38 protein-coding genes and 1 pseudogene (2 of these 39 cut by a window edge) are annotated in these 57,671 nt (G+C 46.8%); 35 read left to right on the top strand and 4 right to left on the bottom strand.

All coding sequences use genetic code 11. From position 1 onward, the window contains the following. The 9 genes from G9G57_RS02650 to G9G57_RS02690 form a co-directional block, all read left to right on the top strand. Positions 1-612, top strand: the final stretch of a protein-coding gene (locus tag G9G57_RS02650) for a nucleotide sugar dehydrogenase (RefSeq protein ID WP_044786126.1). Its footprint begins 696 nt before the window's first position; 612 of the gene's 1,308 nt are visible here — the last part of the coding sequence; the start codon falls outside the window, past its left edge; the stop codon is at positions 610-612. A gap of 11 nt (positions 613-623) precedes the next feature. Continuing rightward, positions 624-1,700 (top strand): Gfo/Idh/MocA family protein, encoded by a 1,077-nt coding sequence (locus G9G57_RS02655; protein ID WP_044786124.1) that lies wholly within the window; start codon positions 624-626, stop codon positions 1,698-1,700. Positions 1,701-1,702: 2 nt separating this feature from the next. Continuing rightward, the gene (locus tag G9G57_RS02660) at positions 1,703-2,269 is read left to right on the top strand and encodes an N-acetyltransferase (protein ID WP_164964435.1); all 567 of its coding nucleotides are present in this window, start codon (positions 1,703-1,705) and stop codon (positions 2,267-2,269) included. A gap of 12 nt (positions 2,270-2,281) precedes the next feature. Next, entirely contained in the window at positions 2,282-3,418 is a 1,137-nt protein-coding gene (locus G9G57_RS02665; RefSeq protein WP_044786122.1) for a DegT/DnrJ/EryC1/StrS family aminotransferase, read from the top strand. Positions 3,419-3,590: 172 nt separating this feature from the next. Continuing rightward, positions 3,591-3,980 (top strand): flagellar protein FlaG, encoded by a 390-nt coding sequence (locus G9G57_RS02670; protein WP_044786120.1) that lies wholly within the window; start codon positions 3,591-3,593, stop codon positions 3,978-3,980. Positions 3,981-3,992: 12 nt separating this feature from the next. Continuing rightward, positions 3,993-5,495, top strand: a complete 1,503-nt coding sequence (gene fliD, locus G9G57_RS02675) for a flagellar filament capping protein FliD (protein ID WP_164964436.1) — start codon at positions 3,993-3,995, stop codon at positions 5,493-5,495. Between the two features lie 20 nt (positions 5,496-5,515). Beyond that, positions 5,516-5,908, top strand: coding sequence for a flagellar export chaperone FliS (gene fliS, locus G9G57_RS02680; protein WP_044786117.1), 393 nt, complete (start codon positions 5,516-5,518; stop codon positions 5,906-5,908). A 3-nt stretch (positions 5,909-5,911) separates the two neighbouring features. Further along, on the top strand, positions 5,912-6,250 hold the full coding sequence (locus tag G9G57_RS02685; protein WP_164964437.1) for a hypothetical protein: 339 nt from the start codon (positions 5,912-5,914) through the stop codon (positions 6,248-6,250). A 346-nt stretch (positions 6,251-6,596) separates the two neighbouring features. Then, positions 6,597-6,794, top strand: coding sequence for a cold shock domain-containing protein (locus tag G9G57_RS02690; RefSeq protein WP_013373372.1), 198 nt, complete (start codon positions 6,597-6,599; stop codon positions 6,792-6,794). 159 nt (positions 6,795-6,953) lie between these two features. On the opposite strand, the pseudogene G9G57_RS26330 reads toward G9G57_RS02690, so the two are convergent. Next, positions 6,954-18,028 (bottom strand): annotated as a pseudogene (locus G9G57_RS26330) (DUF7507 domain-containing protein). A 436-nt stretch (positions 18,029-18,464) separates the two neighbouring features. On the opposite strand from G9G57_RS26330, the gene hpf reads away from it, so the two are divergent. The 4 genes from hpf (at position 18,465) to G9G57_RS02715 (ending at position 24,444) form a co-directional block, all read left to right on the top strand. Next, the gene (gene hpf / locus G9G57_RS02700; RefSeq protein ID WP_017427087.1) at positions 18,465-19,025 is read left to right on the top strand and encodes a ribosome hibernation-promoting factor, HPF/YfiA family; all 561 of its coding nucleotides are present in this window, start codon (positions 18,465-18,467) and stop codon (positions 19,023-19,025) included. 412 nt (positions 19,026-19,437) lie between these two features. Continuing rightward, a complete protein-coding gene (gene secA, locus G9G57_RS02705; RefSeq protein ID WP_017427086.1) occupies positions 19,438-21,888 on the top strand; it encodes a preprotein translocase subunit SecA in 2,451 nt (816 codons plus the stop codon). 446 nt (positions 21,889-22,334) lie between these two features. Beyond that, a protein-coding gene (gene prfB, locus G9G57_RS02710; RefSeq protein ID WP_100212693.1) for a peptide chain release factor 2 occupies positions 22,335-23,448 on the top strand; the annotation gives its coding sequence in 2 pieces (ribosomal slippage) (positions 22,335-22,406 and positions 22,408-23,448; 1,113 coding nt in all). Between the two features lie 96 nt (positions 23,449-23,544). Continuing rightward, entirely contained in the window at positions 23,545-24,444 is a 900-nt protein-coding gene (locus G9G57_RS02715) for a YitT family protein (RefSeq protein ID WP_017427085.1), read from the top strand. Between the two features lie 93 nt (positions 24,445-24,537). Here G9G57_RS02715 and G9G57_RS02720 read toward each other — a convergent pair whose 3' ends face one another. Continuing rightward, entirely contained in the window at positions 24,538-25,425 is an 888-nt protein-coding gene (locus G9G57_RS02720) for an SMP-30/gluconolactonase/LRE family protein (RefSeq protein ID WP_017427084.1), read from the bottom strand. 378 nt (positions 25,426-25,803) lie between these two features. On the opposite strand from G9G57_RS02720, the gene argC reads away from it, so the two are divergent. The 13 genes from argC (at position 25,804) to G9G57_RS02785 (ending at position 42,222) form a co-directional block, all read left to right on the top strand. Further along, positions 25,804-26,853 carry an N-acetyl-gamma-glutamyl-phosphate reductase gene (gene argC / locus G9G57_RS02725; RefSeq protein WP_017427083.1) on the top strand — a complete coding sequence of 350 codons (1,050 nt, stop codon included), beginning with the start codon at positions 25,804-25,806 and terminating at the stop codon, positions 26,851-26,853. A 107-nt stretch (positions 26,854-26,960) separates the two neighbouring features. Further along, positions 26,961-28,187, top strand: a complete 1,227-nt coding sequence (gene argJ, locus G9G57_RS02730) for a bifunctional glutamate N-acetyltransferase/amino-acid acetyltransferase ArgJ (RefSeq protein ID WP_164964438.1) — start codon at positions 26,961-26,963, stop codon at positions 28,185-28,187. Between the two features lie 117 nt (positions 28,188-28,304). After that, positions 28,305-29,144 carry an acetylglutamate kinase gene (gene argB / locus G9G57_RS02735; RefSeq protein ID WP_164964439.1) on the top strand — a complete coding sequence of 280 codons (840 nt, stop codon included), beginning with the start codon at positions 28,305-28,307 and terminating at the stop codon, positions 29,142-29,144. 52 nt (positions 29,145-29,196) lie between these two features. Continuing rightward, on the top strand, positions 29,197-30,459 hold the full coding sequence (locus G9G57_RS02740; RefSeq protein WP_164964440.1) for an acetylornithine transaminase: 1,263 nt from the start codon (positions 29,197-29,199) through the stop codon (positions 30,457-30,459). A gap of 48 nt (positions 30,460-30,507) precedes the next feature. Then, positions 30,508-31,464, top strand: a complete 957-nt coding sequence (gene argF / locus G9G57_RS02745; protein ID WP_013373359.1) for an ornithine carbamoyltransferase — start codon at positions 30,508-30,510, stop codon at positions 31,462-31,464. Between the two features lie 51 nt (positions 31,465-31,515). After that, positions 31,516-32,751, top strand: a complete 1,236-nt coding sequence (locus G9G57_RS02750) for an argininosuccinate synthase (RefSeq protein ID WP_013373358.1) — start codon at positions 31,516-31,518, stop codon at positions 32,749-32,751. A gap of 87 nt (positions 32,752-32,838) precedes the next feature. Beyond that, positions 32,839-34,251, top strand: coding sequence for an argininosuccinate lyase (gene argH / locus G9G57_RS02755; protein ID WP_164964441.1), 1,413 nt, complete (start codon positions 32,839-32,841; stop codon positions 34,249-34,251). Between the two features lie 516 nt (positions 34,252-34,767). Then, positions 34,768-35,019, top strand: coding sequence for a hypothetical protein (locus G9G57_RS02760; RefSeq protein ID WP_013373356.1), 252 nt, complete (start codon positions 34,768-34,770; stop codon positions 35,017-35,019). Next, positions 35,012-37,471 (top strand): glycosyltransferase family 2 protein, encoded by a 2,460-nt coding sequence (locus tag G9G57_RS02765; RefSeq protein ID WP_164964442.1) that lies wholly within the window; start codon positions 35,012-35,014, stop codon positions 37,469-37,471. Before G9G57_RS02760 ends, G9G57_RS02765 begins: the two co-directional genes overlap by 8 nt. A gap of 23 nt (positions 37,472-37,494) precedes the next feature. Next, positions 37,495-38,502, top strand: a complete 1,008-nt coding sequence (locus G9G57_RS02770) for a glycosyltransferase family 2 protein (protein ID WP_013373354.1) — start codon at positions 37,495-37,497, stop codon at positions 38,500-38,502. Beyond that, the gene (locus G9G57_RS02775) at positions 38,465-38,884 is read left to right on the top strand and encodes a GtrA family protein (protein WP_013373353.1); all 420 of its coding nucleotides are present in this window, start codon (positions 38,465-38,467) and stop codon (positions 38,882-38,884) included. The genes G9G57_RS02770 and G9G57_RS02775 overlap by 38 nt, the downstream gene beginning before the upstream one ends. Next, the gene (locus G9G57_RS02780; protein WP_164964443.1) at positions 38,881-40,482 is read left to right on the top strand and encodes an ArnT family glycosyltransferase; all 1,602 of its coding nucleotides are present in this window, start codon (positions 38,881-38,883) and stop codon (positions 40,480-40,482) included. The genes G9G57_RS02775 and G9G57_RS02780 overlap by 4 nt, the downstream gene beginning before the upstream one ends. Before the next feature lie 105 nt (positions 40,483-40,587). Next, a complete protein-coding gene (locus G9G57_RS02785) occupies positions 40,588-42,222 on the top strand; it encodes a glycosyltransferase family 39 protein (RefSeq protein WP_164964444.1) in 1,635 nt (544 codons plus the stop codon). Between the two features lie 79 nt (positions 42,223-42,301). Here the strand turns inward: G9G57_RS02785 and G9G57_RS02790 are convergent, their stop codons facing one another. Then, positions 42,302-43,090 carry an alpha/beta hydrolase gene (locus G9G57_RS02790; protein WP_137079360.1) on the bottom strand — a complete coding sequence of 263 codons (789 nt, stop codon included), beginning with the start codon at positions 43,088-43,090 and terminating at the stop codon, positions 42,302-42,304. A gap of 267 nt (positions 43,091-43,357) precedes the next feature. Here G9G57_RS02790 and G9G57_RS02795 point away from each other — a divergent pair, with 267 nt between their 5' ends. Next, positions 43,358-44,530: an S-layer homology domain-containing protein gene (locus tag G9G57_RS02795; protein WP_137079359.1), complete on the top strand. Its 1,173-nt coding sequence runs from the start codon at positions 43,358-43,360 to the stop codon at positions 44,528-44,530. 73 nt (positions 44,531-44,603) lie between these two features. On the opposite strand, the gene G9G57_RS02800 is transcribed toward G9G57_RS02795, so the two are convergent. Further along, positions 44,604-46,022: a VanW family protein gene (locus tag G9G57_RS02800; RefSeq protein ID WP_164964445.1), complete on the bottom strand. Its 1,419-nt coding sequence runs from the start codon at positions 46,020-46,022 to the stop codon at positions 44,604-44,606. Between the two features lie 223 nt (positions 46,023-46,245). Here G9G57_RS02800 and ftsE point away from each other — a divergent pair, with 223 nt between their 5' ends. The 8 genes from ftsE to G9G57_RS02840 form a co-directional block, all read left to right on the top strand. Then, entirely contained in the window at positions 46,246-46,932 is a 687-nt protein-coding gene (ftsE, locus tag G9G57_RS02805; protein WP_007432660.1) for a cell division ATP-binding protein FtsE, read from the top strand. Next, complete coding sequence (ftsX, locus tag G9G57_RS02810) at positions 46,922-47,839, top strand: permease-like cell division protein FtsX (RefSeq protein WP_016822951.1); 918 nt, start codon at positions 46,922-46,924, stop codon at positions 47,837-47,839. Before ftsE ends, ftsX begins: the two co-directional genes overlap by 11 nt. Before the next feature lie 84 nt (positions 47,840-47,923). Continuing rightward, positions 47,924-49,207: a murein hydrolase activator EnvC family protein gene (locus G9G57_RS02815; RefSeq protein ID WP_164964446.1), complete on the top strand. Its 1,284-nt coding sequence runs from the start codon at positions 47,924-47,926 to the stop codon at positions 49,205-49,207. A 204-nt stretch (positions 49,208-49,411) separates the two neighbouring features. Next, entirely contained in the window at positions 49,412-50,878 is a 1,467-nt protein-coding gene (locus G9G57_RS02820; RefSeq protein WP_164964447.1) for a S41 family peptidase, read from the top strand. 164 nt (positions 50,879-51,042) lie between these two features. Further along, the gene (locus G9G57_RS02825; RefSeq protein WP_164964448.1) at positions 51,043-52,359 is read left to right on the top strand and encodes a PDZ domain-containing protein; all 1,317 of its coding nucleotides are present in this window, start codon (positions 51,043-51,045) and stop codon (positions 52,357-52,359) included. Positions 52,360-52,537: 178 nt separating this feature from the next. Further along, the gene (locus G9G57_RS02830) at positions 52,538-53,095 is read left to right on the top strand and encodes a class I SAM-dependent methyltransferase (protein ID WP_016324784.1); all 558 of its coding nucleotides are present in this window, start codon (positions 52,538-52,540) and stop codon (positions 53,093-53,095) included. A 273-nt stretch (positions 53,096-53,368) separates the two neighbouring features. Continuing rightward, on the top strand, positions 53,369-53,752 hold the full coding sequence (locus G9G57_RS02835; RefSeq protein WP_016324783.1) for a hypothetical protein: 384 nt from the start codon (positions 53,369-53,371) through the stop codon (positions 53,750-53,752). A gap of 373 nt (positions 53,753-54,125) precedes the next feature. Next, on the top strand, positions 54,126-57,671 hold the 5' portion of the coding sequence (locus G9G57_RS02840; protein WP_164964449.1) for a glycosyl hydrolase. The gene runs 519 nt beyond the window's last position; the window shows 3,546 of its 4,065 coding nt (coding positions 1-3,546); the start codon lies at positions 54,126-54,128; the stop codon falls past the right edge of the window.

Genomic DNA, 57,671 nt, shown 5'->3' on the forward strand with positions numbered 1-57,671 from the left:
GAACTGGCAATGTTATCTCACAAGATGGGTATTAATATTTGGGAGGTCATTGATGCTGCAAAATCAAAGCCTTATGGATTCCAGGCGTTTTATCCAGGGCCGGGTTTGGGAGGCCATTGTATACCGCTCGATCCATACTATTTATCCTGGAAGGCACGCGAATATGGCTTTCATATTTCGATGATCGAATCATCTATGATGATTAATGACAGGATGCACGAGTATTGCGTAGAACGTTCCAGTAAAATTTTAAACCGATTTAGAAAATCACTGAACGGATCCAGAATATTAGCACTAGGTGTAGCTTATAAACAGGATATAGACGATTATCGGGAAAGTCCTGCAATTAAAGTTATTCATGAGTTTGAAAAAGCAGGAAGTGAGATTGTATATTTTGATCCTTATGTTACTGAATATGTTGATCGAGGAGTGCCGAGGCACAGCGAGGCAGCATTAACGGAGGAGCTAATAAAGAGTGTAGACTTAGTCATAATAACTACTGGACACACCAACATTGACTACGAGTATGTTCAAAAACATGCAATAGCCATTTTTGATACCAAAAATGCTATGAAAAAAGTTCAAAATAGAAAAAATATAGAGTTGCTGTAGGGGGGAGAAAAGTGGGACTTAAATATGCATTAATTGGTTGCGGACGTATTTCATCAAATCATATTGCTGCTGCGACAAGTAACGAGCTTGACATTGTTGCCTTATGCGATGTGATTCCCCAATACATGGATGCCAAGATCTCAGAGTTTAATTTACAAGACACAGTTCATTTATATACAGATTATCACCTGATGTTGCAAAATGAAGACATAGATTTAATTGCGATATGCACGGAAAGCGGATCACATGGAGCAATAGCATTGGACTGCTTGCATGCCGGAGTTAACCTGATAATAGAGAAGCCGATTGCTCTGTCCCTTGAAGAGGCAGACGCTATTATAGAATTGGCAGTAGAAAAAAAGTTGAAAGTGAGTGCATGTCATCAAAACCGTTTTAATAAATCTATTCAGAAAATAAAAGAAGCTATTGACCATGAGCGTTTTGGCAGGCTCCTTCATGGAACGGCGCATGTTCGTTGGAACAGAGAAGAAGGCTACTACAGCCAATCTGGATGGAGAGGGACTTGGGAGCATGACGGTGGGACATTGATGAATCAATGCATACACAATATAGATCTTCTGCGTTGGTTGATGGGCAATGATATTACGGAAGTTATCGGTATGACAGATAATTTGAAGCATGATTATATACAAGCAGAGGATATGGGACTGGCCATTGTGAAATTTGCCAACGGGAGTTACGGGCTAATTGAGGGGACTGTTAATATATTCGAAAAAAATCTGGAAGAAACATTGTATATTTTTGGGGAGAAAGGTACTGCCAAAGCCGGAGGAAAGTCAGTAAATCTACTAGAGGAATGGCATTTTGCCGATCAAAAGGATAATCTTGATGAAATTATAAAATCAAGTAGTGAATACCCATCTGATGTGTATGGATTTGGGCACACAGCTTTATATGCAGATGTAATAAAGGCTATTGTTACGGATGTCCAACCGTATGTAACTGCCGAAGATGGGCGTAGGGCCTTAGAACTTGTCCTTGCCATCTATAAATCTGCTGCTGAGGGGCGTAGCATTCGTTTACCATTATACAAAAGTAAAACTACAGATTTTGCGAGATTGTTTTAATTATGAGTTATTTTATTCATGAAAGCAGCTATGTGGATGACGGGGTGTCGATAGGTTCCGGAACAAAAGTATGGCACTTTAGCCACGTGCAAACAGGTGCCGAAATCGGAGAAAATTGTATTTTAGGACAAAATGTTAATATTTCCAACAATGTAAAAATAGGGAATTTCGTGAAAATTCAAAACAATGTATCTGTTTATGAAGGAGTTACTTTGGAGGATTATGTTTTTTGTGGGCCCTCTGTTGTTTTCACAAATGATTTAAACCCCAGGAGTAAATATCCAAAGGGAAAGCATTTTTATAATAAAACTGAAGTCCAATATGGGGCGTCGATTGGTGCAAATGCCACAATTGTTTGTGGAGTCACGATAGGACGGTGGTCTTTAATTGCAGCAGGAGCGGTTATAACCAGTAGTGTCCCTAATTATGCTCTATATGCAGGTCTGCCTGCCAAGCAAATAGGCTGGGTGTGTGAGTGTGGGAGTACTTTAAACACTTATTATAAATGCCGCTGTGGGAGGAATTACAAATTATCTGAGGGTTTGCTTTATAAGCAAGAGGAAAACTGACGGAGTGATGAAATGGACTTTAGAGATTTGAAAATGCAGTACAATACGTACAAATCACAAATTGATCATGCTATTCAGAAGACAATTAATGATGCAAATTTTATCGAAGGTAATGAAGTGAGAGAACTAGAGCAGCTTTTAGGGGCATATGTTGGAGTTAAGAACTGTATAACGTGTGCAAACGGTACGGATGCAATGTCTTTATTAATGATGGCATGGGGAATAAAAGAAGGAGATGCCGTTTTTGTTCCTGACTTTACCTTCTTTTCAACGGGTGAAATTGTTTCATTGTGCGGCGCTACCCCCATATTTGTTGATGTGTGTAAAGACACGTTTAATATAGATCCGATTCAATTGGAGCAAGCTATCTGGAATGTTCTGCAGGAAGGAAAATTAAAGCCACGGGTGATTATCCCTGTCGACCTTTTCGGACTTCCCGCAGATCATTATGAAATTGAGGAGATCGCCAAGCGGTACAACTTACTTGTCTTGGAAGATGCAGCTCAGGGATTTGGTGGCAAAATAAATGATAAAAAGGCGTGCAGCTTTGGTGATGCGTCAACCACGTCTTTTTTTCCAGCTAAACCACTGGGTTGCTATGGAGATGGAGGAGCTATATTTACCAATGATGACACCCTTGCTGAGTTAATCAGATCACTTAAAGTTCATGGTAAAGGTAAAAATAAATACGATAATTTTAGAATTGGCTTGAATTCAAGATTGGATACAATGCAGGCTGCTATTTTAATTGTTAAATTCAAAGCTTTTGTAGAACATGAGCTTGATAAGGTAAATCAAGTATATGAAAATTATAAAAGCTTACTGGCAGGTGCAGTAAGCACCCCGTTTATTCCTTCTGGTTATTATTCAAGTTTTGCACAATACACAATTAAGCTGAGAGACAAATACCAACGAAATGAGCTTCAAAAAAAATTAATGGAATCGGGCATACCCAGCATGATTTATTATGAAAAGCCCTTGCATAAACAGAGAGCATTTTCTTATCTGAATTCAGATGATACCCTTTATCCGATTAGTAATACATTAAGTGAAACTGTACTTTCTTTGCCGATGCATCCTTATCTAACAAAAGAACAAATAAGCAAAATTAGCGATTTGATAAAAGAATTTTTAAATTCTGCTGGGTAAAAAATGTGTATATAATCTTCGGCACAATAGGAACATACAGAGATTGAAATGAAGACTTGCAACATAATTTATATCGTTTTACATGTTCTTTTTACCTTATTTAATACTACTATTCAATCTTAAACCTCACTAACCGATAAATATAATAAATAATTCCATCGGGGGATGAACGATGAATCTACAGTTTTCACTTTCTACCAACACGGCAAGTTCCACGTCGAGTACGAAAAGTCAACTTACTGATTCAGATGTTAGCCAGAGAAGCATGCTTCTGCAGGCGGCGAAAAATGGAATCGATCTAAATAATCTTGAGCGACAAGGCATTAACGTTCCATTTGGAGATGAACAACTCATTAAAGCGATAGACCGGGCCGTTAAGGCTCTTCAGGGCCCTACAACCACGTTGGAGATGAGTGTGCATGAAAAAACACACCAGATCTTGGTCAAAGTTCTCAATAAAGACACTGGGGAATTGATTCGAGAGATTCCTCCTGAAAAGACCCTTGATTTAGTAGCAAAGATGATGGAGATCGCTGGAATACTCATAGATGAGAAAGTATAAGGAGGCGCTTAGATGCGTATAAATGGTTTTTCAGGAATGGATATAGATAGCATGGTTACGTCCTTAATGACTGCCAAGAAAACTCCGTTAAACAAGCTGAATCAGCAGAAGCAGACATTAGAATGGACGCGTGATAGTTACCGTGAGTTAAATACTAAAATCGTTCAATTTAGAGCTAAATTATTCGAGATGGATAGTAAGTCAGAGGTAATGAACACTCAGAAAGCAATGTTAACTGGTAATACAACGGCTATTAAAGCGGAAGCTAATGCTGATGCTAGCTCTACACCTATGTCTGTAGTCGTTAACAAGTTAGCAACAAAGTCCAATATGCAGACCTCTACAGGTCTACGTACAGCGGGCAGCAGTACAGCAGATGCTACTAAAAATACAACATTGGAGCAAATTGCAGGTGGCAGCGCGTCTGATACTTATGAGTTAAATATCAATGATAAAACAATCACTTTTCTTAAAACCGATACAATATCTGCAGTAATGGCCCGTATCAACTCAGAAGGGGCAAACGTGACAGCAAACTTTGATGAAATCAGCGGCAAGTTCTCTATAACAGCTAAAGATTATGGGGATAAAAATAATATTAAATTAACTGGTGCTGATAAGCAGGTTAAAAGCAGTACGCTTATGGATTTATTCCAAATTAGTTCTACAGATGTAAAGGCGGCTGAAAAAGGGGAAGTTATAGTAACGAATACTGCGGATTCGAGTTCTAAAACTTATAATCCTGATAATAATTCCCTTATCGTTAATGGAGTGTCACTGACTCTGTTAGAGACTACTGGAACTACTGGACCAGCTAAAGTCACAACCCAGTCAGATCCAACAAAAGCTATGGAGACCATTAAATCTTTTGTGGATACTTATAATGACCTATTAAGTACATTTAATACGAAACTAAGTGAACAAAAGTATCGCGATTTCCCTCCACTGACAGCCGATCAAAGGAAAGACATGAAGGAAGATGAAATTAAGCAATGGGAAGAAAAGGCGAAAAGTGGTCTCCTCAAAAATGATACGATTTTAAGTTCTGCTGTGTCTTCTATGCGAATGATCATTTCCAGTAAATTGGGAGACTTAAGTTCGGTTGGCATTACAACAGGCCAATACTACGAGAATGGTAAATTACAAATTAATGAAGAGAAACTGAAGGCTGCTTTGACGATAGATCCTGATAAGGTTATGAATATATTCAAAGGGTCGTCCGCTGATGTAAACAGCAAGCCCATCTTTAGCGAGTTGAGAAGTAAGCTTGATACTACGTTAGACATGTTTGTAAAAAAAGCAGGTACATCAAAATACGATACAAATGCTAGTACAACCTTAAAGGCTGACAGTATAATGGGAAAGCAGCTTAAAAACTATAACAGCAATATTAAAGAGATGACCAAAAAACTTGCTGATGCAGAAACACGCTATTATAAGCAGTTTTCGGCTATGGAATCGGCTATGAGCAAGTACCAGTCGCAGTCGTCCAGTTTGACAAGCTTTTTACAATAGTCTAGAAAAGGGTGATTCGTTTGATCTCATCTCCTTATGAAAAATATAAACAGTCTTCGGTGCAGACATCTACTCCAGGGCAGCTCATTATAATGTTATATGATGGGGCTATTCGCTTTGTAAAGGCTGGTCTTGATGGAATATCATCGAATGACATTGCTAAAACAAACTTAAACCTGGGCAAAGCACAAAGTATTATTAGTGAGTTAATGTCTACTTTAAACTACTCGTATGATATTTCCAAAAATTTATATGCTTTATATGAGTATATGAACTATTTATTGATTCAAACGAATATCAAGAAAAAGATTGAGTCAGGTGAAGAAGTGCTGGGTTATCTGCAAGAATTACGTGAAACTTGGATTGCAGTGAACAAGCTAACGGCAGGTATGTCATTGTCAACGGAACAGTAAGCTATGATCAATGAAGTTTTATCCCAATTGGAGCAACTAACCCAACAATTCATACTTCGACTGAATGAGACAAATTACGAGGAAGTTGAGATTTTTGTCGAAGTTCGTCAAATGAAGGTGGATCAATTGGTAAATGCCTTGGAAAATTCACCGATGGCAGAAGAACAAAAAATGAAGTTAGAGTCTATTCTAAGCTATGATGCGTTAATTGATCAGCGTATGCAATCGTTAAAACAGGAAGCCCAAAATTGGCTTGTTCAAAGAAATATAGCCAAATCGCAACGCAATGCCTATGAATCTAACTATACGCCTGATAGCTTTCTGATGGATCGTAAAAAATAAATTCAAGAAGCTCTCGTCTAACACGCTTTATTATGTGGACGAGAGCTTCTTGAACATTTAAATAGTTTCTAAATAAAGAAAAGAACCCTCAAAAGCAAAAAAATCTATCAATTTATCGTTTCAGACTCTAGAATGTAGTTTAAAACATGATTAGTAAGTCTGCTCTAGTTCAAGTTCTAAAGATCAAGAAACAAAGTTGTTGACTATTTACCCATTGTATTATATATGGAATAACTATACATGAAAACATTATCAATTCCAATTGACAATGGATAACTTTGGGTGGTATAGTCAAAAATGTGGGCGAGAGCTTCACTTCATTTGATGACGAAGGGAATGTTAGTGCATGCAAGGTAAAGTAAAATGGTTTAACGCAGAAAAAGGTTATGGTTTCATCGAAACGGCTGACGGCGGCGACGTATTTGTACATTTTTCCGCAATTCAAACAGAAGGTTTCAAAACACTTGAAGAAGGACAAGACGTGGAGTTCGACATCGTCGAAGGCGCACGTGGACCACAAGCCGCTAACGTAACCAAATTATAATCATCCCCGGCATAGCCGACCTACATAATTGGTAAGATGGTTAGCAATGGATAACGCGCTAGCAACTGCCCTGGAATATATTCCAGGGCTTTTTTATGTTTTCTACATACATAAAAGAGCCCCTTACACGTTGGTAAGGGGCTCAACATAACAGAACCTTTACTCTAGAGAACCGTCAAAGTCAGCCATCTCCACAAAAATGGTATTGGAGGAGGCAGATTGTTTCTCTACGCGTCCGTCTGGATAACGGAATTGATAGCGCAGGATGGCCTGGGCGATCAAGTACGCGCGGAGTGCAGATTCGATATCGAAGGAGAAGACGATGACGGCTTTATGGTCAGGATCAAGCTGGCCTAACGGGATACCTTGGAGCAGATTAGGATGCGGAATTGGCACAGAGTTCACGGTGACGGTTCTCAGTACAAGGAAATCTTCGGCTGAGAATGGTGCTGTGAGCAATAGCTCCTCCAGCGGAGTGTTGCCGATGTTTTCCACCTGGGCGGTGAAGGACAGGGTATCTTCTTGCCCGACACGCAGAGCGCTGGAGCTAAGTGTAAGTTTAGGGATGGCTGCGATGACGGCTATGCCTACAGTGTTGGTTTGAGCGGTTTCCTGCAGGGTCTCTCCACCACTACGACGCGAGGTATATTCGATGGTGGCCTGGTTGCTAAATGTACCATCTGCAGGTGCTTCACGGATTTGTGCCTGGAGCGTAAGGGTGAGCGTCTCTCCTGGTGCAATATCCGGGAGCGTAATACCAGTGCCAGGATTTGCGCCTGGCTGTGCTTTTTCTTGGATAGTCAGGCTGTTGGGTACATAAACAAGTCCATGCGGCAACGGGTCCGTGAACAACGGATACTGCGCCGAGATTCCCCCTTTATTTGTGATCTGAATGGTGAAGGTCAGTGTGTCTCCTACAGAGGCGTCATGGGTGTTCACCTGTTTCACTAATTCGAGCAGTGGGAATACCACTGGGATCGTCACGGTATTGGTAGTCAATGTGCCTGGTACGATTCTTCCTCCAGGCAATGTAAATGAGTAGGTAAAGGCAGCTTGATTTACGATGTAGCCAGATGGTGGTGTCTCGGATACGTTTACCTGATAAGTCAGGGTCAATGACTGACCGGGTTCCACAGAACCTAGACTAACTCCGACAGCAGGATCGGCTTCTGCCAACGATTGACCGTCCAGCTGGATGCTGCCAGGAATGTATAGGGTTCCGGCAGGAATAAAATTCTGCAGAATAACTTCTGAAGTAATGTTGCCAAAGTTATGGAGCAGTACCGTGTAGGTCAGGGTTTCTCCTGTTAGGGCCTCCTTATTTTCTGTGGAGATGTTTGCGGAAAGCTGCGGATCGAAAACAGCTACAGTCACGGTATTGCTGGTGACCTCGCTCGCACCGCCACTATCAGCATACTGAAGTCGCACATTATTATTTAGACGTCCTCCGACCGGCAGAGATTGAACATTTACGGTGAAGGATACGTTAATTGTCTGTCCCACCTGTAAGCTGCCGATAAAGAGTGGTTCACCCGGCTTGCTAGAGGCAGATGGAGAACCGTTAATTTTCAAGCTGTCCGGATTTATGATGGTGCCACTTGGTACGTAATCGGCTAACACGATGTCGGTAACGATGGAACCTCCATCATTAACAAGGGTCAGCTGATAAGGCACAGCATCACCCAATGCGACAGTAGATACCGTCGTGTGCAGCACAGCTGACAAGGCTCCTTGATCGGCAGCGACTACTTTAACCGAGACGGAAGGCGAAGTGCTCTCCTGATCTAGGCTCCGTCCATCTGGTAACTGGTAGGAGTAAGTCAGCGAAGCCTGATTCTCTAGTAAGCCCGACTCAGGGACACGAACGACAAGTGCGGAGAAGACAGTGGTCGTTTTTTCTCCTGGTGCAATAGCGCCTAGAGTAATACCTTGTTCTGGACTGGCACCATATTGAGCCACTCCATTAACCGAAACAGAGCCGGGAACAAAGGAGAGATCAGGTGGCAATAAGTCAACCAACAAGCCGAAGGCCCCAATATTTCCGGTGTTTTCCGCGATGATGGAATAGGTGACGCTTTGACCCGGATGTGCGATCTCTGTATTGGTTAATTTCGTAAGGTTCACTACAGGCTGGAGTATAGCAACCGTCACAGGATTGGACAAAATGGCACTCGATTCTTCACCATTTGTGAGCAACAAGCGGGCCTGGTTGGTACGCGGTCCCGGCTGTTCGGTAGCTGCGATACGGACTTCAAAGGATATAAGGGTCTTGGTATTCGCTTCTAATGAAGGCAACGGTATGCCATCATTAGGATCGATTCCAGCCACGGTAGACCCGTTAATCTGAACTGAGTCTGTAATAAACTCGATATCCTCTGGCAATGTATCCAGCAAACGGGCATTTTGCACGGTGTCCGCATCCTCGTTATGAATCACGAGTTCATACGTCAGGGTATTGCCAGTAGTGGCGAAAGGTGAGCTTACGCTTTTACTTAAGGTGATATCTAGCGGTGACACGGCAACCTCAACAATGTTGGATAAATGGAATCCGCTAGCCTCTCGGCCATCTGGAGCATTAAAGCGATAGCCTACCTCAGCCTGATCTACCAGTAGTACAGCTGTAGGGATGGAGGATACCAGCACTTGGAAAGTAACGGTTGCCGATTGTCCTGGTGCTATAGCTGGAGTCGGGATGCCGGAAACTGGGCTTGCACCAGGAGCAGCGATGCCGTTAATCGTCACTGTATTTGGAAGAAATACGGAGCCGTCTGGAATATTGTCACTTACCGTAGTTGAGGCAGCAATGTTTCCGGTGTTGGATACGACAATCGTGTAGGTGATGATGTCACCTATGGTGGCATTGTTGGTGCTGCTTGTTTTGACTGCTGTCAGGATCGGCTGGAAGACTGGAATAGTCACCACATTAGATGTTGAGCTGCCGGTAAATGCCCCGCTGGTAAAGCTAACTGATGCCTGATTGGTTAATTGTGCAGGTGTAGGCAAGAAATCAACTCGAACCTGGAATGTAACGGTAGTAACGGCTCCAGGAATGAGTGTACCGATGGCAATACCGAATCCCGGATTTCCATCAGGGAAGGAGGTTCCGTTTATAGTAACACTGCCATTCACAAAGGAGCTTCCCGCCGCAATGATATCTGAAACCACTATATTATTGGCAGTACTGATTCCATTGTTGGAGACAGCCAAGGTATAGGTGATGATATCGCCGACAATGGCGTCTGTAGCTGCTGTTCCTTTGACAATGCTCACATCTGGCGAAGATACAGAGATACTAACTGTGTTGGATACAACTGATCCTGATACGGTTCTGCCATCCGGCGGTTGGAAAGTGAATGAGCCTGATGCTTGATCGACCAGTACCTGTGGATTAGGCAGAGCATTGATAACGGTTTGGAAAGTTACGGATACCGTTCCGCCCGGCAGCACAGATCCAACCGGGACGCCCGTTTCGATGGACACACCAGGTTGTGGACTGCCAGCGATACTGACACTGTTGGCAAGGAATGATGATCCGGCAGGGATATTATCACTGATCGTAAGGGCAGCTGCAATATTACCGTTATTCACAGCTGTAATCGTATAGGTTAGTGTATCGCCGACGGAGGCGTTAACAGTGCTCGATGCTTTAGTAAGTGTAATTAACGGCTGGAACACAGGGACGATGAGTGGATCGGAAAAGGCAGTGCCGGTGAACGTTCCGCTGGTAAATGTGACGGATGCAATATCCGTGAGCAGTGGTGGTTGCGGCAAGCTTTGGACAGAAGTTTGGAAACTCACGATAAATGTATTTCCAGGTGCGACGTTTCCAATGACAATTCCAGCAATGGGCGAGGCGTTAGGGAAAGGTACCCCGTCGATAAGGACACTACCCGGAACGAATGAAGTACCTGCTGGGATTGTATCGGTTACAACGGTATCTGTGACGGAATCCACACCGCTATTCGTAATACTCAGTGTATATCTGATCGTATCTCCAACTACAGCGGCTGCCAGACTGGATGTTTTAGTCACCTGAATATTAGGTGCAGACACAGCGACATTAACTGTATTGGATGTGACAGTACCGCTCAGCACTCTACCATCCGGTGGTGAGTACGTAAAGTTCACTTGCCCTTGGTCGGTCAGTATAGGCGGAGTTGGCAGAGACGAGACGATGGTTTGGAAACTTACTGTGATACTGCCTGAAGGGGCCAGTGATCCGAGTGTTATGCCTGTAACTGGCGAAGCTCCTGGCACCAGGATGCCGTTAACGACTACGCTGTTAGGTAATAGTTCAGAACCTACAGGAATGTTATCCGACAGAACAGGTAAAACGGCGATATTTCCAGTATTGGTTAACGTCAAGGTGTAGACCAATGTCGATCCGATCTGTGTGTTGATGGTATTAGCGGTTTTGGTCAGGCCGATGATCGGCTGATAAACGGGCAAGGTCACCGGATCGGATTGCGAAGACGAGGTCAACGCGCCTGAAGTAAAGCTGACAGTCGCTTGGTTGGTTATTTGCGGCGGCTGAGGCAGACTGGCAACGGAGACCTGGAATGTAACGGCTGCTGAGCCACCTACTGCAATGGTGCCTACAGGGATACCTGAGATTGGTGACGCAGCAGGCACAGATGTGCTATTCACGGTCACACTGCCGGGGACAAAGCTGGTGCCTGGCGGCAGTGGATCAGATACGACGGCATTCACGACTGGGCTGATTCCGTTATTCGTAGCGACCACGGTATAAGTAATGGTATCTCCGACTACGGCAACTGTGGCAGAGGCTGTCTTGATAACGTCCACATCCGGCGAAGAGACGGAGACGGTCACGGCCGGAGATACTACACTTCCGGTCAGGACACGGCCATCTGGTGGCTGATAGCTGAAAGCAGCGGTCGCCTGATTGACCAGTGTACCCGACGCGGGCAGTGAGGTAATAACTGCCTGGAAGGTCAGTGCGACGGTCGTAGCGGCGCCTATAATACCTAAGGGAATCCCGACGGTTGGATCTGAGCCAGGTGCGGCCGTGCCGTTGATCACTACACTATTAGGGATAAAGGCAGCCCCGGCTGGAATCGGATCAGTAAGGACGGTATCGGCGCCAATGTTCCCAGAGTTAGTAACAGAGAATGTGTAGGTCACAGTATCTCCAACCGTAGCTCTTCCCGTTCCTGCACTTTTTGATACAGTGACGATGGGTTGGTACACAGGGATGGTAACGGGATTGGATACAGAAAATCCATTAAATGCACCTGAAGTAAAGCTGACGGTCGCTTCATTGGTAATGGACGCTGGTGACGGCAGCGATTGTACGTTAAGCAAGAAGCGAATAGTGGCTCCGCCACCGGCTCCAAGCGTCCCGACAGGAATGCCATTTTGCGGGTTGGCTGTAGCAACAGGAGTGCCATTAATTGTAACGCTGCCCGGTACAAATGCGGTTCCGAAAGGAATGGTATCTGTGACGATTACGCCAGTAACAGGATCGAGTCCGTTATTGAACGCAGTTATGACGTAGGGAACCGAATCACCTACGACAGCGACTGCCACATCAGCAGCCTTCGTGACTGTAACATTCGGTGATGAGATCGGAATGGATACGGGCAAGGCTGCACCGCTGCCGGTCAATGTTCGTCCATCCGGCAGTTGGAACGTGTAGTTCACAGTGGCTTGGTTGGTTAGTATAGAGCCAGGTGGTACCGATATGACCACGGCGCTAAATGAGACGGTTACCGTCGCACCTGGGGCGACCGAACCAATATTAATGCCTGTAATCGGGTCTGCCCCGGGAATAGGCGCACCGTTGACCAACACGCTATTTTGATTCAGGCTAAGCGAGCTGGATAACAGATCAAGCACGACTGTCTCTGCGGGCGCATTGCCTGTATTCGTGACAGTGATGACAAAACCAAGCGTATTCCCTACGGTTGCACGATCTGCGCTCAGAGTATTGGTCACATTCAAAATCGGCTGAAATACAGGCAGGCTAACTTGATTCGAGACGGATTGGCCTGCGAAAGCCCCGGAATTAAAGGAGACCGTTGCCTGATCCGTTGACAAACCTGATGCTGGCAAGGAGGTTACTGTGGCCTGGAAAGTGACCGTTGCCGAGCTGGCAGAAGGGACAGTGCCCACGGACACGCCTGTGGCAATGTTGGCTCCTGGTATAGTGACACCGTTGACTTGTACGGAGTTAGGTACAAAAGTAGTGCCGTCGGCAATCGGGTCGATAAAGACCGTTCCTGTCACCGGTGTGATGCCATTGTTTGCTGCGGTAATGGTGTACGTTATGGTGTCTCCAAAGGCTACAGACGTCTGATTGACTGTTTTGGTCACGGTCACATCTGGATTGGATACAGGAATAAACACCGGATTGGATTGGACGCTTCCGTTTAATGTTCGACCGTCTGGAGGCTGGAAAGTGAATGTGGCTGAACCTTGATTTAACAGCCCCAAGCCTGTAGGGACAGCATTAATGACCACTTGAAAGGTTAAAGCGACAGAGGCTCCCGCTGCAATATTCCAACCACCACACCCGTTTGGGGGTTAGCCCCGGCAACAGGTAAACCATTTACAGTGACGCTGTTGGGTATAAAGGAGGAACCTGATGGAATGGCATCGGTAAAGGTAGCTGTTGCTGCTAAATTACCTGTATTTTGGGCGGTCAGTGTATAGACTACGGTATCGCCTACGGTTGCTTGACTCATATTAGCAGTTTTAACGAGGTTGATAATAGGTTGGTAAACGGGAACGACAACGGTGTTGGAGAGTGATGTGAAATTCAGTGTGCCACTGGTAAAAGAAACCGTGGCCTGATCACTAAGCTGGGGTGGCTCAGGCAGGCTGTTAACAGACACGGAAAAAGTGACCGTTGCTGACGCCCCAGCAGCGATAGAACCGATTGGAATCCCGGTCACGGGGCTGGCTGACGGCAGCGTTGTTCCATTTACGATAACGGAGCCAGGAACAAAAGAGGAGCCTGTCGGAATGGTATCAGTCACGCGGACATCTGTTACGATTGCGATCCCACTATTGGTAGCTGTAATAGTATAGGTTATCGTATCACCAGGAACGGCATCAGTTGCCGAGGTGCTTTTACTGACCTGCACATTGGGCGATGAAACAGGAATTGTGACGATATTGGACGAAACATTGCCGTTAACAATCCGGCCATCGGGCGGTTGAAAGGAAAAGCTGATATTCGCCTGGTCGGTGAGTTGGGGAGGTAAAGGCACGGAAGTAATCACCACCTGAAAAGTTGTTTGAGTTGTGGCTCCTGGTGCAATGGAGCCAATAGACAGACCTGTTGCGGGACTGGCACCCGGAGCAGGAGTACCGTTAACGACCACACTGTTCGGCACCAGTGCCGAGCCTGTGGGGATAATGTCTGTTAATGTGGCAGCAGCAGCAATGTTTCCATTGTTGGTCACTGCCACAGAATACGTAACGATATCGCCAACCGTTGCCTGTAGGGGGTCAGCAATTTTACTTACAGTTAGCACTGGAGCATTGACGGCTACTGTCACCGGATTAGATACTGAAACACCTGAAAAAGCGCCGCTGGTATAGCTGACACGCGCTTGATTGGTGAGCTGCGGTGGGCTCGGCAATGGAGAGGATACCGTGACCCTGAACGTGATCGTCGCCCCTCCTCCTGGGGCAATGCTCCCAACCGGGATACCTAATGCCGGATCTCCGTTAGCCACTGCGATGCCATTCAGTGTTACGCTGCCCGCAGTGAATTGGGAGCCAGGCGGGATCGGATCGGAAACGACCATATTGTTCACTGCCTGGATACCGTTGTTGAGTACTGTCAGCGTGTATAACACTGAATCGCCTGGAATGGCAGTGGAACGGTCTGCGGTCTTTGAAATGGACACATTTGGCGCAGACACAGGAATGGATAACACGTTGGATGATGAGCTATCTGTTCGCACTCGCCCATCAGGCAGCGTAAAGGAAATGGCGGCGTTGGCCTGGTCTGTCAGTACAGATGGCGTTGGAAGAGAGGTCACTACAGTTTGAAATGTCAGTGTGATCGGGCTTTGCGGTGACACGGTTCCGATAAAAATACCTGCTGCTGGACTGGCTCCCGGCTGACTAACACCATTGATTACCACGCTGTTCTCTATAAAAGTAGACCCGGAAGGAATAGCATCAGTCAGCGTGACAGAAGCATTATAGTTGCCGCTATTTGTGACCGACAAGGTATACAAAATCGTGTCGCCAATCGTAGCTGCTGTTGTGCTTGCAGATTTGGCGATGCTGATACGCGGCTGATAAACGGGCACAGCAACCGTATTCGTCTGGGAGGTTCCGGTAAAGGTGCCACTGGTAAAACTGACACTGGCCGTGTTTTGCAGCGGCTGTACGGACGGGACGGCATTGACCAGCACGGCATAGGATACTAGAACAGATGCGCCTGCGCTGATGTTGCCAACAGGAATACCGCTTCTGGGGTCAGCCGTGCTCACAGGTGAACCGCCAACGGTTACGCTCCCGGGTACAAATGACACACTACTAGGGAGCGGATCGGTAATCAAGGCGTTGGTGATGGGATCAATTCCGTTATTAACGGCATTTACACTGTAGGTTAGCGTTTCGCCTACACTAACGGATGTGAATCCGGCAGACTTGGTTACTGCTACGTTGGGGAGCGATATGGATACGGAAACGATATTTGAAAGAATTGTGCCCGACAGGGTTCTCCCGTCTTGCAATTGATAGGAATACTGGAGCTGTCCCTGATCGTTTAATCCACCTCCGGGTGGGAGAGAGTCTACTGTGGTGCGAAACGAGACTGTAATTTGTGCTCCAGGATTCACTGTGCCTACTGGAATTCCGGTATTGGGGTTGACCCCCGGAACCGAAGATCCGCCAACAATGACGCTCCCTGGAATAAAGGTGGAGCCTGCCGGTACGGTTTCCGTTAAGGTCGTATTTAACACGGCTGTACCAGTGTTGGCGATGAGAAATGAATAAGTAATCGTTCCACCGACGCTGGCACGGTTGGAGCTTGCGCTTTTAGTAATTGTTGGCGCTGCAATCACGACAGGTATAGCTACAAGATTGGACAACGATGATCCGGTAAAGGCACCGGAGGTAAAGCTGACAGTTGCGCGATTGTTGATTTGCGAGGGAGAAGGCAATGAATTAATGGCTGCTCGAAAAACAACTGTTACCGATGCGCCTGGAGCCAAAGTGCCAATTGGAATCCCGTTTACAGGCGAAGCTGTCGTAGCTGGTGTTCCGTTTACAGTGACGCTGCCGGGTACAAAGGCAACTCCGCTAGGTAGCGGATCAGTCACCACGACATTGGTCACATTTGCAATGCCGTTGTTTGTGGCGGTTATCGTAAACTGAATGGTTTCTCCAACAGCAGCAGCCGCTAAGGAAGAGGCTTTGGTCACGGTCACATTCGGCGAGGATACAGGAATGGTGAGCGTGTTGGATGTGCCGTTTCCATTCAATACACGTCCGTCAGGTGGCGTAAAGGTGTACGTGTAAGTCGCCTGATCTGTCAAGTTGCCAGAGGCAGGAACAGCATTGACGAGGGTCTGGAAGGTCACCGGTATAGTAGACCCCGTATTAATCGTTCCTATTGAAAAGCCAGCAGCAGGATTGGCAGCAGGCACGGAAGAACCGCCAATGGTCACACTGCCCGGAACAAAGGATGAGCCCGCCGGAATGCTCTCTGTAAAGTTGAGATTCGCAGCAATGCTACCCGTGTTGGATATTTGAAACGTGTACGTAATGGTGTCTCCTACTGTAGCAGCCGATGTATTGGCACTTTTAACAATCCCAATAACGGGTTGATAGATCGGTGTACTCGCAGTATTGGACGGAACGCTACCAGAGATGACAGGCCCGCCAGGCACGGTTTGAAAGGAAAAGGCTGCCGATGCTTGATTGCCCAGTTGCGTGTTGGCTGGCAATGAGGTGACTGTTGCTCGGAATGTAATGGTTACCGTGGAAGAAGGAGCTACGCTGCCCACTGTAATACCTGTTGCAGGATTGGCTGTGGGCTGGGCAGTGCCCGCGACAATAACGCTGCCGGGTACAAAGGTAGCTCCGGCTGGGATGATATCGGTAAGTACTGTGTTAGACGCGCTGACAAGCCCCGTATTTGAAATGTTAACCGTGTAAGTAACTGTATCGCCAATAACCAACCCCGTAGAGCTAGCAGTTTTGGTTAGGGTCACCAGCGGAGCATTGATATCAATTTGAATGGCATTGGCATTAACGGTATAAATATCGCCATTAGTGGTTAGTTGAAGGACACCGCTGGTTTGGCTGTTTAGCAGCGTGGAGGAGATATCGACGTTGGTAATGTCCCAGCCTTGCCGTCCACCCGTAACCTGCGTGCCAGGTGTCCCATTCACCGCATTAGTGGTACCGAAGGTCCCCGTCGTGACCAATGTGCCGTCATCCCCGTTAATTTGCGACGCAAAAAAATTAGTCGAAAAATTGTTGGGCCCAGACAGCGCAGTTAAGCTGGATGTGGTAGGTCCAAATAACGCACGATCCCCGGTGATATCCACGTCACCCTCTTGGGCGCTAATTAACGCCCTGCCGCGCAAAGTCCCCTGTACAGGCGTGGCAAACCCGCTCACTACCACGTTGACCGAGCCAGTAGCGCTGCTAACTCCTTCACCGCCTACACGCAGCGATAGGTTACGGAAGGGGAGAGACGGGTTATTGTATACCACTGCCAGTGTCCATCCAGCGTGGTTGGTGTTGGTAGAATCGGGGACCGTAATGGTGCCCGTCACATTTCCGACCGTATACGCTCCTGCGCCGCCTTGAATGACCAGATTTGTTACATTCGCGGTTCTTACATAGGTACTGAGGCTGGTGACGTTGACCGATGTTGCAGATTCAGGACTGACTGTAGTAGATAAAGCAGGGGTCTGAAATGTGACTGGGTTGCTGGTGCTGGACAATACATTGGTACTGCCGTTGGCATAGCTTCCTCCCCAAATAAGCTCAGCATACAGCACTGTACTGCCCGCAGGGAGCACGAGGAATGCTGTCGATGAGTTACTGGCAAAGGCAGAAGTCGTGCCGAATGGATACGTGCCGAAGCGTGAGGCTGTATTGGTTGTGATGAAAGCGCCGATGCTGGTCGCAGTACCCGGCACCCCTACCGAAGCAGAACGTGCCAGCCCGAGTGTATTCCCTATAAAGGTAATAGCCCCGGTCTGGTTCGTTGCGTAACGCTGAATAAAAGCCATGGATTAACTTCCTACTTTCCATCTCTTCCCAATTAGATACCTCAGAGATTTTTGAAGGGGAAGAGCCAGCTAGGCTGGGTGTAATGATCCTTTCGTATAAATTGCCTGCATGATAATCAGGTCTTGCATACGGCATAAGTTCCTATACCTGATTCAGCTTGATATGGCCCCCTCCTCCTTCGATAAAATAGATTAGCATGAGCTCCAAATAGTGGATCTGTCACGACACCAGCGGAGTAGCTATTTAAATATCTCTTCATTATTCACATATGTATGCGAGCTAAAATTAAACATGACCCTTTTCATAGAATGGCGTTATTGGAAGCGTTTTATCGAATCATGAGGGATTTTGTAAAAATCCGTCGGAATGTTGATAGGTTTTTTTACTTGGCGTTAACATATGTGTTATACTGAAGGGGCAAAGGAGGCGTGCCCTATGAACTTAACAGTACGAGGTCAACAGATCGAGGTTACCGACGCTTTGAAGGACTACGTTGATAAGAAATTCAGCAGACTTGAGAAGTATTTCGATGCACCCCCGACGTCTGATGGAAGTGTAACGTTAAGCACAACCAGAGATTTGCACACTGTAGAAGTAACCATTCCTTTGCCGGGGCTTGTACTCCGTGCCGAAGACGAAAGCGATGACATGTATGCATCCATTGATGCCGTGGTAGACAAGCTAGAACGGCAAATTCGCAAGCACAAAACTAAGCTTAACCGGAAATTCCGGCAGGAAGGTAGTTTGAAAACTCTTTTTGTGGAAGATCCAGCGGGTAGCGTGGCTGTTGCCGAAGATGAGGATGCGGAAATGGATGAGCTGGAAGTCGTTCGTACCAAGCGTTTCTTGTTGAAACCTATGGATGTGGAAGAAGCTATTCTGCAAATGAACATGGTTGGACATAATTTCTTCGTATTTTCTAATATTGATAATGAGGAAGTTAACGTAGTTTACAAACGCAATGATGGTAAATACGGTCTGATCGAACGAGAATAGCCTGTGAAGCAGAAACTCATCACATTTTAAAGTGAATAGAATGTTTTCGATTGAAGCATGCTTCATGGATATTAGGAAAATGATCATAACACGAGCCTTATCCTTGCGAACCTGGCGGGATAGGGCTCTTTTATATGTTTATTGTAAACATGATTGAAAATTTCAGCTTGGACAGGTGTGACCAATTGTGTATTTCGTGCGTCAATTGTTTTGGTATCTTTAACCGGATGCAAATCTGGAGGCTGCTTGTGTTGCGGCATGTCCTACAAACTGTTACAATTTATGCAAAGAACATCGCACGATGGGCTGGTATAGCCGGGCCTGTCAAACATATCGGGAATCAATTTCATCATGGACCCTTTCTTATTGTGAAATTGATTCTATTAATTGTTTTGCGCGAAAGGGGTAAACCATGCTAGGAATTGTCAAAAAAATTTTTGGGGATACAAATGAACGTGACGTCAAACGTTTAATGAAGACGGTTGAACTGATCAATAAAATAGAGCCTGATTTTGAGAAGCTCTCGGATGAGGAACTGAAAGCCAAGACGGCGGAGTTTAGAGAGCGGATTGAACAAGGTGCTACGGCTGAAGAAGTGCTGCCGGAAGCTTTTGCAACGGTTCGTGAAGCGTCCAAGCGGGTGCTGGGCAAACGTCACTATGACGTACAGATGCTCGGCGGTATTGCGTTGCACGAAGGAAAAATCGCAGAAATGAAAACCGGTGAAGGTAAAACACTGGTGGGAACATTGCCGGTTTATTTGAACGCTCTGTTGGGCAAAGGTGTGCACGTGGTTACAGTCAATGACTATTTGGCACAACGCGACAGCGGAGAAATGGGACAAATTTATAATTTCTTGGGAATGAGCGTAGGTCTGAACCTGGCCAATATGGATCATGCTGCCAAACAGGAAGCTTATGCTTGTGATATTACGTATGGTACAAACAATGAGTTCGGGTTCGATTATCTGCGCGATAATATGGTGCTTTACAAAGAACAGATGGTACAGCGTCCGTTGTACTTCTGTATCATTGATGAAGTGGATTCCATTCTCGTCGATGAAGCTCGTACACCATTGATCATTTCAGGACAAGCTCAAAAATCGACCGAGCTGTATTTTGCGGCTGATCGTTTTGTGAAGAGCCTGAATGTTGAAGAAGACTACACGCTGGATATTAAGGTGAAGTCAGTTGCTTTGACCGAAAACGGCGTATCCAAGGCTGAAAATTTCTTTGGTCTTGAAAACCTGTATGATCAGGAAAGTGTTACAATCAATCACCACATCGTACAAGCCTTGAAAGCTAACGCTATTATGCGTTTGGATGTGGACTATGTCGTGGCAGACGGTGAAGTCCTGATTGTTGATGAGTTTACAGGTCGTCTGATGGCTGGACGTCGTTACAGTGATGGTTTGCACCAAGCTATTGAAGCGAAGGAAAACATCATTGTCCAAAATGAAAGCATGACACTGGCGACAATTACATTCCAAAACTATTTCCGTATGTACCGCAAATTGGCGGGGATGACGGGTACAGCGAAAACAGAAGAAGAAGAATTCAAAAAAATCTATGGTCTGGAAGTGCTCCAAATTCCGACGAACAAGCCTAACCAGCGTGTAGATATGCCTGACGTAGTGTACAAGAGCGTGAAGGGCAAATTCCATGCTGTAGTAGACGAAATTCTGGAGCGTAACAAAAAGAACCAGCCGATATTGGTAGGTACGGTTTCTATTGAAAACTCGGAGCTTCTTTCTGAAATGTTGAAACGCAAAGGCGTTCGTCATAAAGTACTTAACGCCAAGTATCATGCCGAAGAAGCTGAGATTATTTCCCGTGCAGGTGAAGCTGGCGCGGTTACCATCGCTACTAACATGGCTGGACGTGGTACTGACATCGTACTGGGCGAAGGCGTTGCAGAACTCGGTGGTTTGCACATCATCGGTACAGAACGTCATGAATCCCGTCGTATTGATAATCAGCTTCGCGGACGTGCAGGGCGTCAGGGTGATCCGGGCTCCACGCAGTTTTACTTATCGCTGGGCGATGAGTTAATGAAGCGTTTTGGTGCAGACAACGTACTGAATATGATGGAACGCTTGGGCTTCGAAGAAGATCAACCTATCGAGAGCCGTATGATTTCACGTGCTATCGAATCAGCTCAAAAACGTGTCGAAGGGAATAACTTTGATCAGCGTAAAGTCGTTCTTCAATATGATGACGTGATGAATCAGCAGCGTGCTATTATTTACAAACAACGCCGTGAGGTGCTGGAATCAGAGAACATCAAGGAAATTGTGTTCGACATGATCAAGCCTGTCATTGAGCGTGTAGTGGAAGCTCACTGTGGTGATGATATCCCTGAAAACTGGGAACTGGAAGAAGTTGCGGAGTATGTGAACAACAACCTGCTTGAGGAAAACACACTTTCGCGCGACGATCTGTGGGGTAAGGAAAAAGAAGAGATGGTCGATATGATCTTCGAAAAAGTTACCAACAGATACCACAGCCGTGAAGAGATGATCGGCGAAGAAATGGTACGTGAGTTCGAGAAGGTTATCGTATTGCGTGCAGTTGACAGCAAATGGATGGATCATATTGATGCTATGGATCAATTGCGTCAAGGTATTCACTTGCGTGCTTATGGTGGTACTGATCCATTGCGTGAATACCAATTTGAAGGTTTCGAAATGTTCCATGCTATGATCGCCAGCATCCAAGAGGAAGTTGCGACCTACATTATGAAAGCACAAATCGAATCCAACCAAGAGCGTCAGGCTGTCGTTGATGAAGATAAAATCTCAACGAGTGGAGAACCTGCGGCTCCCAAAAAGAAATCCGCTCCTTCGCGTCCGCGTAGAAAATAACGGATTGAAATTAAGGGATAGATCTTGATATACACTATCCTCTGCAATGCATATAATGGCAGGCGGCAGTTCAACCACTGACCGTCGGCCATTTTGTGCCATCAGGGGACGACACTGATGTCTTCAACTTATAGCTTTTCTGTTGGAGGATCAGTCTGAACATTGATGAATGGCTAGATTGCTCTCAATTCTTTTTAAACAATTATGACAAATAAGCAAGTCTCTGCTTATTTGTCAGTCAATTCCGCAGTTGATCTGGCTCACATACCAGAGCCTGTTATTTAAAAGCAGTTTGACTTTACGGCGGTCGGGAGCGAAGCGGAGGATTTAAATCTGGAGAAGCGTCAGCGTTCGTAAGATCAAATCATTCGCGCAGCGTCTCTTACCCAGCCGTAACTCAAAACGCTTTACTCCCCCTAACCCTATATTAAAAGGAGAATGACACCATGATTGATCCAAGTGTAAAACATGATTTACGAGAAATAGGCAAGAAACTAACAAACCTTAGGGGGTCTCTTTGACTTAGATCTCAAACAGGAAATGATCGCGAACTTTGAGGAAAAGATGGCAGCGCCTGATTTTTGGGATGATAACGAAAAGGCCCAAGGCGTAATTGCTGAAATGAATGCTGTGAAATCTTCTGTGGACAGCTATGAACAGCTGCGTCAGGAATATGAAGATGCAGGTATGATGGTTGAGCTGGCTGAAGAAGAAGGCGATGAAGCGCTGGCTGGAGAAGTTGAAAACAGTATCAAATCCCTGCTGAGCAAGCTGGAGGAATTTGAGCTGCAATTGCTTTTAAATCAGCCCTATGACAAGCTTAATGCTATTCTGGAGCTGCACCCGGGGGCAGGCGGTACCGAGTCTCAGGACTGGGGACAAATGCTGCTGCGTATGTATACACGCTGGGGTGAAAAACGAGGCTTTAAGGTAGAGACCCTGGATTATCTGGCAGGTGATGAAGCGGGAATTAAGAGTGTAACCCTCTTGATCAAAGGCTACAATGCCTACGGTTATCTCAAGGCGGAGAAAGGTGTACATCGGCTTGTTCGTATCTCTCCATTTGACTCCTCCGGTCGTCGACATACATCGTTCGTGTCTTGTGATGTAGTACCGGAAATTGCGGATGATGTGGATATTGAGATCCGCACAGAAGATCTTAAAATTGATACGTACCGGGCCAGCGGTGCAGGTGGTCAGCATATTAATACGACCGACTCAGCTGTTCGGATTACGCATTTGCCTACTGGTATTGTCGTGACTTGTCAAAATGAACGTTCCCAGATCAAAAACCGTGAACGTGCGATGACGATGCTCCGTTCCAAGCTCTACGAGCGCAAGATTGAAGAACAACAGCAGCAATTGGACGAAATCCGTGGTGAACAGTCCGATATTGCATGGGGTAGCCAAATCCGCTCCTACGTGTTCCATCCATACAGCATGGTTAAGGATCACCGTACCAGCGTGGAAACTGGCAACGTCGGGGCAGTGATGGACGGCGATCTCGATCCATTCATCGATGGTTACCTTCGCAGCCAAATTAAGCTGGACGCAGAATAATTGTCTGTACGTTTTCCTACAGAACCGCAGTCTACGTGCCTGCGGCCTGTAGGAATTTTTGTGTGACGGTATTTTTATTAAAGGAGAACGTGAATGATGTCTCAATTGAACCCTCCCACTGCCCGCCGAAGAAGGCGTAAGCCTCTGATTGCCGCCAGTGGGCCAGCGCGTAACGTGATCGATGTTTTGCTAATTATACTCGGCTCCTTCATTACAGCGCTGACCTTTAACATGTTCTTGCTGCCCAACCGGATTGCATCCGGGGGTGTATCTGGCTTGTCTATCTTGGGCGAGGAGCTGTTTGGCCTGGAACCGGCCTATACGCAATGGGGAATGAACATTCCGTTATTTATAGCAGGAGTACTGCTATTAGGGAAAAAGTATGGCTTGCGTTCCCTGCTGGGCAGCATCATGCTGCCACTATTCGTTTATGTGACGAAGGATTGGGCAGTCCCGACAACCAATCCGTTGCTGGCTTCGCTGTATGGTGGAATCGGAGTAGGATTGGGCTTGGGCACTGTGTTTCGGGGCAGAGGCTCGACGGGTGGACTGGCTATTTTGGCGCAAATTATTCAAAAGTATACCGGTTTTAGCCTTTCTCTTTGTGTCATGCTAATGGATGGCACAGTGATCACGCTAGCTGGTTTCGCCCTATCGCCGGAGCGAGCTCTGTATGCATTGATTGGCTTGTTTGTAACCGGCAAGGTTATTGATGCTGTAGAAATGGGATTAGGCTACTCCAAAGTGGCTTACATCATATCCAATCAAAAGGAAAAGATCACGCAAACTATTTTACAGGATTTGGATCGGGGTTTGACAGAGCTTGCAGGACGGGGGGGTTACACGAACGAAGAACGTCCTGTACTTATGGTTGTAGTCGGGCAAAACGAGGTAACCCGCCTCAAAACGCTCGTTCGCTTGGTAGACCCGGAAGCTTTTGTGATTATTAGTAATACACGTGAGGTATTGGGTGAAGGGTTCAAAAGGGAAGGCTAGCATAATGTGGTCTTTTGGACGCTTGCTCTTAAATGAATCAATGTAGGAGAGCCCACTGATGTAGTGGGCTTTTCTCTTTTCAGAACAGCTTTATCAAGCCTTTTTTGGTAACAGATCAAGCCAATCTGCTGCTTGTCCTTGATTAAAATATGAGGTCGGTACTCCTTTTACTCCGGTTTTGACCATAAATAAACCGCCTGCTAGTGGTTGATCGGTATTATCGCCATCTTGAGCAGTTGTGATATACAACTCATCCAGATGTTCACCGCCAAAAGCACATGAAGTCACACAATTGACTGGAAGTGAAACCTCAGCAATTACTTCTCCCTGAGCAGGATGGATACGAGAAACACGTTTACCGCCCCAACGCGCGATCCACAACATGCCCTCTGCATCGATGGTCATGCCATCTGGATATCCTTCACTTTCATCCAATCTAGCTACCACTTGCTTATTCTTAATGGTGCCCTGTGTCACATCGTAATCGAAGGAGACCACTTCCAAGGTCGGAGTATCAATATAGTACATGGTACGATGATCTTGGCTCCAGGCTAAGCCATTAGATATGGAAGCTTTATCAACCAGTAAGGAGACGCTTCCTTTTGTGCTCAGACTATACAACGCTCCTTGCGCGCGTTCGCCATTTAAACTCATAGTTCCTGCCAAAAAACGTCCTGCAGGATCACATTTACCATCATTAAATCGATTTCCTGATCTACCTTCCTCAGGATCGTGGATCAATACTTTGGCTCCTGTTTCAATATCCAAACAGTATAGACCGCTGATCATGGCCACGATTACTTTATTTTTAAGATAAGGGACGACTGCACTAATATGTTCACCCACATCTATGGTACGATCTGTGCCTGTAGATGGATCGTAAATGTGTAATTGAAAACCCTCAATATCGACCCAAAATAAACGTTGCGACTGATGATCCCAACTGGGACCCTCGCCTAACTTGGCTTTAGCATCTATCACTAAATTCGCTGTATATGTTTTGATGTGTAGCACCCCTAACGTATAGGTTTATTTTCGTACATACTCACTCTTTATACCCTATTCAATGTCCAACGAATACATAAGTGCAGCAAATGGATAAGCCAGATGAATACCAATATACAAGATAATATATAAAGGGAACGCTCCTTTTCTTATGCAAAATAGAAGACTAGATTCGCAAGGGGGTCTGTCTTTTTTGTTTTCCTTAATTGTAGCCTGTACAGCTTGGCGGCCAAAAGAATGGGCAAGAGTGCATATTTTAAATTTGGAGGAATAACATGACATGAGGTGTTGTATTTATATGAATAGAGTCGTATAATAATACATATTTCATAGGGACGGAATGGAGGAAGGTCTGTGAGCAGCAAGCTAAAGGTAGCAATTGTCGGTTCCACTGGATATGGCGGAGTGGAGCTGATTCGATTTTTGGTTCATCATCCGCAGGTGGAGATTGTATCTGTTATTTCTTCATCCAGCGCGGGTGTCCCGATTAGTGATGGGTTTCCACATCTGACGGATATTGTGGTACAGGATTTGGACGGTGTCGATATCCATGAAATTGCTGCCAAGGCTGATCTGGTTTTCACAGCTACGCCATCAGGCGTTAGCACCAAATTAGTGCCACAGCTTCTGGATGCCGGACTGAAGGTGATTGACCTTTCCGGGGACTTTAGGCTCCGAAGCGGGGAAGCGTATGAAGCATGGTACAAAAAGCCTGCGGCTTCACCCGAGTATCTTAAGCGAGCGGTTTACGGACTCAGCGAAGTGTATGCAGAAAAGCTTGCTGGTGTTTCTTTTATTTCGAATCCAGGCTGCTATCCCACGGCAACACTATTGGGAATTATTCCTGCCTTAAAGGCGGATTGGATTGACCATCGGTCACTGATTGTGGATGCCAAATCCGGGGTATCCGGCTCCGGTCGGGGAACAAGTCTTGTTTCACATTATGCGGAGATGAATGAGAATTTTAAGGCTTATAAGGTGAATAAGCACCAACATATCCCTGAGATCGAACAGGTATTGGGTGATGTTGCGGGCGAGGACGTTACAATTACGTTTACGACACAGCTGGTGCCTATGACGCGAGGAATCATGAGTACAATTTATGTCACGTTGAAAGGTGATCATACGGATCAGGACCTTATCGGGTTATACCGGGATTATTATAAAGGCCATCCTTTTGTCCGTGTACGTGGCGAAGGTATATGGCCGGCAACAAAAGAAGTATTTGGTTCGAACTACTGCGACATCGGTTTTGCAGCAGATGCCCGTACTGGGCGTCTTACGATTATTTCTGTCATTGATAATGTTGTGAAGGGTGCCGCTGGGCAGGCGATTCAGAATTTAAATTTAATGATGGGATGGGAGGAGAACCTCGGGCTGGGCTTCATACCGGTATATCCGTAAGTAGCACGTAAACGCAACAGGTACAGGAGAACGACAGCGGGCAGGTTTGAGAACGCAAGCGTCCAGCTGCCATTCATTCCTTATAATGCGGGCGAGGGCACATAATTATGGGCAAATTAGGATTTACAGTCGTACATGGGGGCAACATCGTAACTCCGCGTGGCTTTACAGCCGGGGGATTGCACTGTGGATTGAAAAATACGAACCGCAACGATATCGGCGCGATTCGCTGTGAGGTAGAGGCGACAGCTGCTGCGGTGTATACCACTAATGTGTTTCAGGCTGCACCGCTGAAGGTGACCCGCGAGAGCCTGACAAACGGTCGATTACAGGCGATAGTAGTGAACAGCGGGAACGCCAATGCCTGTACAGGACAGCAAGGGGAGCAGGATGCTTACGCTATGCGTTCGGCCGCTGCTCATCAGCTGGGTGTGGCAGAGAGCGATGTAGCCGTTGCCTCGACTGGTGTAATTGGCGAGCATCTGAAAATGGACCGTGTGCTTGGCGGTATATCGTCACTACCTGAGCGGATGAGCGAGGCAAGCGATGGAGCGGAGCAATTTAGCCAAGCCATTCTGACAACGGATTTGGTTAAAAAGGAAGCGTGCGTGTCAGTTGAAGTGGATGGTGTGACTGTGCACATCGCCGGGGCAGCAAAGGGATCGGGTATGATTCATCCGAATATGGCAACCATGCTCGCTTTCATAACTTGTGATGCAGTCATCGGACAGACGGCCCTTCATCAACTATTAAAGCAGGCCACGGATACCAGCTTTAATATGATCACAGTCGATGGGGATACAAGCACGAACGATATGCTGATCGCTATGGCGAGCGGGCTGGCAGGCAACAGCGAGTTGCACACAGACCATCCCGATTGGGAGGCTTTTGCCGAGGCATTCACTTATATCTGCCGTGAGCTGGCGAAGGCGATTGCCCGTGATGGAGAAGGTGCTACGAAGCTGGTAGAGGTGTCTGTAAGCGGAGCGATAAGCGATGCATCAGCCCAGGCGATAGCCAAGACTGTGATCGGGTCCAGTCTGGTGAAGTCAGCCGTTTTTGGCGCAGACGCCAACTGGGGACGGATTATTGCAGCCGTCGGACGTGCCGGAGAACCGGTGAATCCGGATACGGTAGACATTCGCCTGGGGGATATTATCGTGCTAAGCCAATCAAGTCCAGTAGCTTTTGATGAAGCCGAGGCGCTTTCCTATTTACGTGGAGATACGGTGCAAATTATCGTTGATTTGCATCACGGGAATGGGACCGCTACAGCATGGGGCTGTGACCTAACCTATGATTATGTGCGGATTAATGCGGCTTATCGGACATAGATACCCGATTTAATTACGGATAAATATTTAATAGTTACTAGAAGAAGCGAGCGAATATAGCTTCGGTATCATTTGAAAATCGCACAAAATTGTGCAGAGGAGAAAAGGAGAGATGATATGCAATCGGCAGTGGGACACGCGGATCAAGCGAAACATGCGGGAGTGGCACGTCGTAATTTTGTGATGAAATGCGGAGGAAGCACGCTGGCTGCGTTGCCTGATTCCTTTTTTGACGACTTGGCCCGTCTGCAGTCGGAAGGTCTCCAACCAGTCATTGTACATGGCGGTGGGCCTGCGATCTCTGACAATTTGGCGAAGCTGGGAATCGAAACGGAGTTCATTCATGGATTGCGTAAAACGACTGAACCCGTGCTGGATGTCGTGGAAATGGTGCTGGCAGGCAGCATTAACAAGCAGATTGTTCGCAGAATAGGGATGCACGGAGGGCGAGCGCTGGGTTTGTCAGGCAGTGATGGCTATTTAATTGAAGCAAATCCTGTGACGAATGCCGCAGAGGTCGGCTGGGTTGGAGAGGTAACACATGTTCAAGCTTCGATTATTACCGGTGTGCTGGATATGGACTATATGCCAGTTATTGCGCCTATTGGCATTGATCGATCTGGTCAGCGTTACAACATTAATGCCGATACAGCGGCGGGCGCGGTGGCTTCTCATCTCGGCGTCAGTCGAATGATTGTTGTGACGGATGTACCCGGTATACTGAAAAAGAATGGTGTAGAAAAGAAGGTGCTGGAGTCAATTACCATACAGGAAATTGAAGATATGATCAGTACAGGTGAAATCTACGGTGGTATGATTCCGAAAGTGAGAGCGGCTATTGCCTGCATTCACGGTAAAGTGAAGGAAGTCGTCATTGTGGACGGCAGCGAACCGCAGGTACTCAGCCGTGTGCTGGGTGGAGAATCGATTGGAACACGCATTGTGCGTATGCAGTAATTGCGATATATGCTCAACCTATATAACCAAACGATAAAGGGGCGTGAACGACATGAGTAAGGAACAGAATACGCTGGTGAGCGAGGAAATGCCAAGTACGAATGGAAGCGGAGCGCAAGCGGAAAAGGGGGCGGCAAAAGTGCAGGCAGATAGCTCTCTTTTTCCAAACTACGCAAGATATCCGCTTACACTGGTGAAAGGACAAGGAAGCTGGCTGTGGGATGATCAGGGCAAACGTTATCTGGATTTCATGTCAGGTATTGCCGTTACCAATCTAGGCCATGCGCCTCAAGCTGTAGCGGAGCGTTTGAAAAAACAGATCGATGAACTGTGGCATGTATCCAATCTGTTTCATATTCCCGGGCAGGAACGGGCCGCTGCCTTGCTGACAGCCAATAGCAGCGCAGATGCCGTGTTCTTCTGCAATAGCGGAGCTGAAGCGAACGAAGCTGCCATTAAGCTGGCGCGTCGTTACCACCAGAAGGTGAAGCAGACCGGTCGCTATGAAATCATTACGTTCACGCAATCCTTTCACGGACGGACGCTGGCAACCTTGACTGCTACGGGTCAGGACAAAGTTAAAGAAGGTTTTTTACCGCTTCCCGCCGGATTCAAAAGCGTTCCGCTTCATGATCAGGCTGCGCTCGAAGCAGCTATCAATGAGAATACAGCGGCAATTATGCTGGAAATGGTGCAGGCCGAAGGTGGCATGTATCCGGTAGACCCTGCTTTCGTAGACGTGATTACCAAGCTGTGCCATGAGCATGGATTGCTGCTGATCATTGACGAGGTCCAAACAGGTATGGGGCGGACAGGTAAGCTGTTTGCCTTTGAGCATTATGGAATAGAACCGGATATTTTTACATTGGCGAAAGGATTGGGCAGTGGCTTTTCGGTCGGTGCAATGCTAGGCAAAGAATATTTGCGTGAAGCGTTCACAGCGGGCAGTCATGGTTCTACCTTCGGGGGTACACCGCTTGCTATGGCAGCAGTTCAAGCAACCATTGAAACGATTATTGATGACAAGCTGCCAGAACGCGCTGCCGAAATGGGAGATTATCTCTTTCATAGTCTGCAAAAACAGCTTAAAGATATTCCTTTTGTCCAGGATATCCGCGGAAAAGGTCTGATGGTCGGGATTGAGTGTGCGGAGCCGGTAGCAGAGCTTGTTTTGGCAGGACAGAAGAAGGGCATTCTGTTCATTACAGCAGGACCGAACGTGATTCGCCTGTTGCCTAACCTGTATGTAACGAAAGACGAAATAGATCAGGCTGTAACATGGATTGCTGAATTGATTCGGGAGCACGTAGCTTAGTGTAGAGCCAGAAGCATCCGAGATTAGAGTGTAAAAGGAGAGGAACGCATGAGTCAGGGCGGCGCATTGCAACAGGTGAATTTGAAAGGACGGGACTTTCTAGAACTGGACGACTACTCGCCAGAGGAAATCCAGTATTTAATTGATCTCGCCATTGAAATTAAGCGTAAACACAAAAACGGAGAAGCTTATCAGCCGCTGAAGGGGAAAACACTTGGACTGATTTTCGAAAAGTCCTCCACACGCACACGGGTATCCTTTGAAGTCGGTATGTATCAATTGGGTGGGCATGCCCTTTTCCTCAGCAAAAATGATATTCAACTGGGACGCGGTGAACCGATTAGCGACATGGCCCAAGTCATGTCACGTTATCTGGATGGCATTATGATTCGTACCTTTGGGCACGATAATGTCGTAGAGTTGGCCCGTTATGCATCCGTTCCGGTAATCAATGGCTTGAGCGATTTGGCGCATCCGTGTCAGGTGCTGGCTGATTATCAAACCTTGTATGAGCAAAAGGGTAAGCTAAAAGGGCTCAAACTGGCTTATATCGGAGACGGCAACAATATGGCGCATTCCCTCTTGATTGGTGGAGCCAAGCTCGGAGTGCATGTCTCCATTGCAAGTCCAGCTGGATACGAGCCTGACCCGAGTGTGATCGCAGTTTCCCGGGAGATTGCCAAGCAGACAGGTAGTGAAATTGTGATCACTCAAAGTCCGCAGGAAGCAGTAAAAGATGCTGATGCGATCTACACAGATGTGTGGGCAAGCATGGGTTTTGAGGAAGAGCAAAAGGAGCGTGAGCTTGCTTTTGCCGACTTCCAGGTGAATGAGGAACTGGTTAAGCTCGCTAAGCCAGATTATTTATTCTTGCACTGTCTACCTGCACATCGTGGGGAAGAAGTGAGTGCGGGAGTAATCGATGGTCCCAATTCGGTCATTTTTGATGAAGCGGAAAATCGTCTGCATGCACAAAAAGCGTTGCTAGTTGCTTTAATGGGATAAGGTTGATCGTAAAGAAGATAGAGGTATAAGCATTCGGGGAGGACTTCAATAATGGCAAAAGAAAAAATCGTACTCGCATATTCCGGCGGTCTGGATACGTCGGTCATTCTGAAATGGCTCAAGGAAACATATGATGCTGAAATTATCGCATTCACTGCAGATATCGGACAAAAGGAAGAACTGGACGGTTTGGAGGAAAAGGCACTCGCTACGGGAGCTTCCAAAGTGTACATCGATGATCTGCGTGATGAATTCGCCAAGGATTTTATTTATCCGATGTTTCAGGCAGGTGCTTTATATGAAGGGCAATATTTACTCGGTACGAGTATCGCACGTCCATTGATCGCTAAGCGGATGGTCGATATTGCGATTGCCGAGGGAGCAACAGCCATTGCTCACGGGGCAACAGGCAAAGGTAACGATCAGGTGCGCTTCGAGCTGAACGCGGCGGCGCTAACGCCGGACATCCAAGTCATTGCACCTTGGCGGCTGGAAGAGTTCCGCAATCAGTTCCCGGGCCGGGCAGAAATGATTGCCTATGCGGAAAAACACGGTATTCCGGTAACGGCTTCTGCAGCCAAGCCGTACTCCATGGACCGCAACCTGCTGCATATCAGTTATGAAAGCGGCGTGCTGGAGGACCCTTGGTTTGATCCGAGCGCTCCTGAAAATAAAGAAATGTTCTTGCTCAGCAACGCGCCTGAGGACGCGCCTGATGAAGCAGAATACTTGGAGCTGGAATTTAAAGCAGGCAACTGCGTCGCTTTGAACGGTGAGCAGCTAACTCCGCTACAAGTGATGGAAAAGCTGAATGAACTGGGCGGCAAGCATGGTATCGGACGTGTAGATATGGTAGAGAACCGTTTTGTGGGTATGAAGAGCCGCGGAGTCTATGAGACGCCAGGCGGTACAATTCTGTTCACAGCTCACCGCAAAATGGAATCCATCACAATGGATCGCGAGGTTATGAATCTGCGTGATAGCCTGATTACCCGTTATGCTACCTTGGTGTACAACGGATTCTGGTTTGCGCCGGAACGTGTTGCCTTGCAGGCTCTAGTTCATGAAAGCCAGAAAAATGTCAGTGGTACGGTGCGTGTAAAGCTGTACAAAGGCAATATTATCGGTGCGGGTGTTAAAAGTCCGGTTAGCTTGTACAACCCAGACATTGCAACCATGGAAGCTGATCCGACACAAGCCTACGATCAAGGCGATGCTACAGGCTTTATCCGCTTGAATGCTTTGCGTTTGAAGGTCAACGCGGGCGTGACACAAAATCATAAATAAGATGTAATCTAAAAAAATGTACGGAATGCGGGCCGTTCTTGTCCAAACGACGAGGGCGGCTTGTTATTGCAGAGAGGGGATCATGCAATGAGTAAGCTATGGGGCGGACGGTTTACAAAGCAAACGAACAAGCTGGTAGAGGAATATACGGCTTCTATTGGGTTTGATCAGGCGTTGGCGGAAGAAGATATTCAAGGCAGTTTGGCTCATGTGGCCATGCTGGGCAAATGCGGTATTATTCCGCAGGAGGATGCGGACACGATCAAGGGAGGACTGCACACCGTTCTGGGGCGTATCCGCCGTGGGGAAATTGAATTTTCCGTTTCGGATGAGGATATTCACATGAATATCGAAAAAAACCTGATCGAAGTCATTGGTCCGGTCGGCGGTAAGCTGCACACTGGACGCAGTCGTAACGATCAGGTAGCAATGGATATGCACTTATATTTGCGCGGACGTGTCGTATCACTGGTGGGTATGCTGCATGATGTACAAGTTGCATTAATTGGGCAGGCCAAGGACAATCTGGACACAATTGTACCTGGATACACACACTTGCAGCGTGCGCAGCCTATTTTGTTCGCGCATCATTTGCTGGCGTATGTGTCTATGCTGGAGCGTGATATTGACCGACTCAAGGACAGCTACAAACGCATCAATGTGTTGCCGCTGGGCGCTGGCGCTCTGGCTGGAACCACTTTCCCGATCGATCGTCATTTTGTAGCAGAGCAATTAGGCTTTGACGGAGTCTATGAAAATAGCCTGGACGCTGTCAGTGATCGGGACTTTATCGTAGAGTTTTTGGCCGGGGCCTCGCTGATTATGACGCATTTGTCCCGTCTGAGCGAAGAACTGGTGCTATGGAGCAGCACAGAGTTTGGTTTTGTCGAGTTGGATGATGCTTTCTGCACAGGCAGCAGCATTATGCCACAGAAGAAAAACCCGGATGTACCGGAGCTAGTACGTGGCAAAACCGGGCGGGTCTATGGAAACCTCGTCGGTCTGCTGACCGTACTGAAGTCCTTGCCGCTGGCATACAACAAGGACATGCAGGAGGACAAGGAAGGGATGTTCGATACGGTTGCCACGCTGGAGGGAGCCTTGCAATTGTTCGCTCCGATGATCGCCACGATGAAGGTGAACAAGGATCGGATGCGTCAAGCGGTCAACCAGGATTTCTCCAACGCAACGGATATTGCGGACTTTCTGGTCGGCAAGGGGCTTCCGTTCCGTCAGGCCCATGAGGTTATCGGCAAAACGGTGCTGTATTGCATCCAGCAGGGCAAATATCTGCTTGATTTGAAACTGGATGAATTCCAGCAGTTTTCGGATCTGTTTGACGAGCGCATTTATGAGGTGCTTCAACCAGAAGCGGTAGTCAATGCTCGGAATGTGTATGGCGGAACCGCCACCGGTCAGGTGCAGGCAGCCATTGGACGCAGTGAACAGCTTCTAGTGAACACGTCAACATGGTATGAAAATCATAAGCCAAAAAAATAATCCATACAGAAAGAATTATTCTCTTGCACAGCAACGGGATGCTGTGTAAAATCAGATTTTAAGAATATTTGCCATCTATGTTTTCAAAGGCACCGTTCGCGGTGTCTTTTGTGTTTTCTGAGGTATTTGAATGATTTATGATCAGAATAATCATGAACTACATAGATTTATTGGAAGAATATCGTTCAAGATGTTTAATATCTAGTTCTATATACCTATCTATACATTAGTGTGAAAGTTTCTAGAATTTACATTTTTGTATACTACACCTACTAGGATTATGGTAGAATAGCACTAAGTTTTTCATTGAATTACCAATTCGATAGAACAAGAAGCATATGCGATAAATCATTTTCAAGTTTTTATTGGTTTTTTTGACCAGGGAAATTGCATAAATGTGTAAATGAAGGGCTTGAATGAGAAAGCAGGTGTGTCCTGGTTTTGGAAGAAAACCAGTAAAAATATTGAAGTAGCGGCATAGCAAAAGGCAGAGTCGGGACGATCCAGGGAGGTATTATGAGAACTAAACGAACGACGCGTCAGCTAAAGAGCGCTTGGATCGGTTATCGCGCTTCTGACGCCGATGGATTGGTATCCTCATTGCATGAGGAGCGAATCCAGGCAGAGAGGTTGCTACGTGAGGAGCGGGAGCTTTTCCATGCGGCGCTGGAGCGGAAAAAGCAGCGGGATACCGAGTTAAAGCAGCTGCTTGCAGATGCGCTTGCGGAAGAGCGGCGCTGGATTGAAAGGGCGGGAATTCATGGGTGACAAGCTTAGGTGGCAGGTTGGAGGAGTTTCAATTCGCCAAACCAAGAGAAGAATAAAAGAAGAGCGTCAGCGAATCGAACAACTGCAACAACAGCTAGAGGCTCAGCGTGCAGAGCAGGCCCCGATACTGTACAAGCTTGATTTTCACATCGAAGAGTTGGAACGACGACTTCGGGATACAGAACTTCGTATTCAGGCTATACAGAATGCCAATGATACAGCAGCAGCTGTGGAACAATTGCTGGATGAAGGAATACAGGATGGACAGGTGCAGGAGGCGCAAGTCCAGTATGCATCTGGGCAGGAACAGGCAGCGGCAGGAGTAGCTATGGGCCTTGCTTCCAGTATCCCTGGTGCAGAAGGCGGAGAGGCGGCAGCAGGAACGCAGACCGGACGAAACGGCAAGGCCCGTCTGGGAGATCAGCTGGTGGAGAACGGGATGATTACCCGGGATCAGCTGACAGATGCTATCCGCAACCAGAAGCGTTACGGTGGTAGACTGGGCGATATTCTTGTAGAGATGGGTTTCATTACAGCTGAGCAGCTACAAGAGCAAATTGACGGTGATGAATCCAAGGAGAGACTGGGCGACATGCTGGTTCGTTCCGGCTATATTACACCAGAGCAGCTAGAGCGAGCGCTCGAGTTCCAGGCGAAGAGCGGCGGGCTGCTCGGCGACATCTTGCTATCATTGCAAATGCTGGAGCCTGCGGATTTGTACCGCGCGATTGCTACCCAGAACCGAATCGGGCGTATTGGTGAGGAGCTGGCGCTGGATGCGGCGTACAAGCTACCCGAGCAAGTGGCAATGGCTTATGGCGTGGTCGTCATCCATCAATATATGAACCGCTATATTGTAGCGGTCAGTGATCCATTACCAGAAGAGCGACGCTTGAAGCTGGAGGAAATTCTGGGTATGCCGGTAGAGCAAGTGCTTGCAACAAAGGAAGAGATGGAGCAGCTCTGGGGTAAAATCTACGGCGAGGAAATGATGCAGGAAAGCACAACCGGGTTGTTGGAAAAAGAACCGCACAATTCGGCGCGGACCACCTTTACCAAGGGACAGCTCTGGGTGTTTGCAGCCATGGGAATGATCACATTGCTCGGCCTCTTCTGGAACAGCTGGAAGACAGTGCTGATCATTAATATGATGATCCAGCTTTTTTATTTTGCGATGACGCTTTTCAAATTTGGAATTATCTATCTCGGTTCCCGGCGTGGGGCGCAGCTTCGCTTCACGAAGGAAGAGGTAGACGCCATGGATGAAAAAAGACTGCCGATCTATACGATTCTTGTCCCGATGTATAAGGAAGCGGGCGTGCTTCCGATGTTGTTGCGGAATTTGGAGCAGCTGGATTATCCAAAGTCCAAGCTGGATGTACGGCTGCTGATTGAAGAGGACGACATTGAGACGATTGAGCTGCTGCGTGAAATGAAGCTGCCTGCCTATTACACGACACTGGTCGTGCCTGATGGCTTGCCGAAAACCAAGCCGAAGGCATGTAATTATGGACTTATTCGCGCCCGCGGCGAGTTTGTCGTCATTTACGATGCTGAGGATCGTCCCGATGCTGACCAACTTAAAAAAGTCATTGCAGCGTTTGATTCACTCCCTGAGAATTATGCGTGTATTCAAGCGAAGCTCAATTATTTTAACAGTACACAAAATTTGCTGACCCGCTGGTTCACACAAGAATACAGTATGTGGTTCGAATTGCTGCTGCCGGGAATTATGCAGTTAGATACCCCTATTCCGTTGGGCGGTACGTCCAATCATTTTCGGGTATCTGTATTGAAAGATATTAATGCGTGGGACCCCTATAATGTAACCGAGGATGCCGATCTGGGCATTCGTCTGTATAAAGGTGGTTACAAAACGGCCATTGTTGATTCCCGCACATGGGAGGAAGCGAACAGCCGCGTGGGCAACTGGATTCGTCAGCGTTCACGTTGGATCAAGGGATATATGCAGACATGGCTGGTTCATATGCGTAATCCGGTTAAGCTGGTGCGCGAAGTGGGCTGGAAGGGCTTTTTCGGTTTTCAGGTAATGATTCTGGCGACTCCGATGTTGCCGTTGCTGAACCCGATTTTTTGGGGCTTGCTTATTTTATGGTTTGGCTGGGAGTTGTCCTTTATTCCCAAGCTGTTCCCGGGTTATGTGTACTACCTAGCCAGCGCGGAATTTTATATCGGTAACTTCCTGTTCGTATTCAGTAATGTGGCTGGCATGTATTGGGTCATCGGTGAGCTGGAAGAGCGCGGTGAACGAACATTTTCATACGCGATGGTCAAATATGGGCTACTCTCGCCGTTATATTGGGTACTTATGAGTATAGCTGCGATAAAAGCAGCTTGGCAGCTTATAACCAAGCCGTTCTATTGGGAGAAAACGACGCATGGTCTGACCGATATGCATGACTTGGATGATGCCTCGGCACAGTCCTCCTGAATATGAAGAAAGAAGGAGCAAGAATGGAGACAAAAAACCCTTTTTTATCCGTCGTCATTCCTATGTACAATGAAGGCTCACACCTCGAACGTTCTCTTAAGGTGATTGATGGGGTGCTGTCTGTTGTCACCTCACGTTATGAGCTCATTATTGTAGATGATGGTTCCAAAGATGATACGTGGCTCAAACTGTCCGAATTGTCCCGTCGTATGCCCTCTTTGCTCGCACTCCGGCTGAGTCGGAATTTTGGTAAGGAGCTGGCATTGTGCGCAGGTTTGGAAAACGCCTCGGGTGATGCGATCATTGTTATGGACGGTGATTTGCAGCATCCTCCTGAAATGATCGGGGAAATGGTGCGTTTATGGCAGAACGAAGGTTATGATTTAGTTGAATGTGTGAAAGAATTTCGGGGAGAAGAGTCTGTAGGCAAAAAGCTCGGAGCTTCTTTGTTCTACGCGACTTTGAATCGTTTGACGGGCTTTAATCTCAAGGATGCCTCCGATTATAAGCTGCTGGATCGACGAGTGGTGGATGCCTGGATGGCGATGCCAGAGCGTATGCCGTTTTTTCGCGGGATGACCGCCTGGCTCGGTTTTCGTAAAACCCAGATTACATTCCGGGTGGCTCCACGAGAAGAGGGTCCAAGCCGCTGGAGTCCGTTAGGGCTGCTTCGATTGGCCGCGGAAGCGATCGTTTCGTTCTCAACGGTACCTTTGCGGGTAGTGAGTTTAATGGGTCTCATTTTCATGCTGATTTCGGTCGTGTTGGGGATTCAAACCTTAATGCACAAAATAACGGGTGATGCTGTGACCGGGTTTACCACTGTCATTTTACTGCTTTTGATTATCGGCAGTGTACTCATGCTGTCGATTGGAGTGGTAGGAGAATATATTGCCGCCATATATCACGAAGTCAAAGCCAGACCCCGTTATCTAATTGCAGACAAACGGGCGAATGCTGACCGATTGTGGGTGGATAGGGAGTTTAATCAACATGATCAGACGTTCGTATCTAAAGTATCCAATCATTAAATACGGTATTGTCGGACTGCTGGGTACAGGCATTCACGTCGGTGTGCTTGTGCTGCTGGTGGAGCTGTTTGCAATACCTGCAGTAACGGCTACTACCATAGGTTTTATCGTTACGCTGCTCGTTTCGTATGTGCTGAATCGTAACTGGACGTTCGAGCCTACCGGCGAAGGGAGCCGCACTCAGTTTCTTAAATATTTATTGGTCTGTACCTGCGGCTTGCTCCTGAATGCCGCTCTGATGTACGTAACCATTCACTGGATTGGTTGGTCATATCTGATCGGTGAAGTCTTAACTACCATCATCGTGCCAGTTCATAATTATATCTGGAACCGCTATTGGATCTTCTCCGTTCCGCAACAGCGACAGAAAGAGGTTTCATGATCGTAAGGAAACATAGAAAGTTGTTGTCATTGTTTGCTTGTATTGCTGCTCTAGAATTAGCCGTGGGTGTTTATTTTGCATGGCATCTTGGCTATATGCATACCGATGCGCTCAGTCGAGTAGCTAATGCATTTTATGTACTCTATAGTCGGGACCCACATTTGGGTGCTATTGGGTTTGTTTGGAATCCGCTACCGAGTTTGATGGAACTCATTGTGCTGTTGTTCTATCCTTTATTTCCCGCACTCGCTTCCCATGGGCTGGCAGCAGTGATTGTGAGCAGCCTGTTTGCTGGGGCGAGTGCAGCATTATTGTACGGGACGGGAAAAGAACTAGGGCTTCACGGTGCAACCAGTTTGCTGATTGCGCTGTTATTTTCACTGAATCCGTTTATGTTTCTGTTTGGCTTCAACGGCTTAAGTGACTCGCCATATATCTTTTTTATCCTGCTGACAGTGAGTCGATTCTGTATGTGGCTTAAGGATCGCAAGGCGGCGAATTTGATCGTATCCGGTTTTGCGCTTGCATTGGCATTTTGGGTTCGCTACGAAGCAGTTCCCCTGGGGGGTGCGCTGGCTTTGGGCGTATTACTGACGATTTTTTCTCTGCATCGGTGGCGTACAAACAGAGAGAGCGTTAGAACGCAATTGTCTTTAAAAGAGCGCCTGTACAAGGTAGAAGCGACATGGCTTCTATTGTTGCTGCCGCTTGTCTTTTCGGGTTTGCTGTGGCTCTTTTTTAACTGGATTATCATGGGCGACCCGCTTTACTTTTTACGTTCGCAGTATTCCAATTCCACACAATCAGCGGCTTTGCTGGAGGATCAACGCTTTGTGGAAATGTTTGCTCATCCTGTACTGATGCTAAAGTTTGTCGGGCAACGAACCTTATGGTATGCGGCTCCATTAATTGCCATTTTGCTTATACGCCTATTGGACAAACGTCTGTGGAGTTGGAGCACGTTAACGCTGCTGGCTATCTTTTTATCGGTACCCGGGCTTCAGCTTTTACTTATGCTTAAGCATTCTTCGTTTGGCTGGTTCCGATATTTTATGTATGTATTCCCAATTACGGTTGCTTGGCTGCCGTATGAGCTTAGTCTGTTGAAGGGGAAAATGCGGGGGATCGGAATCTCACTGGTAACGGCAGGAATGTTGGTAACAGTAGGCTTGTTATCCTACGCACTGACGAATCCCGCAATTGCGGCGGATGAGCATAGCTATCTGACGCATAGTGGCAATGAAAGCTATACTCGGCAAATTGTTGAACGGAAAATAGGGTCATGGCTGGATGAACATTATGGTTCATCTCTCATTTTGACTGATTCTTATACGGCCTATCCGATCATTTTGAGCAGTAAAATTCCGAAGAGGTTTATGATCACGAGTGATTATGATTTTGGAAAATCTTTAACGGATCTGCCCGCCTCCAAGGTGGATTATGTTTTGGTTACGCGCTTGGTAGAAGGGGTACCGCTGGATCAGGTGAACCGGAACTATCCTGATTTGTTTGAAAAGGGGGCGCCATGGGCCTCGTTGGTGCATGACTTTGACGGGGAGTGGCGTTTGTACAAGATAAAGCATGAAGAACTGCAATAATTTTATTGTATTTTAGTGCATCGTAGCGGAGGAAAGGATACAGCTGTCGGGCGTAATTTCCCTGCAGCTGCACCGCCGCAAGAAGTTTGAGGGGGAACGAGAGGAATGTCCTTTCGAAAAATGTCTGCAAGCAGATGGATGGCTATAGGTCTGTTTGTGTTTATACTTGCATTGGAGCTGTCTGCGGGCATCTATTTTAGCTATGTTCTGGGATATATGCACACAGATGCGCTCAGTCGCGTAGCTAACGCATTTTATGTGCTGTACAGCCGTGACCCGCATTTGGGCGCCATCGGATTTATCTGGAATCCACTACCCAGTCTTCTGGAAATGGTAATTCTATTGCTGTATCCAATCTTTCCGGCATTAGCCTCCTATGGATTGGCTGCTGTTATTCTGAGTGCTACCTTTTCTGCTTTGACCGCAATGTTGCTATATCGGGCAGGTGTCAGAACAGGGCTTAGCTCTAGGATGAGCTTGCTGTTGGCTTTGTTGTATGCACTGAATCCGTTTATTTTACTGTTTGGTGCCAACGGTCTGAGCGATTCGTTATACATATATTTTATTATGATGACAGTGATTGAATTTGCGCTGTGGCTCAAGGACCGCATGACGGCAAGTCTGATTGTTTCTGGATTAGCGCTTGCCATGGCGTTCTGGACTCGTTATGAAGCGGTGCCTCTAGGCGTGGCAATGGCTGTTGGCGTAGTCTTGGCGATCTTATTTCTTCATCGCAACTTGGGTAGACGCGAGCTGGCCCTGCGGGAAAAGCTGCATAAAGTCGAGGCAACCTGGTTACTTCTTTTGCTTCCTGTGGTCTTTTCCGGGCTGTTGTGGATTTTCTTTAACTATCTCATTATGGGGAATGCCTTTTATTTCCTGAATTCAGAGTATTCAAACACGGCCCAATCGGCAGAGTTGCTGAATGATGATAAATTTGTAGAGATTTTCTCCAATCCACTGGTAGCCTTGAAGTTTATTGCTTCCAAAACCATCTGGTACTCTGTACCATTGTTTGCTATTCTGTTCATCCGTCTGTTGAGTGGACGCTTATTCCGGTGGGGAACCCTGATTATTTTGTTATTGTTCCTGTCTGTGCCGGGCTTGCAATTTTTACTTATGATGAGACAATCCTCGTACGGGTGGTTTCGTTACTTTATGTATGTATTCCCAATTACCGTAGCCTGGTTGCCTTATGAGTTGAGTCAGCTTCAGGGACGATGGCGGAGGGCGGCCTTTGGTCTAGTGTCCGTCAGTCTGCTACTTACCGCTGGATTACTCTCCTATGCGTTGACTCGCCCGGATATTGCACCGGATGAGAATAGCTTTCTCACACGCACAGGGAATGTGAACTATGTGAGACAGGAATCAGATCGCAAGATTGCCGTTTGGCTGGATGAGCATCTGCCGAAGTCTACCATTATGACTGATTCAGCTTCAGCCTACACAATGATCGTCTACAGCCAATATTCCAAACGTTTTCTGATCACCAGTGATTATGCGTTCAATAAAGCATTAAGTTATCCGCAGGAGAATCATGTGGACTATATCCTTGTACCTAAGATTATGTCAGGCATGCCGCTGAGTAAGATTAATATGGTATATCCGAATTTATATGAGCATGGTGCCCCATGGGTTCAGCTTGAACGTGAGTTTAACGGCGAGTGGCGCTTGTATAAAGTACTGCCTAAGGCACTAACTAATGGATCTCCAACGACGGAGACAAAGACAAATCCCTGATGGGCATAACAACAATCCCCGGAGCCTATTCCCTTCGTATGGTGCGAGGAGGAAGGCTCCGGGGATTTTTTTGCCTGTTTTAGTGTCCTTTAAGCGGTAGCCACGCCAGTACGTCCTGGATTTTAGCGTCCCAATATCCCCATTCATGAGCTCCAGGACCTTCTTCGTAGGTCAGCGGAACTCCAAGAGAGGTGCATGTTGCACGAAAAGTCTGATTCCCCTTATATAAGAAATCCTCCGTACCGCAACATTGATAGAGTTGGGGGAGTGAGGTCCCCGCGGTGGCATGACGTTGTAGCAGCTCCAGCAAGTCGTGATCTGTTCCGCGTATTTCATCTGGCCCGAAAATGTTAAGCCATTCCGCTGGACTCATAGCATTTTGCTTAGGATCGGTGCGTGATGCGTGTAAATCCATAACCCCCGAAAGACTGGCAGCGGCTGCAAAGCGCTCTGGATGCTGAAGTGCCAGTTTGAAGGCGCCGTAACCACCCATAGAAAGCCCGGCTACAAAATTGTCTTCACGCTTGTCGGACAGAGGAAAAAATGAACGTGCCAAAGCTGGCAATTCTTCACTGATAAAAGTCCAATAAGCTGCTCCTTGCTCCATATTCGTATAGAAACTCCGATGTACCTGAGGCATGACGACCGCTAGGCCCATGGAGGCGACGTAGCGTTCAATGGAGGTTCGACGCAGCCAGGTTGAATCATCGTCTGACAGGCCATGCAGTAAATACAGTGTCGGATGTGGTCCTATTCCTTGCTTGCCTTCCATTCCAATCTGTGATCGGGTTGCCTGCGGAAGAATAACATTCATGGATGTGCTTAGACCAAGAACTTCCGAATAAAACTGACATTGAATAAGAGCCATAAGAAAACCTCTTTTCCTAGGGGGATGTGACCTCATTGACCTGTTCCAGCATACAACTGATTATTCATCCAGTATACAGTGACCTGTCCAAATATACATATCCAAGTGGATGGCTAGGTATTAAGTCCTGTTTCTTTTTTATCCTACATTAGGAGGGGGTATGGTTATATGGGACGATTTTTTTAATTTAGGGGTTATTTGGGTTTGATTTCTGGTAAAGTGTTTAAAAAAGATTGATGAATCCAATCTGAGGGAGGAATTTATAGCATGGGGAAAAAGTTAAGGAACACAATTACAGGTGTACTGAGCACAGGTCTTATTCTTAGCGCATTCAGCGCAGCGGCAGCTGCTCCTCAAACTACAAGTGGCCATTGGGCAGGAGATCAGGTGCAACGCTGGTCAGCTACAGGGCAATTGAATGGAGCGGTAAAACCGGATGCGGCGATCACACGCGCAGAATTTATCGTTCTTCTGAACCGCAGCTTGGGAACGTTCACACAGGAACTTCCAGCAGTGACAGACGTAACGTATGCAGGCGGTGTGAAGGTAAACGGTAATGGAAGCAGAACGTTCACAGATGTTCCGGCATCCCACTGGGCATACAACGAACTGACAAGTGCCGTAAATGCAGGCTACATAAGCGGCTATGCAGATAACAAGCTCAAACCAAATGGTAAGGTAACTCGTCAGGAAGCAGCTGCGATCATTGGCAAAGCTATTGGACTGACTGCGGGTAACGCAGCAGATGTTACTAAATTCATTGACTCCGACAAAATCGGATCTTGGGCGAAGAAAAGTGTAGCGGCAGCTGCGGAGCAAAAAATCATCAACGGATATCCGGATGGTAAATTCCAGCCGCTGAAGCCGTTGACTCGTGCAGAGGCGGTTGCTATTCTGGATGCTGCATCCGGTTACAACCTGAGCTCTGTCGATAATCTGACGACGACTCCTGGTGGAACGGTAACGAATTCCACGTACGGTAACGTGACAGATTCCACTTACGGTAATACGTCGACTACTTCTGGAACTGAAACAGAAGATAGCAGCACAAGTACTAGCACAGATAGCACGACTGCGACTACTACAGACAACTCTACAACAACAGAGACAACTACAAATACCGATACGACTACAGACAACACTACAGACAACACTACAGACACAGCTACTGACGCGGATGCTACTTCGAATGCACTGAAAGTCAACGATGTGTACGATGGTGAAGGTACAATTACAGGAACAGCAAAAGCTGGTTCCACAGTAACTGCCTATTCCAACGATCTGCCTATCGGCAGTACAGTAGCCAAAGATGACGGCACATTTAGCATCAGTGTGCTTACTCAAAAAGCGACAGTTAGACTGGTGATCAAAGCTAAAGATACAGACGGCCATGAAAGTGAGCCTGTAGAAATCTCGGTTTTAAGTAAACGCAGCGAGTAATTTAGAAATAAAAAAAACCCCTTTCACTCTGTCTGGAACCAATCCAGCCAGTAGTGAAGGGGGATTTTTTCGTTTATTCGCTTATGCCATCTTCCACAATAGGTTTCTCCAGTTCGCGTGTTTGTGGCTCAGACGATGTGCTACCGCCATAACTAGCTATAATGCGCTGCTGCGCTCGGTACGTATCGCGGCTGATTCGGGTGCGCTCGACGGGTTTTCCATCTACCTTTTTTATTCGAAATGTTTCTACCACATACCCTTCTTTGCCCTGTCGAATGACTTGATAGAAGCCGGGAGATAGGGAGTCATTACGTATTCTTTTTACCGGTATAGGCAGTACGCGAACGGTGTGAGATTCAAGTTCATACGAAATATTGGATGGGAATGTACCAAAAATTTTAACAGTAAGCGTTCGATTTTGGACCACAGCGCGAAGGAGTAAATGTTTGCCGGTATTATTTCTAAAACGAAAATTAATAGACCCTGTAGCAAAAGTCGCATCCTGACCTTTGGGTAAGTAGCTGACTGGCAAGGAATGGTTGCGGCGTTCGACAATGTCCAAGCCGACTCGCAGCGCTGCATTATACACCGTGCTGGATACCTGACAAATCCCACCGCCAATGCCGGACTCCAGCCGTCCATTTACGATCACGGGAGCCTCACGAAAGCCATGAGTGCGTTCAGCCTTGGCAATCACCTGGCCGTAGTCGAATATGTCACCCGGTTTGAGAATTAAACCATCGACGGTGCTTGCCGCCGAATTAACGTTATACACACGTCCTTCCGAACTGCTGCCGAGACTGGTGGAAAACTGGGCGATTTTTCGCTCTATACCTTCGCTGCGCAGACTGTCGACTGTAATTTTCGGCTCCAGCTGGTAGAACGGTAATTCCACCCGGATCGGCTCCTCAGAAGCCGTAAAATCCTTGGGGAGTGCCTGGTTCATTACGACGTCCAGTTTGGGCCAATCCAGGCGCCGGGCAGAGCGCTCCGGAATATAACGAACCTGATCGTTTGCATCGATCTGACGCACCGCATTGACAGGCATGCCGTATCGTTGCTCCTCCCAATCAGCTCCAAATTTGGATTTCAAGATCTTCTCTTGCTGGAAAGGTGTGATAGACCACTCCTTCTCAAAGCTAAAACGTGTCTGTACGCGAGTCCATAGATGCTTCGCGCTTAGTGCCTTCACCGCATTTCGGAATGCGTCCGCTTTATAACTAATCCCTGCTTCCGCGAGTGTTAGCTTTATATCCTGTGCACTGCTGTCACTGTCCGTGAGGAGCAGAGGACGTTGCTTCAATGCATCCAGTTTTTTCTCCACCAGCCGAAGAGCATCCGTTTTATACATACCGCCTACGTTGACTCCTCCGACTCGCACTCCCTGTGGTAGCGTTTGTCTGTCGGCGTACAGATGAAGTCCACCCCACAGCACGGCCAGCGCCAGAACACCAGACCATATCCAAATGACAGATAAATGAATTTTTTTCATAATGCAGATGTCTCCTGTCTGATAAGCTTGATAGCGTTTCGTGTGCCACAATATTCATATATATGTGCCAAAAGCAGAAAACTTTCGGTACTATTTAGGTAACAAATTTGTTACAATGATAAACGGTATGATGAAATACAGAAGTTTTTAAAGGAAATGCATGGAATATGTCGAATGGATACTAGGTTATACGTAATATGATTAAGCAGCGGGAAGTGATCGAGTGATTGAAATGCAGGATGTGTGGAAGACCTATACGAACGGGACCCACGCACTTCAAGGAGTATCGGTCAGAATTGACCGTAATGAATTCGTATACGTAGTCGGCCCGTCTGGAGCGGGTAAATCGACTTTTATGAAGCTTATTTATAGAGAAGAAGTACCGACCAAGGGACAAATTTCAGTCAATGGTTTTAATATCGGGAAGCTCAAGCAGCGCAAAATTCCCTACGTTCGTCGTAACATCGGAGTCATTTTTCAGGATTTCCGGCTTTTGCCGCGTTTGACAGCCTATGAGAATGTGGCATTTGCTATGGAAGTTATAGAGGCTCCCAAGAAGCTGATCCGCAAGCGGGTTCCAGAAGTGCTCGAATTGGTTGGCTTGAAAGAAAAAATGAATCGTGAGCCTGCCCAGCTTTCTGGTGGGGAGCAACAGCGTGTAGCGATTGCACGGGCCATCGTGAACAATCCCTCGGTCATCATTGCTGATGAACCAACGGGGAATCTGGACCCCGAAACATCGTGGGAGATCATGCAACTGCTGGATGAAATTAATTTTCGGGGCACGACCATTGTGATGGCGACACACAATAAGGACATCGTGAACTCCATGCGTAAACGCGTCATTGCGATCGAAAATGGCAATATCGTAAGAGACCAGGTAAGAGGGGAGTACGGATATGACTTTTAATACCTTCTTGCGTCATATGCGGGAAGGTTTCAAAAACATATTCCGCAATGGCTGGATGTCCGTAGCATCCGTCACCTCAATTATTGTGTCACTGCTCATATTGGGCGTTTTTATCATGCTGGTGCTTAACGTCAACTCCTTGGCTGATCAAGCAGATAGTCAGGTGGAAGTTAACGTGTTTCTGGAGCTCAATGTCGATCAGAGCATGCGTGAAACGCTGCAAAAAGAAATCGCGGCAATGCCGGAAATCAGCAAAACGACCTTTGTGACGAAAGCTCAAGGTTTGGAGGAGCTGCGCAAAGATTTGGGAGACAGTGGCAAGGATCTGCTAGAGGGCTTTGACAAGGACAGCAATCCACTGCCGGACAAAATCGTGGTAGAGGTTATTGAACCAACGACGGTTCCATTTGTGGCTGAGAAAATTGAGAAGCTGAATACATTGCATCCTGAAAAACCGATCTTAAAGGTTCGTTACGGAAAAGGCACTGTAGAGACGCTCTTTACCATTACCAAGCTGATCCGCAATGTTGGTTTTATATTTGTCGCCGGACTGGCGATCATGTCTATGTTCTTAATCTCGAATACCATTCGAGTAACGATATTGGCACGACGCAGAGAAATCAGCATTATGAAGCTGGTCGGTGCGACCAACTTTTTCATACGATGGCCGTTTTTTATCGAAGGCGCGCTTATTGGTCTTATTGGTTCTCTTATTACTGTAGGAATTTTATTTACAGGCTATCAGCGTTTGCTGACAGCCGTTCAAGGAGATATCGCTCTCAATATGTTGAAGCTTATGCCGCTTGAAGGCATTTGGATTCAGCTGAGTGCACTGCTGGTTATTTTGGGGATGCTGGTCGGAATTATTGGCAGTACCCTGTCCATGCGCAAGTTCTTGAAAGTCTAAGAAGCATTTGGTGGAACGTCGTGGTCGATTTAATAGAACGGGGAAGCCCGGTGTTATTTTGCGATAAAGGATGGGGAGTGCAAGTTGAAAAAAATAGGATCTGTGTTGGCTGCTACGTTGGTAGCTGCATTGCTAATCCAGCCTTCTGACGGATATGCCAAAAGCGTAAGTGAAATCAATTCGCAACTGAACCAATTAGAAAAGCAAGCCAAATCTGCGAAGCAACAGCAGCAAAAGGCTGCTCAAGATAAACAGTATGCTCAGCATTATAAAAATAAAACCGTGCAAAACCTGAAAACGGTACTTGCTCAAATTAACAGCGTCAGTGATCAACTGACTCGTGTAGCGGTTCAGATCGATCAAACGGAAGATAATCTGCGTGCGACTAAAAAAGATTTAGCCGAAGCGATTGATCGCATCAATTCGCGGGAAAAAATGCTGGAAACTCGTGTGCGTCTCATGTATACGGATGGAACGGTATCCTATATGGACGTGCTTATGTCCTCAACCAGCTTTAGTGATTTTCTCAGCCGGGTGGATTCTCTGAAAACGATCGTGGAGCAGGACCAAATTCTGTTGGACGAGCATAAAAAGGACAAGGCTCTGGTCGTTAGCAAGAAGCAGCAGCTCGACACGGAATATAAAAATGCCAAGAAGTTGTATGCACTCAAGCAGGACGCCAAAGCTCAATTGAATTCGAAGGAAAAAGAGAAGCAAAGACTGATTGCCAACTACGATCATGATATTGCTGAATCCGATGAAATCAGTGAAGAGCAAAACGATATGCTGGTAGCCCTCGCGAACAAACGTGTGGCTCTTGTGCAGGAGAAGAACAAGCTCAGAGCGGAGCAGGCTGCCAAAGCAGCACGCGCTAGAGCGGCTGCACGTGCAGCTGCAGCTAAGCGATATGCATCTTCATCCTCAGGCGCCGCCTCGAATTCCAGTCATACGGCAGCCAGTACGTATACAGGCGGATCAGGTACTTTGGCTACGCCTGTAGCCCATTACCGACTCTCATCTACTTTTGGCATGCGGGTACATCCGATAACCGGCAAGCTTAAAGGCCACACAGGTATTGATCTGGCGGCTCCGCAGGGAACCGATATTCATGCAGCCGAAGACGGTGTTGTCATTGTTGCTGAATGGTGGAGCGGGTATGGCAACACGGTTGTCATTGATCACGGAGACGGACTATGGACTCTATACGGACATATTCGCAACGGTGGTACGGTGGTTCATACGGGGCAAACGGTGAAACGCGGTCAAAAAATTGCGGAAGTGGGTTCGACGGGGAATTCCACAGGACCTCACTGTCATTTTGAAGTGCGCGAGAATAACAAACCTGTAAATCCGATGAACTATTTATAATAGATAAGGTAAGCCCTATTTGTAACCAATCCGGTTGTAGATAGGGTTTTGCTTTAATGGTTCATATCCAATGAAGAACATGTGCATTGAAACACAGAGTAGGATACAATTAACATATTCCGTACAAGCTAGACGTATACTTCGTGAATGGATGCGTTGTGAGGAAATAGGATACAAGATAAAGAGAAGGCGGTGGACGATTAGATGTTGAAAAAAAGTACAGCGGTACTCTTGATGGTGATCGGGCTGCTTGGCGGCAGTCTGCTCACTTTTGCTTATACTGGAACAACCACAGTTGGGAACAGCGCTCTGGGCGAAGGACTGCTGGCGAGTGTGACAGGAAGTAGTTCCTCCTCCAGAAGTGATATTCGCAAAATTGAGACAGCGATGGACTTAATTCAGGGACAATACTATCAGGATGTGGATCGAACCAAGCTGGTGGATGGCGCCATTAATGGGATGATGGAGTCGCTTGGGGACCCGTATTCCTCTTATATGGGTAAAGAAACTGCACAGCAGTTCGAGCAATCCATAGAAGGTTCTTTTACTGGGATTGGAGCCGAAGTAGCGGCTGAAAACGGGAAAGTAGTCGTAGTCACACCAATTAAAGGCTCTCCGGCTGAGAAGGCGGGACTACGCGCTAAGGATATTATATTGTCTGTTAACGGTGAAACACTGGACGGACTGGATCTGAACAAGGCTGTTTCCAAAATTCGTGGACCTAAAGGCAGTCAGGCAAAAGTTAAAATACAGCGTAACGGTTCTCCGGATCCACTTGAATACACGATTACCCGTGACAACATTGATATGGAAACTGTAACGGCTCATATGGAAGGCGACGGTGTAGGTGTCATTACGATCACCCAGTTCTCCTTAAATACGGCAGAACGCTTCAAGGAAGAGTTAGTCAAGCTGGAAAAACAAGGGCTTAAAGGACTCGTCATTGACGTGCGTAATAACCCGGGTGGAGTGCTTTCTGTCGTTATTAATATTGCAGAGCAATTTGTACCTTCCGGCAAAACGATTGTACAAGTTGAAGATAAAAATCAGAAACGTGAGGAAGAAAAATCCAAAGGTTCGCGCAAAAATTATCCGGTGACTTTGCTCATGAACAAAGGTAGCGCAAGTGCGTCCGAAATTCTGGCAGGTGCTCTCCAGCAATCCGCTGGCGCAGTGTTGATCGGGGAAAACTCCTTTGGTAAAGGTACTGTACAAACCAGCTATGACAAGCAAATGGGTGACGGTAGCCTGCTCAAAATCACGATTGCCAAGTGGCTAACGCCAAACGGAACATGGATTCATAAAAAAGGGATTAAGCCGGATATCGCGGTGGATCAGCCTGAATACTTCACGGCAGCGCCGCTGAGCAAGGAAAAATCCTTGAAATACAATATGAATAGCAGTGATGTAAAAAATGCACAAATCATTCTGCAAGGCTTGGGCTACAAACCAGGTCGTGAGGACGGCTATTTTGACAAAGTGACTGAAAGTTCTGTTATGGCTTTCCAAAAAGAGGCGAAGCTGACGACTAACGGCATCATTGATGCCAAGACAGCAGCAGCAATGGAAGCCAAGCTGATTGAAAAAATTCGCGATCCGAAAAATGATAATCAACTCAAGCAGGGGATTGAAGAGATTCGGAAGGAAATGAAGACAAGCGCAGCGAAATAATAGTGAGGCTACAACAAGGGGGCTGGAAACAGCCTCCTTTGTTATTGGGATTTATTTGCAGTCTGTCGGTTTGTCTTCCCTACGTTGGCAATTTCATATAGAATAAATGGATATGAAATGTACGTGATCCGCTATATAGCGGGCCAGGGGCATAAGGAGTGTGAATGGACTTGGAATGGGCATTACAATGGGGATGGAGCGTCTTGAATGCTTGCTTGTATCTGCTTTTGCAGCCGTTTTATTATATCTCGATACTCATTGTCGCGCTTGGCTATCGTCGGCAAATGCTACTAGAGCGCAAGCTATTTCATACTAGAATTCATAGCTGGGCTGCAGAGACCTGGCGTGTCGTATGGAGCGGCTTGCTTGCCGGGATGGCACTATCCGCTCTAGGAATGTTCGTCAGCGTGCATCTGAACCCGACTTCCATCGTGTGCCTGTGGATAGCCACATTATTGCTCATGCTGGTACGCGTCCGCTACCTGTGTCTTGCTTATTCGGTAGGTCTGCTAGGTGTAGTTCAATTTTTTCTAAACGTAGCCAGTGGCTGGCAGCCTGGGGGAGCGCTCGGGACATCGGTAGCAGCTATCCGCGGATTGGATATTCCAGCACTCTTAGTGCTCGTTGCTGTGCTGCATGTGGCTGAAGCGCTGTTGGTTCGCTGGCAAGGAGGAAAGGCAGCTATGCCACTGTTTGTTGAGGGCAAACGGGGGAGATTGGTCGGTGGCTATCGTATGGAAGATCTCTGGCCCATTCCGTTGCTGTTGCTGGTACCTGCTCAGGGAGGATTCATGCTTCCCTGGACACCTTTGTTCGGCGGCGATGCCGGAACGGGGTATATGCTAGCAGCTCTGCCAGTCCTGATGGGCTTTAGCAGTGTGACGCTCGGCCAGCTACCACGACAGAAGGCAGTACTCACTTCGAACCGATTGCTCCTGTACAGTGTGGCTTTGCTTCTGCTAAGCCTGTTAGCGGCCTGGTGGAGTCCGCTAATCTTGCTGTCAGCGTTATTTTCCTTCCTGGCCCATGAAGCGCTGATTTGGTACGGAAATATAGAGGAAAGCCGTCTTAGCCCGATGTTTGTACATCCAGAGCAAGGGATGCGTGTTCTCGCTGTGCTGCCAGATAGCCCGGCGATAGCCATGGGCATACTACCAGGCGAGGCCATTTATCGTGTGAATGGCATGGTTGTGAACAGCCGTGCCGAGCTGCACCAGGCCTTGCGGATCAACTCTGCTTTTTGTAAGCTGGAGGTACGCAATCTGCAAGGTGAGAGCAAGTTTGTACAGCGAGGCATGTACGATGGCGATCATCACCAGCTAGGGGTTGTTCTTGCACCGGATGAACACGCAGGCTGGGCCGTATCCATACAACCGGCCTCCATCTACCGAATTGTGGCCATGCACATAGGCGCACGACGACGTAAAGCGGAACAAGCATCCAAGGCAGAGAGTACGCATTTGGACACCATGGACCAATAGATATTACAACAAGAGGGTAGTCATTATTTGATTAGAATCGAATAAGGCTATCCTCTTTTGTATATGGCGACAGTAGCCTGCTTGAAATCAATATTCTCATCGGTATACAATGAATATGTAATGGAAACCTTTGATGAACCGAATGCCTATCATGTGTGTCAAGCAGGGAGAGGAAAAGATGAACGCGATTCACTTTATTCGAGAGTACATCAGGCACCCACGCAGCGTAGGCGCTGTTATACCCAGTTCAAGACAGCTGGCCAAGCAAATTGCCACACCGATTTACTTTGATAAAGCCTCATGCATTATTGAATATGGGGCAGGGACCGGTGTGTTTACGCAGGAGTTGATTTTGAACAAGCGTCCAGAAACGTTACTGTTAGTGATTGAAGCTAATGAATCGTTTTATAAAACATTACAAAGCAAATACGGACACTTGGAAAGGGTACACATTATTCATGGATCGGCCGAGCATGTAGCGCGGTATATGAAACAGTATCATGTCTCGAAGGTGGATTATATCGTATCGGGGCTCCCTTTTACCAGCTTACCCGCTGCGTTATCCAGCCTTATTTTGGGACAAACGGCCGAGGTACTAGGCCAGGAGGGCAAGTTTATTACGTTCCAGTACAGCAAGGTTAAGCACAATTTCTTCCGTACTTTTTTTGCAGATATCCAGATTAAAAAGGTAAACTATAATGTTCCGCCAGCCTATGTCTTCACTTGCAGCCTGTGACCCTTCAGCTATGTAGGAGATTAGAATAAATACGAATATCCATATGCGGATGATTATGAGAAGACTAGGTCAGCATCATTAAGATGTTGAAACGGTCTTTTTTGTTGCCTACTTTTATGGAAATATAAGAGAATGGATATGTTAAATAGCAAAATTGTTTTAAGGAATCATATTTTAAAATGGGGCTTAACCTATATATTACATAAGTTGGAACCTGTTAGATTTTTGTAGGATTCATAATAAATCTGAACTTTTGTTAAAGGAGATTTATATATGGTAAAACCGCTGATGTTCATGCGCTGGTGTGAGTATTATGGGTTAAGCGACCGTGAGACAGATTTTGTATCTTTTTTTATGATGAATTTTTCGGCTGCACGATCAGGCAATCAACCGAAACTTAAGGAACAATTTGTTGAGATTCAAAAACAAACCTTTCCAGAATACCCGTTTGATATTAGCCCGGAAGAACTGGATTATAACAAATTTGAAGAACTGATGAAACGAGTGTTGAACATTCATTTTGACACGGCTGAACTGCTGTACTCCTTCTATCTCCAAAAGCTGTGTGCACCTTTAGCAGAATACATTTTATCTACTGGAGATGCCGAGCCTGCACGAATTTACTATGAGCTTATTCAAAAGGATAAAGTACGGTAGAGATAAAAAAGCCCCTTGGCTAAGGGGCTTTTTTCTATACTCAGGCTATAAAGTTATTTAATAAGTTAACTCTAGTCAATGTTCTGCTATATGGATATATGGAATAATCTATGTATATGGACATTACGTCCCATAAATGGTTCGATATGAAGATTTGGTCGGTAGAACGTATAGCAAAGCTGTATTACAACATTTGAAGATCCGAGCAATTCTGAATTTCGGACGGAGAGGAGAGTGTAATCAACCGAATACCTGGAACTTCGAGACGCTGTACCGGAACGATTAACTCGTTAGGAATCAGGAGCCTTAAAGCCTGATGGAGCGGCACTCGTATGGGGTGCTGCTCTTTTCAAATGTAAAGGAGGAAAGCGGTATGAGGGCGAAAAATAGTAGTAATCTTTTGTTCAAACGTTCCAAATGGCTGCCTGTCGTCATGGCATGCACAATGATAGTAGGAGGGGCTCTACCAGCTCCAACTGTAGTTCACGGTCAAACGGCAAAAACTATTACCATTAAAGTAGATACATCCAAGGATCGTAAGCTTATTAGTCCTTATATATACGGTACGAATCAGGATTTGGCAGGCGATGAAAATATGGCCGCCAGACGACTTGGTGGCAATCGAATGACCGGATACAACTGGGAAAACAATATGTCCAATGCAGGAAGTGACTGGCAGCAATCCAGCGATAACTTTTTATGTAATAACGGTGGCCTGACAGGAGCAGAATGCGAAAAACCGGGAGCGGTGACGACTTCGTTTCATGATCAATCGCTGAAGCTAGGCGCTTATTCTTTAGTTACGTTGCCGATGGCCGGCTACGTGGCCAAGGATGGAAACGGCAGTGTGCAGGAAAGCGAAAAAGCCCCTTCCGCTCGTTGGAATCAGGTCGTAAACGCCAAAAATGCACCGTTTCAGCTACAGCCTGATCTGAATGACAATCGGGTCTATGCGGATGAGTTCGTCCATTTTTTAGTGAACAAGTATGGCGCTGCTTCAACAAAGACGGGTGTGAAAGGATATGCACTCGACAATGAACCCGCTCTCTGGTCGCATACACATCCGCGTATTCATGGCGAAAAGGTTGGGGCGAAAGAGTTGGTAGACCGGTCAGTAAGCTTATCCAAAGCTGTGAAGGCGGTTGACGCGGGTGCAGAAATTTTTGGGCCGGTTCTTTACGGTTTTGGCGCTTATAAAGATCTGCAAACCGCACCTGATTGGGACTCTGTAAAAGGCAGCTATAGCTGGTTTGTGGACTATTACCTGGATCAAATGCGCCTCAGTTCGCAAGCCGAAGGCAAGAGATTGCTGGATGTCTTCGATGTGCACTGGTATCCCGAAGCGATGGGCGGAGGCATACGAATTACGAATGAGGTAGGCAATGACGAAACGAAGAAAGCCAGAATGCAGGCACCTCGTACTTTGTGGGACCCGACCTATAAGGAAGATAGCTGGATCGCCCAATGGAACAGCGAATTTTTGCCTATACTGCCTCGATTGAAGCAGTCGGTGGATAAATATTATCCAGGAACCAAGCTGGCAATGACCGAGTATAGCTATGGCGGCGAAAATGATATTTCCGGCGGGATCGCGATGACCGATGTGCTCGGCATTTTAGGCAAAAATGATGTCTATATGGCAAACTACTGGAAGTTACAGGATGGTGCCAACAACTACGTTAGTGCCGCTTACAAGCTTTACCGCAATTATGACGGAAAAAGCTCTACTTTTGGTAACACCAGTGTTAGTGCGCAAACGTCGGATATTGTCAACAGCTCAGTGCATGCTTCCATATCGAATGCATCCGACAAGGAACTGCACCTCGTAGTCATGAATAAAAGCATAGACAGCGCATTCGACGCCCAATTTGATCTTTCTGGCGAGACGACTTACGGCTCCGGTAAAGTATGGGGCTTCGATAAAACTAGCTCGCAAATTAAAGAAGCAGCGCCAATCACGCAAATTTCAGGCAACCGTTTTACTTATACCGTACCGCCTTTGACGGCTTATCATATCGTGCTGACTGCCGGTAAAGATACGTCTGTGCCACCAGTGGAAAATCCTGAGGGCTTTAAGCTGAAAGCAGAGGCAGGCGATGGGCAAGTCCATTTGTCCTGGGACGCTTCCAACGGAGTTGTGGGCTACAGTGTACAGCGGGCAACGGATGAAAACGGTCCTTTTACTACTGTAGCAGCCAGCTTAATCGAAACGTCTTATACGGATACTAACCTAACGAACGGCTCTTCATACTATTACAAAGTAACCGCCAAGACAAATAAGGGAACGAGCGAATCTAATGTTTTGAAAGCGGTTCCGGAGGTGTCTGTAAACGATCCGGTTCGCTATGAAGCTGAAGACGGCACGCTGAAGGGAACCATTGTAGAATCCAGTGGAACTGGCTACTCCGGTACTGGTTATGTAACGAATTTTCACAATGCAGGGGATTCTCTAACGATGACGATCCAGGCTCCCACGGCAGGTCTGTACAATCTTACAATCGGCTATCGTTCTCCTCATGATGACAAACGCACGAATTTCTCATTAAACGGCAAAGCGTTTGGAGAACTGGTGCTCGGGAAAACGGCTGATTTCAAAGAAACTTCCGGAGGCAAGCTTCTGTTGAATGCAGGCGCGAATACGATCGGTTTTGAAACAGGCTGGGGCTGGTATGATATCGACTACGTCAGGCTGGAGCCTGCTGCTGATCGCCCACCCCATGCGGTAACCAAAACGCTCACTAATCCGAATGCGACGGTAGAAGCAAAAGCATTGATGAACTACCTGGTTGATCAATACGGGAAGAATATGCTCTCTGGTCAAGAGGAAATAAATGAAATTGATTGGCTTCAAGCTAATGTAGGTAAAAAGCCGGCGATTGCAGCGCTTGATCTGATCGACTATTCGCCAAGCAGAGCGGAGCATGGTCTTAGTTCTACAGAGGCGGAAAAGGCGATTGCATGGGATAAGCAAGGGGGCATCGTTACCTTTGCATGGCACTGGAACGCGCCGAAAGGTCTGATCGATACGCAGGGAAAAGAATGGTGGAGAGGCTTCTATGCCGATTCGACCACATTCGATATAGAATATGCGATGAGCCATCCAGAGTCCGAGGATTATAAATTACTTATTCGCGATATCGATGTGATCGCAGCGCAATTGAAGAAGCTGCAGGATGCGAAAGTTCCTGTCCTGTTCCGTCCTTTGCACGAAGCAGAAGGCAAATGGTTCTGGTGGGGCGCCAAAGGTCCTGAGCCTGTTAAAAAATTGTATATTTTAATGCACGACCGATTGACGAATGTGCACAAATTGAACAATCTGATATGGGTATGGAATTCTGTTGCTCCGGACTGGTATCCTGGAAACGAATATGTGGATATTTTGAGCTTTGACTCTTATCCGCAAGCAGGTGATTACAGCCCGCAAATTGCAAAATACGAAGACCTTGTTACATTGGGCAAGGACAAAAAGTTAGTTGCCATGAGCGAAAACGGACCGATCCCAGACCCTGATCTAATGAAGGCGTATCAAGCCCATTGGAGCTGGTTCGCTACATGGTATGGGGATTTCCTGAGAGACGGTAAACAAAACAGCCTTGAGCATCTGAAAAAAGTGTATAATCATCCGAACGTTATTACGCTTGATGAGCTTCCAACGAACTTAAAAACGTATGGCATTACCGAGCAGCCGTCAGTACCGGGCAGCTTCACGCTGAACGCCGCGGGCGAAACGGCGAAAGTATCGCTAAGCTGGACAGCATCGGCGAATGCAAAAAGCTATGAAGTGAAGCGTTCGACGGCTGAAAACGGCGCGTTCGCCACTGTAGTGAGTGATGTATACGGCAGCAGCTACACCGACACAGCTGTAACGGCAGACACGACGTACTACTACCAAGTCGTAGCGAAGAACGATGCAGGACAG

The organism is Paenibacillus sp. EKM211P (assembly GCF_011066175.1).
Lineage (GTDB): Bacteria > Bacillota > Bacilli > Paenibacillales > Paenibacillaceae > Paenibacillus > Paenibacillus polymyxa.

Bases quoted from the DNA above. Each gene is read 5' to 3' on its own strand.
- G9G57_RS02660 (WP_164964435.1), top strand. From the start codon at position 1,703: ATGAGTTATTTTATTCATGAAAGCAGCTATGTGGATGACGGGGTGTCG.
- G9G57_RS02665 (WP_044786122.1), top strand. From the start codon at position 2,282: ATGGACTTTAGAGATTTGAAAATGCAGTACAATACGTACAAATCACAA.
- G9G57_RS02670 (WP_044786120.1), top strand. From the start codon at position 3,591: ATGAATCTACAGTTTTCACTTTCTACCAACACGGCAAGTTCCACGTCG.
- fliD (WP_164964436.1), top strand. From the start codon at position 3,993: ATGCGTATAAATGGTTTTTCAGGAATGGATATAGATAGCATGGTTACG.
- G9G57_RS02685 (WP_164964437.1), top strand. From the start codon at position 5,912: ATGATCAATGAAGTTTTATCCCAATTGGAGCAACTAACCCAACAATTC.
- G9G57_RS02690 (WP_013373372.1), top strand. From the start codon at position 6,597: ATGCAAGGTAAAGTAAAATGGTTTAACGCAGAAAAAGGTTATGGTTTC.
- hpf (WP_017427087.1), top strand. From the start codon at position 18,465: ATGAACTTAACAGTACGAGGTCAACAGATCGAGGTTACCGACGCTTTG.
- secA (WP_017427086.1), top strand. From the start codon at position 19,438: ATGCTAGGAATTGTCAAAAAAATTTTTGGGGATACAAATGAACGTGAC.
- G9G57_RS02715 (WP_017427085.1), top strand. From the start codon at position 23,545: ATGTCTCAATTGAACCCTCCCACTGCCCGCCGAAGAAGGCGTAAGCCT.
- argJ (WP_164964438.1), top strand. From the start codon at position 26,961: ATGGGCAAATTAGGATTTACAGTCGTACATGGGGGCAACATCGTAACT.
- argB (WP_164964439.1), top strand. From the start codon at position 28,305: ATGCAATCGGCAGTGGGACACGCGGATCAAGCGAAACATGCGGGAGTG.
- G9G57_RS02740 (WP_164964440.1), top strand. From the start codon at position 29,197: ATGAGTAAGGAACAGAATACGCTGGTGAGCGAGGAAATGCCAAGTACG.
- argF (WP_013373359.1), top strand. From the start codon at position 30,508: ATGAGTCAGGGCGGCGCATTGCAACAGGTGAATTTGAAAGGACGGGAC.
- G9G57_RS02750 (WP_013373358.1), top strand. From the start codon at position 31,516: ATGGCAAAAGAAAAAATCGTACTCGCATATTCCGGCGGTCTGGATACG.
- argH (WP_164964441.1), top strand. From the start codon at position 32,839: ATGAGTAAGCTATGGGGCGGACGGTTTACAAAGCAAACGAACAAGCTG.
- G9G57_RS02760 (WP_013373356.1), top strand. From the start codon at position 34,768: ATGAGAACTAAACGAACGACGCGTCAGCTAAAGAGCGCTTGGATCGGT.
- G9G57_RS02765 (WP_164964442.1), top strand. From the start codon at position 35,012: ATGGGTGACAAGCTTAGGTGGCAGGTTGGAGGAGTTTCAATTCGCCAA.
- G9G57_RS02770 (WP_013373354.1), top strand. From the start codon at position 37,495: ATGGAGACAAAAAACCCTTTTTTATCCGTCGTCATTCCTATGTACAAT.
- G9G57_RS02775 (WP_013373353.1), top strand. From the start codon at position 38,465: ATGATCAGACGTTCGTATCTAAAGTATCCAATCATTAAATACGGTATT.
- G9G57_RS02780 (WP_164964443.1), top strand. From the start codon at position 38,881: ATGATCGTAAGGAAACATAGAAAGTTGTTGTCATTGTTTGCTTGTATT.
- G9G57_RS02785 (WP_164964444.1), top strand. From the start codon at position 40,588: ATGTCCTTTCGAAAAATGTCTGCAAGCAGATGGATGGCTATAGGTCTG.
- G9G57_RS02790 (WP_137079360.1), bottom strand. From the start codon at position 43,090: ATGGCTCTTATTCAATGTCAGTTTTATTCGGAAGTTCTTGGTCTAAGC.
- G9G57_RS02795 (WP_137079359.1), top strand. From the start codon at position 43,358: ATGGGGAAAAAGTTAAGGAACACAATTACAGGTGTACTGAGCACAGGT.
- G9G57_RS02800 (WP_164964445.1), bottom strand. From the start codon at position 46,022: ATGAAAAAAATTCATTTATCTGTCATTTGGATATGGTCTGGTGTTCTG.
- ftsX (WP_016822951.1), top strand. From the start codon at position 46,922: ATGACTTTTAATACCTTCTTGCGTCATATGCGGGAAGGTTTCAAAAAC.
- G9G57_RS02820 (WP_164964447.1), top strand. From the start codon at position 49,412: ATGTTGAAAAAAAGTACAGCGGTACTCTTGATGGTGATCGGGCTGCTT.
- G9G57_RS02825 (WP_164964448.1), top strand. From the start codon at position 51,043: ATGGACTTGGAATGGGCATTACAATGGGGATGGAGCGTCTTGAATGCT.
- G9G57_RS02830 (WP_016324784.1), top strand. From the start codon at position 52,538: ATGAACGCGATTCACTTTATTCGAGAGTACATCAGGCACCCACGCAGC.
- G9G57_RS02835 (WP_016324783.1), top strand. From the start codon at position 53,369: ATGGTAAAACCGCTGATGTTCATGCGCTGGTGTGAGTATTATGGGTTA.